The sequence below is a fragment of the Streptomyces sp. SID14515 genome, assembly GCF_010548505.1.
Taxonomy (GTDB): Bacteria; Actinomycetota; Actinomycetes; order Streptomycetales; family Streptomycetaceae; genus Streptomyces; species Streptomyces caviscabies.
Genome location: NZ_JAAGMH010000034.1, coordinates 1 through 54,486 on the forward strand (window position 1 = coordinate 1; position 54,486 = coordinate 54,486).

At 70.8% G+C, this 54,486-nt stretch carries 59 protein-coding genes and 4 pseudogenes (1 of these 63 only partly in view); 24 read left to right on the forward strand and 39 right to left on the reverse strand.

Annotation, left to right across the window (positions count from 1 at the left end; all coding sequences use genetic code 11):
* Window positions 1–77: 77 nt before the first annotated feature.
* A complete protein-coding gene (locus G3I54_RS06195; RefSeq protein WP_137233313.1) occupies window positions 78–1,256 on the reverse strand; it encodes an extracellular solute-binding protein in 1,179 nt (392 codons plus the stop codon).
* A 267-nt stretch (window positions 1,257–1,523) separates the two neighbouring features.
* On the opposite strand from G3I54_RS06195, the gene G3I54_RS06200 reads away from it, so the two are divergent.
* A complete protein-coding gene (locus G3I54_RS06200) occupies window positions 1,524–2,279 on the forward strand; it encodes a GntR family transcriptional regulator (protein ID WP_164611945.1) in 756 nt (251 codons plus the stop codon).
* Between the two features lie 31 nt (window positions 2,280–2,310).
* Here the strand turns inward: G3I54_RS06200 and dusB are convergent, their stop codons facing one another.
* Both dusB and G3I54_RS06210 read right to left on the reverse strand, forming a co-directional pair.
* Window positions 2,311–3,459, reverse strand: coding sequence for a tRNA dihydrouridine synthase DusB (dusB, locus tag G3I54_RS06205; RefSeq protein WP_164611947.1), 1,149 nt, complete (start codon window positions 3,457–3,459; stop codon window positions 2,311–2,313).
* Window positions 3,456–4,484, reverse strand: a complete 1,029-nt coding sequence (locus tag G3I54_RS06210; RefSeq protein WP_239144256.1) for a helix-turn-helix domain-containing protein — start codon at window positions 4,482–4,484, stop codon at window positions 3,456–3,458. Before G3I54_RS06210 ends, dusB begins: the two co-directional genes overlap by 4 nt.
* Window positions 4,485–4,684: 200 nt before the next feature.
* On the opposite strand from G3I54_RS06210, the gene G3I54_RS06215 reads away from it, so the two are divergent.
* The 3 genes from G3I54_RS06215 (at window position 4,685) to G3I54_RS06225 (ending at window position 7,458) form a co-directional block, all read left to right on the forward strand.
* Entirely contained in the window at window positions 4,685–6,079 is a 1,395-nt protein-coding gene (locus tag G3I54_RS06215; RefSeq protein WP_164612113.1) for an MFS transporter, read from the forward strand.
* 195 nt (window positions 6,080–6,274) lie between these two features.
* A complete protein-coding gene (locus G3I54_RS06220) occupies window positions 6,275–6,640 on the forward strand; it encodes a hypothetical protein (RefSeq protein WP_164611949.1) in 366 nt (121 codons plus the stop codon).
* A gap of 53 nt (window positions 6,641–6,693) precedes the next feature.
* Window positions 6,694–7,458: a class I SAM-dependent methyltransferase gene (locus G3I54_RS06225; RefSeq protein ID WP_164611952.1), complete on the forward strand. Its 765-nt coding sequence runs from the start codon at window positions 6,694–6,696 to the stop codon at window positions 7,456–7,458.
* On the opposite strand, the gene G3I54_RS06230 is transcribed toward G3I54_RS06225, so the two are convergent.
* From G3I54_RS06230 to G3I54_RS06240, 3 genes are all read right to left on the reverse strand, one after another.
* On the reverse strand, window positions 7,436–8,416 hold the full coding sequence (locus G3I54_RS06230; protein ID WP_164611954.1) for a glutaminase: 981 nt from the start codon (window positions 8,414–8,416) through the stop codon (window positions 7,436–7,438). The two genes, G3I54_RS06225 and G3I54_RS06230, sit on opposite strands and share 23 nt — an antisense overlap.
* A gap of 144 nt (window positions 8,417–8,560) precedes the next feature.
* Entirely contained in the window at window positions 8,561–9,601 is a 1,041-nt protein-coding gene (locus G3I54_RS06235) for a 3,4-dioxygenase subunit beta (protein WP_239144257.1), read from the reverse strand.
* Between the two features lie 186 nt (window positions 9,602–9,787).
* Entirely contained in the window at window positions 9,788–10,381 is a 594-nt protein-coding gene (locus G3I54_RS06240) for a TetR/AcrR family transcriptional regulator (RefSeq protein ID WP_164611956.1), read from the reverse strand.
* 70 nt (window positions 10,382–10,451) lie between these two features.
* On the opposite strand from G3I54_RS06240, the gene G3I54_RS06245 reads away from it, so the two are divergent.
* From G3I54_RS06245 to G3I54_RS06260, 4 genes are all read left to right on the forward strand, one after another.
* The gene (locus G3I54_RS06245; protein ID WP_164611958.1) at window positions 10,452–11,345 is read left to right on the forward strand and encodes an NADP-dependent oxidoreductase; all 894 of its coding nucleotides are present in this window, start codon (window positions 10,452–10,454) and stop codon (window positions 11,343–11,345) included.
* 15 nt (window positions 11,346–11,360) lie between these two features.
* A complete protein-coding gene (locus G3I54_RS06250) occupies window positions 11,361–11,909 on the forward strand; it encodes a GNAT family N-acetyltransferase (protein WP_164611960.1) in 549 nt (182 codons plus the stop codon).
* A 169-nt stretch (window positions 11,910–12,078) separates the two neighbouring features.
* A complete protein-coding gene (locus G3I54_RS06255) occupies window positions 12,079–12,843 on the forward strand; it encodes a hypothetical protein (protein WP_164611962.1) in 765 nt (254 codons plus the stop codon).
* A gap of 89 nt (window positions 12,844–12,932) precedes the next feature.
* Entirely contained in the window at window positions 12,933–13,340 is a 408-nt protein-coding gene (locus G3I54_RS06260) for a hypothetical protein (protein ID WP_164611965.1), read from the forward strand.
* Here G3I54_RS06260 and G3I54_RS06265 read toward each other — a convergent pair.
* From G3I54_RS06265 to G3I54_RS06275, 3 genes are all read right to left on the reverse strand, one after another.
* Window positions 13,325–14,008, reverse strand: a complete 684-nt coding sequence (locus G3I54_RS06265; protein WP_343240277.1) for an ATP-binding protein — start codon at window positions 14,006–14,008, stop codon at window positions 13,325–13,327. The two genes, G3I54_RS06260 and G3I54_RS06265, sit on opposite strands and share 16 nt — an antisense overlap.
* Window positions 14,009–15,079: 1,071 nt before the next feature.
* Window positions 15,080–15,316: a hypothetical protein gene (locus G3I54_RS06270; RefSeq protein WP_239144258.1), complete on the reverse strand. Its 237-nt coding sequence runs from the start codon at window positions 15,314–15,316 to the stop codon at window positions 15,080–15,082.
* 85 nt (window positions 15,317–15,401) lie between these two features.
* Window positions 15,402–16,202, reverse strand: coding sequence for a HEAT repeat domain-containing protein (locus G3I54_RS06275; RefSeq protein ID WP_203685584.1), 801 nt, complete (start codon window positions 16,200–16,202; stop codon window positions 15,402–15,404).
* 362 nt (window positions 16,203–16,564) lie between these two features.
* Between G3I54_RS06275 and G3I54_RS06280 the strand changes: the two genes are divergently transcribed.
* On the forward strand, window positions 16,565–17,170 hold the full coding sequence (locus G3I54_RS06280) for an SMI1/KNR4 family protein (RefSeq protein ID WP_164611967.1): 606 nt from the start codon (window positions 16,565–16,567) through the stop codon (window positions 17,168–17,170).
* Window positions 17,171–17,269: 99 nt separating this feature from the next.
* Here the strand turns inward: G3I54_RS06280 and G3I54_RS06285 are convergent, their stop codons facing one another.
* From G3I54_RS06285 to G3I54_RS06295, 3 genes and pseudogenes are all read right to left on the reverse strand, one after another.
* Window positions 17,270–17,836: a GNAT family N-acetyltransferase gene (locus G3I54_RS06285; RefSeq protein WP_164611968.1), complete on the reverse strand. Its 567-nt coding sequence runs from the start codon at window positions 17,834–17,836 to the stop codon at window positions 17,270–17,272.
* A gap of 74 nt (window positions 17,837–17,910) precedes the next feature.
* Entirely contained in the window at window positions 17,911–18,858 is a 948-nt protein-coding gene (locus tag G3I54_RS06290) for a MerR family transcriptional regulator (RefSeq protein ID WP_164611970.1), read from the reverse strand.
* A gap of 182 nt (window positions 18,859–19,040) precedes the next feature.
* Window positions 19,041–19,265 (reverse strand): annotated as a pseudogene (locus G3I54_RS06295) (GntR family transcriptional regulator); the annotation flags it as partial.
* Window positions 19,266–19,282: 17 nt separating this feature from the next.
* Here G3I54_RS06295 and G3I54_RS06300 point away from each other — a divergent pair.
* Window positions 19,283–19,801, forward strand: a pseudogene (locus G3I54_RS06300) (ATP-grasp ribosomal peptide maturase); the annotation flags it as partial.
* Window positions 19,798–20,966: pseudogene (gene tgmC / locus G3I54_RS06305) on the forward strand (ATP-grasp peptide maturase system methyltransferase). The pseudogenes G3I54_RS06300 and tgmC, both read left to right, overlap by 4 nt.
* A 54-nt stretch (window positions 20,967–21,020) precedes the next feature.
* Here tgmC and G3I54_RS06310 read toward each other — a convergent pair.
* The 4 genes and pseudogenes from G3I54_RS06310 to G3I54_RS06325 form a co-directional block, all read right to left on the reverse strand.
* Window positions 21,021–21,230, reverse strand: coding sequence for a DUF397 domain-containing protein (locus G3I54_RS06310; protein WP_164611972.1), 210 nt, complete (start codon window positions 21,228–21,230; stop codon window positions 21,021–21,023).
* A gap of 80 nt (window positions 21,231–21,310) precedes the next feature.
* Window positions 21,311–21,838 (reverse strand): annotated as a pseudogene (locus G3I54_RS06315) (UTRA domain-containing protein); the annotation flags it as partial.
* 117 nt (window positions 21,839–21,955) lie between these two features.
* On the reverse strand, window positions 21,956–22,165 hold the full coding sequence (locus G3I54_RS06320) for a DUF397 domain-containing protein (RefSeq protein WP_164611974.1): 210 nt from the start codon (window positions 22,163–22,165) through the stop codon (window positions 21,956–21,958).
* The gene (locus G3I54_RS06325; protein WP_164611976.1) at window positions 22,162–22,989 is read right to left on the reverse strand and encodes a helix-turn-helix transcriptional regulator; all 828 of its coding nucleotides are present in this window, start codon (window positions 22,987–22,989) and stop codon (window positions 22,162–22,164) included. Before G3I54_RS06325 ends, G3I54_RS06320 begins: the two co-directional genes overlap by 4 nt.
* 106 nt (window positions 22,990–23,095) lie before the next feature.
* Between G3I54_RS06325 and G3I54_RS06330 the strand changes: the two genes are divergently transcribed.
* The 4 genes from G3I54_RS06330 to G3I54_RS06345 are packed head-to-tail and all read left to right on the forward strand — an operon-like array spanning window position 23,096 to window position 24,618.
* Window positions 23,096–23,356: a hypothetical protein gene (locus G3I54_RS06330; RefSeq protein WP_164611978.1), complete on the forward strand. Its 261-nt coding sequence runs from the start codon at window positions 23,096–23,098 to the stop codon at window positions 23,354–23,356.
* 47 nt (window positions 23,357–23,403) lie between these two features.
* Complete coding sequence (locus G3I54_RS06335) at window positions 23,404–23,784, forward strand: hypothetical protein (protein ID WP_164611980.1); 381 nt, start codon at window positions 23,404–23,406, stop codon at window positions 23,782–23,784.
* A 29-nt stretch (window positions 23,785–23,813) separates the two neighbouring features.
* Window positions 23,814–24,215, forward strand: coding sequence for a hypothetical protein (locus G3I54_RS06340; protein ID WP_164612122.1), 402 nt, complete (start codon window positions 23,814–23,816; stop codon window positions 24,213–24,215).
* Window positions 24,216–24,225: 10 nt separating this feature from the next.
* Window positions 24,226–24,618, forward strand: coding sequence for a hypothetical protein (locus G3I54_RS06345; protein ID WP_164611982.1), 393 nt, complete (start codon window positions 24,226–24,228; stop codon window positions 24,616–24,618).
* 53 nt (window positions 24,619–24,671) lie between these two features.
* Here G3I54_RS06345 and G3I54_RS06350 read toward each other — a convergent pair whose 3' ends face one another.
* Window positions 24,672–24,965: a hypothetical protein gene (locus tag G3I54_RS06350; RefSeq protein WP_164611984.1), complete on the reverse strand. Its 294-nt coding sequence runs from the start codon at window positions 24,963–24,965 to the stop codon at window positions 24,672–24,674.
* A gap of 143 nt (window positions 24,966–25,108) precedes the next feature.
* Here G3I54_RS06350 and G3I54_RS06355 point away from each other — a divergent pair, with 143 nt between their 5' ends.
* The gene (locus G3I54_RS06355) at window positions 25,109–25,318 is read left to right on the forward strand and encodes a hypothetical protein (RefSeq protein ID WP_164611986.1); all 210 of its coding nucleotides are present in this window, start codon (window positions 25,109–25,111) and stop codon (window positions 25,316–25,318) included.
* A 109-nt stretch (window positions 25,319–25,427) separates the two neighbouring features.
* Here G3I54_RS06355 and G3I54_RS06360 read toward each other — a convergent pair whose 3' ends face one another.
* From G3I54_RS06360 to G3I54_RS06375, 4 genes are all read right to left on the reverse strand, one after another.
* Window positions 25,428–26,642, reverse strand: a complete 1,215-nt coding sequence (locus tag G3I54_RS06360; RefSeq protein WP_164611988.1) for a hypothetical protein — start codon at window positions 26,640–26,642, stop codon at window positions 25,428–25,430.
* 540 nt (window positions 26,643–27,182) lie between these two features.
* Window positions 27,183–27,419: a DUF6243 family protein gene (locus tag G3I54_RS06365; protein WP_164611990.1), complete on the reverse strand. Its 237-nt coding sequence runs from the start codon at window positions 27,417–27,419 to the stop codon at window positions 27,183–27,185.
* A 189-nt stretch (window positions 27,420–27,608) separates the two neighbouring features.
* Window positions 27,609–27,812 (reverse strand): hypothetical protein, encoded by a 204-nt coding sequence (locus G3I54_RS06370; RefSeq protein WP_164611992.1) that lies wholly within the window; start codon window positions 27,810–27,812, stop codon window positions 27,609–27,611.
* Between the two features lie 100 nt (window positions 27,813–27,912).
* On the reverse strand, window positions 27,913–29,295 hold the full coding sequence (locus tag G3I54_RS06375) for a glycine--tRNA ligase (RefSeq protein ID WP_103510124.1): 1,383 nt from the start codon (window positions 29,293–29,295) through the stop codon (window positions 27,913–27,915).
* Window positions 29,296–29,473: 178 nt separating this feature from the next.
* Here G3I54_RS06375 and G3I54_RS06380 point away from each other — a divergent pair, with 178 nt between their 5' ends.
* From G3I54_RS06380 to G3I54_RS06395, 4 genes are all read left to right on the forward strand, one after another.
* Window positions 29,474–30,505, forward strand: coding sequence for a metal ABC transporter substrate-binding protein (locus G3I54_RS06380; RefSeq protein ID WP_164611994.1), 1,032 nt, complete (start codon window positions 29,474–29,476; stop codon window positions 30,503–30,505).
* A gap of 54 nt (window positions 30,506–30,559) precedes the next feature.
* On the forward strand, window positions 30,560–31,366 hold the full coding sequence (locus tag G3I54_RS06385; protein WP_164611996.1) for a metal ABC transporter ATP-binding protein: 807 nt from the start codon (window positions 30,560–30,562) through the stop codon (window positions 31,364–31,366).
* Complete coding sequence (locus G3I54_RS06390) at window positions 31,366–32,265, forward strand: metal ABC transporter permease (protein ID WP_164611998.1); 900 nt, start codon at window positions 31,366–31,368, stop codon at window positions 32,263–32,265. Before G3I54_RS06385 ends, G3I54_RS06390 begins: the two co-directional genes overlap by 1 nt.
* Before the next feature lie 122 nt (window positions 32,266–32,387).
* Window positions 32,388–32,822 (forward strand): Fur family transcriptional regulator, encoded by a 435-nt coding sequence (locus tag G3I54_RS06395; RefSeq protein WP_164612000.1) that lies wholly within the window; start codon window positions 32,388–32,390, stop codon window positions 32,820–32,822.
* A gap of 62 nt (window positions 32,823–32,884) precedes the next feature.
* On the opposite strand, the gene G3I54_RS06400 is transcribed toward G3I54_RS06395, so the two are convergent.
* The 4 genes from G3I54_RS06400 to leuA form a co-directional block, all read right to left on the reverse strand.
* Window positions 32,885–33,700, reverse strand: a complete 816-nt coding sequence (locus tag G3I54_RS06400; RefSeq protein ID WP_164612002.1) for an isoprenyl transferase — start codon at window positions 33,698–33,700, stop codon at window positions 32,885–32,887.
* Between the two features lie 62 nt (window positions 33,701–33,762).
* Window positions 33,763–34,509, reverse strand: a complete 747-nt coding sequence (recO, locus tag G3I54_RS06405; protein ID WP_026237355.1) for a DNA repair protein RecO — start codon at window positions 34,507–34,509, stop codon at window positions 33,763–33,765.
* 54 nt (window positions 34,510–34,563) lie between these two features.
* Entirely contained in the window at window positions 34,564–35,268 is a 705-nt protein-coding gene (locus tag G3I54_RS06410) for a TerB family tellurite resistance protein (protein WP_164612004.1), read from the reverse strand.
* 224 nt (window positions 35,269–35,492) lie between these two features.
* A complete protein-coding gene (leuA, locus tag G3I54_RS06415; RefSeq protein ID WP_164612006.1) occupies window positions 35,493–37,289 on the reverse strand; it encodes a 2-isopropylmalate synthase in 1,797 nt (598 codons plus the stop codon).
* A gap of 289 nt (window positions 37,290–37,578) precedes the next feature.
* Between leuA and G3I54_RS06420 the strand changes: the two genes are divergently transcribed.
* Entirely contained in the window at window positions 37,579–38,655 is a 1,077-nt protein-coding gene (locus tag G3I54_RS06420) for a M4 family metallopeptidase (RefSeq protein WP_164612008.1), read from the forward strand.
* Window positions 38,656–38,728: 73 nt separating this feature from the next.
* A complete protein-coding gene (locus G3I54_RS06425) occupies window positions 38,729–38,995 on the forward strand; it encodes a protealysin inhibitor emfourin (RefSeq protein WP_164612010.1) in 267 nt (88 codons plus the stop codon).
* Window positions 38,996–39,019: 24 nt separating this feature from the next.
* On the opposite strand, the gene era is transcribed toward G3I54_RS06425, so the two are convergent.
* The 3 genes from era to G3I54_RS06440 form a co-directional block, all read right to left on the reverse strand.
* Window positions 39,020–39,985, reverse strand: coding sequence for a GTPase Era (gene era, locus G3I54_RS06430; protein ID WP_164612012.1), 966 nt, complete (start codon window positions 39,983–39,985; stop codon window positions 39,020–39,022).
* Window positions 39,986–40,079: 94 nt separating this feature from the next.
* Window positions 40,080–40,442 carry a cytidine deaminase gene (locus G3I54_RS06435; protein WP_137233383.1) on the reverse strand — a complete coding sequence of 121 codons (363 nt, stop codon included), beginning with the start codon at window positions 40,440–40,442 and terminating at the stop codon, window positions 40,080–40,082.
* Window positions 40,443–40,483: 41 nt separating this feature from the next.
* Complete coding sequence (locus G3I54_RS06440; RefSeq protein ID WP_164612014.1) at window positions 40,484–41,380, reverse strand: helix-turn-helix transcriptional regulator; 897 nt, start codon at window positions 41,378–41,380, stop codon at window positions 40,484–40,486.
* 100 nt (window positions 41,381–41,480) lie between these two features.
* On the opposite strand from G3I54_RS06440, the gene G3I54_RS06445 reads away from it, so the two are divergent.
* Complete coding sequence (locus G3I54_RS06445; RefSeq protein ID WP_203685590.1) at window positions 41,481–42,908, forward strand: MFS transporter; 1,428 nt, start codon at window positions 41,481–41,483, stop codon at window positions 42,906–42,908.
* A 68-nt stretch (window positions 42,909–42,976) separates the two neighbouring features.
* Here the strand turns inward: G3I54_RS06445 and G3I54_RS06450 are convergent, their stop codons facing one another.
* The 5 genes from G3I54_RS06450 to G3I54_RS06470 form a co-directional block, all read right to left on the reverse strand.
* A complete protein-coding gene (locus tag G3I54_RS06450; RefSeq protein WP_164612018.1) occupies window positions 42,977–43,330 on the reverse strand; it encodes an MmcQ/YjbR family DNA-binding protein in 354 nt (117 codons plus the stop codon).
* Window positions 43,327–44,625, reverse strand: coding sequence for a hemolysin family protein (locus G3I54_RS06455; RefSeq protein WP_164612020.1), 1,299 nt, complete (start codon window positions 44,623–44,625; stop codon window positions 43,327–43,329). The genes G3I54_RS06450 and G3I54_RS06455 overlap by 4 nt, the downstream gene beginning before the upstream one ends.
* Window positions 44,622–45,119: an rRNA maturation RNase YbeY gene (gene ybeY, locus G3I54_RS06460; RefSeq protein ID WP_003969265.1), complete on the reverse strand. Its 498-nt coding sequence runs from the start codon at window positions 45,117–45,119 to the stop codon at window positions 44,622–44,624. Before ybeY ends, G3I54_RS06455 begins: the two co-directional genes overlap by 4 nt.
* Window positions 45,120–45,131: 12 nt before the next feature.
* Entirely contained in the window at window positions 45,132–46,196 is a 1,065-nt protein-coding gene (locus tag G3I54_RS06465) for a PhoH family protein (RefSeq protein WP_164612022.1), read from the reverse strand.
* A gap of 163 nt (window positions 46,197–46,359) precedes the next feature.
* The gene (locus G3I54_RS06470; protein ID WP_164612024.1) at window positions 46,360–47,526 is read right to left on the reverse strand and encodes a PfkB family carbohydrate kinase; all 1,167 of its coding nucleotides are present in this window, start codon (window positions 47,524–47,526) and stop codon (window positions 46,360–46,362) included.
* Between the two features lie 427 nt (window positions 47,527–47,953).
* On the opposite strand from G3I54_RS06470, the gene G3I54_RS06475 reads away from it, so the two are divergent.
* Window positions 47,954–49,318, forward strand: a complete 1,365-nt coding sequence (locus G3I54_RS06475) for an MFS transporter (RefSeq protein ID WP_164612026.1) — start codon at window positions 47,954–47,956, stop codon at window positions 49,316–49,318.
* Here G3I54_RS06475 and G3I54_RS06480 read toward each other — a convergent pair.
* The 6 genes from G3I54_RS06480 to dnaJ all read right to left on the reverse strand — a co-directional run.
* The gene (locus G3I54_RS06480; RefSeq protein ID WP_164612028.1) at window positions 49,282–50,274 is read right to left on the reverse strand and encodes an adenosine deaminase; all 993 of its coding nucleotides are present in this window, start codon (window positions 50,272–50,274) and stop codon (window positions 49,282–49,284) included. The genes G3I54_RS06475 and G3I54_RS06480 overlap by 37 nt on opposite strands.
* A gap of 30 nt (window positions 50,275–50,304) precedes the next feature.
* Window positions 50,305–51,219: a ribonuclease Z gene (locus G3I54_RS06485; protein WP_164612030.1), complete on the reverse strand. Its 915-nt coding sequence runs from the start codon at window positions 51,217–51,219 to the stop codon at window positions 50,305–50,307.
* Between the two features lie 26 nt (window positions 51,220–51,245).
* A complete protein-coding gene (locus G3I54_RS06490) occupies window positions 51,246–51,605 on the reverse strand; it encodes a histidine triad nucleotide-binding protein (RefSeq protein WP_164612032.1) in 360 nt (119 codons plus the stop codon).
* A gap of 118 nt (window positions 51,606–51,723) precedes the next feature.
* Window positions 51,724–52,470, reverse strand: coding sequence for a 16S rRNA (uracil(1498)-N(3))-methyltransferase (locus G3I54_RS06495; RefSeq protein WP_164612035.1), 747 nt, complete (start codon window positions 52,468–52,470; stop codon window positions 51,724–51,726).
* Complete coding sequence (locus G3I54_RS06500) at window positions 52,467–53,540, reverse strand: nitronate monooxygenase (protein WP_164612037.1); 1,074 nt, start codon at window positions 53,538–53,540, stop codon at window positions 52,467–52,469. Before G3I54_RS06500 ends, G3I54_RS06495 begins: the two co-directional genes overlap by 4 nt.
* A 133-nt stretch (window positions 53,541–53,673) precedes the next feature.
* Window positions 53,674–54,486, reverse strand: partial view of a molecular chaperone DnaJ gene (gene dnaJ, locus G3I54_RS06505; protein WP_103510146.1) — the 3' portion only. It continues 330 nt past the right edge of the window; 813 of the gene's 1,143 nt are visible here — the last part of the coding sequence; its start codon lies off the right edge, out of view; its stop codon occupies window positions 53,674–53,676.

Here is a 54,486-nt window from a genome sequence, read left to right on the forward strand (position 1 = left end):
CCGGCGGCGGGCACGGCCGCCGCCCTGCGCGGTGGCCGCCCCGGGTCCCGGGGCGGCGGACGGGTGCGGGACGGTCATCAGGAGACGGCCTTGTCCCAGTTCTCGGCGAGGGTGGCGTTGGCCTTGTCGAGCTCGTCGGAGCTGGGGAAGGCCGGGGTGCCCTCGACCTCGGGCAGCTTGGCGACGAAGGTCTTGTCGGCGGTGCCGTCCTCGGTCATGGCGGGCAGCAGCACCGGGCGGGCGTAGCCCTTGAGCCAGAGGTTCTGGCCCTCGGCGCTGTAGAGGTACTCCATCCACAGGCGGGCGGCGGCCGGGTGCGGGGCCTCCTTGTTGATGGCCTGCGAGTAGAACTGGGCGTAGACGCCGTCGGCCGGTACGGAGACCTTCCAGTCGACGCCCTTGCCCTTGAACTGGTCGGCATACCCGGCGTTCAGGTAGTCCCAGTCGATGCTGATCGGCGTCTCGCCCTTCTCGACGGTCGCCGGGGTGGACTCGACGGGGATGAAGTTGCCGCTCTTCTTCAGCTTCCCGAAGAAGTCGATGCCGGGCTGGATGTCCCCGAACGACCCCTTGTTGGCGAGGGAGGCCGCGTACACGCCGCCGAACGCGGAGCCGGACTTGGTCGGGTTGCCGTTGAGGGCGACCTTGCCCTTGTATTCGGGCTTCAGCAGGTCCGCGAAGGTCTCGGGGCAGGTCTTGATGCGGGCGGCGTCGCAGCCGATGGAGACATAGCCGCCGTAGTCGTTGTACCAGCGGCCGTCCGCGTCCTTCTGGCTGTCGGGGATCTTGTCCCAGGCGGTGACCTTGTACGGGGCGAAGAGGTTCTCGGCGGCGCCGCTGCGGGCGAAGGCGATGCCGAGGTCGAGGACGTCGGGGGCGCGCTTCTGGCCCTTGCGGGACTTGACGGCGGCTATCTCGTCGGAGCTGGAGGCGTCCGGGGTCTCGCTCTTGATCTTGACCTTGTACTTCGCCTGGAAGGCCTTGATGACCTCGCCGTAGTTCGCCCAGTCCGGCGGCAGGGCGATCACGTTCAGCTCGCCCTCCTTCTCGGCGGCGGCGACCAGCTTCTCCAGCCCGCCGAAGTCGGCGACCGAGGTGGCCTCGGTGGACTTCACCCCGTTCACCCCGGTCGCGGCCTTCTCCTCGGGTGCGGCGCCGCAGGCGGTGAGCGCGGTGAGGGCGGCGGTGGAGAGGGCGAGCGCGGCAACGGCACGGCCGTTGGCGCGGATACGGGGGCGGGGTCGGGCTCTGCGCACGGTGTGTCTCCCGGGAGCGAAGTGAGTGCCACTTGTTCATACAAGCTGGCATCAGTTCGCCCGGCTCAGGTGTCCGGGGAGTTAACGTCCGATGTCCGGTGCGGCAAGAGACGAGGAAGAGGAAAGCCCGTCATATCGGGGTTGTGGTAGATACGGAACCGTGTGCGGCGACGGTTCGAGGGGGCGTTAGAGTGAGCTTCCGGACTGTGGCGCACCTACCTGCCTGTGCACAGCCCGGATCCGTATCAGCCGACCGACGGGGGGCGCGTGGGCCGTTCACGCTACGAGGAGATCGCCGAGTCGCTGCGGCAGGCGATCCGGAGCGGCGTCCACCCGCCGGGCTCCCGACTGCCGTCCGAGAGCGACCTCGCCGCCCGCTGGGAGGCCTCGCGCGGCACGGTCCGCCAGGCGGTGGCGCTGCTGGCCTCCGAGGGCCTGATCGGCTCCCGGCAGGGCGCCCGCCGGGTGGTCCTGCGCCAGGAGCGCCGGCAGAGTTTCGAGCAGCTCAACAGCTTCGCCCAGTGGGCGCGGGCGATGGGCTGCGAGGTCTCCAGCCGCATCCTGACCCGCACCACCCGCCCCGCGACCGACGAGGAGGCGGCCCGCCTGGACACCGCCCCGGGCAGCGAGGTGCTGTACGTCCTGCGCCTGCGGCACCTGGACGGCGAGCCGGTGATGGTCGAGCGGACGGCGTACGCGCCATGGGTGGCCCCGACGGTCCGCGCGCTGCCGGAGGACTGCGTCTCGATCATGGACAGCATCGCGGAGCGGGCGGACGTCGTGGCCCACCACGGCGAGCACCTGATCGACGCGGTCGCGGCGGGCAGCGAGGACGCCCGGCTGCTGCGGATCCGCCGGGCCAGCCCGCTGCTGCGGCAACGCCATCTGACGTACACGGCGGCGGGCCGGGCCATCGAGTGGACGGACGACCGCTACCGGGCGGGCAGCGTCGTCTTCAACGTGATGAACAGCGCGGCGGCGGCGCCGTTGGAGCGGCGGGCGGGGCCGAGCGTCGCAGGGTGAGAGCTCACCCCGGGCCCAGGGCAGGTACGGCCTAGCCGCCGGAGGTGTCCAGCTCCGCGTCGGCGCTGATGCCCGAGCAGTCGTAGGGGTCCTTCAGCCAGCCGTCCGGCAGGACGACCCGGTTGTTGCCCGAGGTGCGGCCGCGCGGCCCGTCGGCGCCGTCCGGCCAGGGCTGGTCGAGGTCCAGTTCGTGCAGCTGGCCGGCCAGCTCCTCCAGCGAGGAGGTGATCGCCAGCTTCTTGCGCATCTCGGAGCCGACCGCGAAGCCCTTGAGATACCAGGCCACGTGCTTGCGGAAGTCGATCACGCCGCGGGTCTCGTCGCCGATCCACTCCCCCAGCAGCGTCGCGTGGCGCACCATGACGTCCGCGACCTCGCGCAGGGTGGGCGCGTGGCGTTCCGTACGGCCCTCCATGGCGCTCACCAGGTCGGCGAAGAGCCAGGGCCGCCCGAGGCACCCGCGTCCGACCACCACCCCGTCGCAGCCGGTCTCCCGCATCATCCGCAGGGCGTCGTCTGCGCACCAGATGTCGCCGTTGCCGAGCACGGGGATTTCCGGGACGTGCTCCTTGAGCCGGGCGATGGCGTCCCAGTCGGCGGTGCCGCCGTAGTGCTGGGCGGCGGTGCGGCCGTGCAGGGCGACGGCGGTGACGCCCTCCTCGACGGCGATGCGGCCCGCGTCGAGGAAGGTGATGTGGTCGTCGTCGATGCCCTTGCGCATCTTGATGGTGACGGGGAGGTCACCGGCGTTGGAGACGGCCTGGTGGAGGATGGCGCGCAGCAAGGGCCGCTTGTACGGGAGTGCGGAGCCGCCGCCCTTGCGGGTGACCTTGGGGACCGGGCAGCCGAAGTTCAGGTCGATGTGGTCGGCCAGGCCCTCGTCGACGATCATCCGGACCGCCTTGCCGACGGTGACCGGGTCCACTCCGTACAGCTGGATCGAGCGCGGGGTCTCGGCCGCGTCGAAGTGGATGAGCTGCATGGTCTTCTCGTTGCGCTCGACCAGCGCCCGCGTGGTGATCATCTCGCTGACGAACAGCCCTTTGCCCCCGGAGAACTCCCGGCACAGCGTCCGGAACGGGGCGTTGGTGATGCCGGCCATCGGGGCCAGCACGACCGGCGGCTGCACGGTGTGCGGGCCGATGCGGAGCTGCGGGAGGGCGGGGGCGAGCGTGGTCATTGCTCCATTGTCGCGTACGCCGGACGGGTGGCGGTCCCGGCTGCCCCGGCCGCCCCTGGTTCGGCTTCGAGGGCGATCCGGTGCAGCCGCTCCAGCCGGGTCCGGGTCTCGGCGTCCACCGGCGGGTAGCTGACCATGCGCGGGCCGCTGAGAGGGCCGAGCCAGAGGTTGGTGTGCTCGACGTACAGCAGCCCCACGTGGGCGTTGCGGATGTACTTGGTGCGGCCCTGCTGCTCGATCACCTCATGGCGCTCCCACACCTCGCGGAACTCCGGCGACCTGGTCTCCAGCCGCCGCACCAGCGCCTTCCAGGCGGGCTCGGCCAGATGTCCGGCCATCGCGGCGCGGAACTTGGCGGCCATCGTCCGGGTGACCTCGGGCAGATCGACCACCGAGGCCCGCCAGTCGTCGTGGGTGAAGGCCAGCAGCAGGCAGTTGCGGTCCTCGGGCGGCACCGCGTCCAGGTCGCAGAGGAGCCGGGCGTAGGTGCGGTTGTACGCGAGGACGTCGTACCGGCTGTTCTGGATACAGGCCGGAATCGGGTCCAGCTGCTCCAGCATGGTCCGCAGCGCCGGGGTGACGGTGGGGCACTGGGTGCCGGGGGCCGGGTCGACGGCCTCGGCGAGCGCGAAGAGGTGGCTGCGCTCGCTCGGGTCGAGCAGCAGGGCGCGGGCGAGGGCGTCCAGCACCTGGGCGGAGACCTGGATGTCCCGGGCCTGTTCGAGCCAGGTGTACCAGGTGACCCCGACCGCCGAGAGCTGGGCGACCTCCTCGCGGCGCAGCCCGGGGGTGCGGCGGCGACGGCCCCGGACCAGGCCGACCTGTTCGGGGGTGATGCGCTCGCGGCGGCTGCGCAGGAAGGCGGCGAGCTCGTGCCGCCGGGCGTCGGACGCGGACTCCTCGCGCTCCTGTAGCTCCTGTCGCGGCTCGCGTAGCTCCTGTCGCGGCTCGCGCTCCTGTCGCTCCTCGCGGGGTGCGCGGGGTGCGCCGGTCGCGGGCGGGCGGGCAGCTGCCATGGACGTCATGCCTCCAGCGTGCCGGGCGTCCCGGCCTGTTGCCAGGTACTGCTTGTACCAGGATAAAGACACTCTGGTACCACGTTGGGATCGGCGGCACAGTCGACGGCGTGAGTGAATCATCCGTACACACATCCCTCGCGCCGGAACGGGCCACCCCCGCCACCGGCGAACCCACCGGCCCTGTCCGCCATGACCACCCCACGCCCGTGCTGGGCGCGCTCGGCCTGTTCACCGTGCTGCTGGGCGCGGCACTCCCGCTCATCGACTTCTTCATCGTGAACGTCGCGCTGCCCACGATCGACCGCGATCTGGACGCGGGCCCGGCCATGCTCGAACTGGTCGTCGCCGGCTACGGCCTCGCGTACGCCGTGCTGCTGGTCCTCGGCGGGCGGCTCGGCGACATGGTGGGCCGCAGGCGGCTGTTCCTGATCGGCATGGCGGCCTTCGGGATCACCTCGCTGGCCTGCGGGCTCGCCCCGGACGCCTGGACGCTGGTCGGCGCCCGGGTGGCGCAGGGGGCGGCCGCCGCGCTGATGCTGCCGCAGGTGCTGGCCACGATCCAGGCCGCGACGCGGGGCCCGCGCCGGGCCCGGGCGATGAGCCTGTACGGGGCGACGGCCGGGCTGTCGATGGTCGCGGGCCAGATCCTGGGCGGGGTGCTGGTCGCCGCCGCCCCGATGTCCTCGGTGTTCGGCGAGAGCGCGGGCTGGCGGTCGGTGTTCCTGGTGAACGTGCCGGTGGCGGTGGTGGGCCTGATCCTGGCCGCCCGCGCGGTCCCGGAGACCCGCTCGGACCGCCCGGCCCCCGTGGACGTACCGGGAACCCTGCTGCTCGCCCTCTCCCTGGTCACCCTGCTGGCCCCGCTGACGGAGGGCCGGGCCGCCGGGTGGCCGCTGTGGACCTGGGTCTCGCTGGCCCTGTTCCCCTTCTCCGCGTACGCCTTCTACCGGGTGGAGCGGCGGGCCGACCGGCTGGGCCGGGTGCCGCTGGTCCCGCCGAGCCTGCTGCGGCTGGACTCGCTGCGGCGAGGCCTGGCGCTGGTGGTGCCGTTCTCGATCGGCTTCGGCGGCTTCATGTTCGTGATCGCGGTGGCGCTCCAGCAGGGCCTGCGCCTCGGCCCGGCGGCGGCCGGCCTCTCGCTCGCCCCGATGGCGCTGGCCTTCTTCGGCGCCTCGCTGGCGGGCCCCCGCCTGGTACGCCGGTACGGCACCCGGGTCGTCACGGCGGGTGGGCTGATCCAGGCGGTGGGCATCGTCGTGCTGGCACTGACCGCGCACTTCGCCTGGCAGGGCCTGGGGCTGTGGGGCCTGCTGCCGGGGGTGGCGATCGCGGGCCTCGGCCAGGGCCTCCAGCTTCCCGTGCTGTTCCGGATCGTGCTCTCCGACGTACCGCCGGAGAAGGCCGGGGTGGGCGGCGGCGTGATGACGACGACGCAGCAGGCGGCGCTGGCCCTCGGGGTGGCGACGCTGGGCACCCTGTTCCTGGCGCTGGTGCCGGGCCTGGGCATGCGGGACGCGCTGGTCGTGACACTGCTGGTGCAGTTGGCGGCGGTGGCGCTGACGGTCGGGCTGAGCCTGCGGCTGCCGCGCACGGTGGCGTGAGCGGCGGGGCCGCGCACACGGCCCGTCGATCGCACGCCTACGCTGCCTGGGAGGGGCGAGCAGGTCCCCCTCTCGGACCGGAACCGGGTGACGGTTACGCGGTGGACGCCCCGTCAGCACCGTCCGGCCGGGGAAGGCGAGGAGCCGGAGCCCATCCGCTAAGGTCCCCGGGACGACGAGCCCGCGAGGTGCCGCATGGCCCATCTGTTCATCTTCGGCTGCTTCCTGCTGCTGGGTGCCGCCAGTTCGCTGGCGGCCCGCATCGGATATCGGGGCACGGTCTGCGACAGGTCCGTCGGCTACGAGGTCCCGGCAGAGGTGACGTCGGACCCGGAGCTACGGAGTCGGGCGAACAGCCTGGTGGCGTTCTGGTGCACGGGGGCCGCGATCCTCAGCCTCGCCCCGTTGGTGGTCATCGGCAGTGCCGCCCTGAGGGACGGCGGTACGTCGGTCCCCACCTGGGGGCTGGTGGCGTTCGCCGTCCACGGCCTGGTCGTGGTGACGGTGGTGGCGTACCCCTTCGAGAAGATCAAGCAGCTCGGCGCCCCCGCCGAACGCTGAGCCACGAGCCACGAGCCACGCGAGAGGCCGGGGCGCCGGGACAGGACGGACACATGCTCGATTACGACGACGAGGCCCGGCACTACGACGCGACCCGAGGCGGCGAACCGAGGGCCCGGGCCGCGGCGGACGGGGTGGAACGGCTCCTGCCGCAAGGGGCGTGCACGATCCTGGACATCGCGTGCGGCACGGGCATCGTGACCGAACGGCTGCGGCGTCCGGAGCGGACGGTGGTGGGCGTCGACCGTTCGCCGGGCATGCTGGGCCTCGCCGCACGCCGGTTGCCGGGAGGCGTCGTACGCGGCGACGCCACAGCACTGCCTTTCGCGTCGAGGACGGTGGACGCCGTCGTGATCGTCTGGCTGCTGCATCTGCTCCCGGACCCGACACCCGTACTGGTCGAGGCGGCCAGGGTGCTGCGGCCCGGCGGGGTGCTGATCACCACGGTCGACAAGAACGACGCGTACTTCACCGGGGACAGCGACATCGCCGAGGCCACGGCGGACCTGCGACGCGCGTACGCGCCCCGGGTGCCCGACCGGTCCACATGGGTGCTCGACCGGGCGGCGGAACTGGGGTTGAGCATGGCCGGCCGGACGGTGTTCCCCGGCACGGGGCAGGGCCGCAGCCCTCGCGGGTGGCGCGAGGCGATCGAGGCGGGCGACATCTTCTGGTGCACCCACGCACCCCGGGACCGGGTGGCCTACGTGTGCCGCCGACTCGCCGCACTCCCGGACCAGGACACGCCCCGCCCGGACCCGATGTACCGCCTGATCGCCAGTCAGAAGACAGAAGTCAGAAGACGGACAGCCCGGTGAGCGTGGTGAAGCGGTCGAGGGCCGACACACCCGCCACCGAGTTGCCGCGCCGGTCGAGGCCCGGGCTCCACACGCACAGGGTGCACACACCGGGCACGATGGCGATGATCCCGCCGCCGACACCGCTCTTGCCGGGCAGCCCCACCCGATAGGCGAACTCTCCGGCCGCGTCGTACGTCCCACAGGTGAGCATCACCGCGTTGACCTGCTTCGCCTGGCTGCGGGTCAGCAGCGCCGTGCCGTCGGCCCGGACGCCGTGCCGGGCCAGGAACCCGGCGGAGAGGGCCAGGTCGGCGCAGGACGCCTCGATCGAGCACTGCCGGAAGTAGGCGGAGAGCAGTTCGGGGACCGGGAGCGTGATGTTGCCGTAGGAGGCCATGAAGTGGGCCAGCGCGGCGTTGCGGTCACCGAAGGCCGCTTCGGAGGCGGCGACCTCCGGCATGAAGTCGATGGCCGCGTTCCCGCTCTCCGATCGCAGCAGCTCCCGCACCTGGCCGGCCGCGTCCCCGGTGAGCGCCTGCAGCCGGTCGGTCACCACCAGGGCCCCGGCGTTGATGAACGGGTTCCGGGGGATCCCGTTCTCGTACTCCAGCTGCACCAGGGAGTTGAAGGGGTTGCCCGAGGGCTCGCGGCCCACGCCCCGCCAGAGCTGTTCGCCGTCCAGGGAGAGCGCCAGGGCCAGGGCGAACACCTTGGTGATGGACTGCGTGGAGAACGGCTGCTGCCAGTCGCCGACCCCGTAGACGGTCCCGTCCGGCTCCGCGACGGCCATGCCGAACCGCCGGGGGTCGGCTCCGGCGAGCATCGGTATGTAGTCGGCGGGGCTGCCGTGGTCGTCGAGTGCAGCCATCTCCTCGGCTATGCGGCTGATGACGGCGCCGAAGCGGTGCGAGCCGGCGCTCGGGGCGGCGCTCGGGGCTGCGCTGCCCGCCCGAGGGGCGGCGGAGGCGTGGGACACGGCGTTTTCCTGACGGGGAGGCGGAGCGGGGAGCCCTGCGGGCGGGAGACCGTCCACAGTCTGACCCGCCCACCGGAAGCAGCCAAAAACACCTCCGTCACCACGCTCCACACGCCGCGCGCCACGCACCGTACGGGTTCGGGCTCAGCCCGCCGACGGCGGTGCGCCGGTCGGGGCTCCGCTGGGCGGCTGCCCACCCCCGCCCGGGCCCCCGCCGCTGCCGCCATCCGGCCCTCCGCCCGATCCTCCTTCCGGCCCTCCTCCCGGGGCGTTGCCTCCGGTGGGTTCGGTGCTGGTGTCGATGGGCACGGTCAGGGTCGCCGTGTAGCCGGCTTTCGGGGATCCGGTGGTGGCGGCGAGCTGGTGGACCCCGCCGTCGTCCCCGAAGACGTTGTCGGTCTTGAGGGTGAGCTGGGCGAGGTTCTCGACGGAGGACTCGTATCCGGCCGTGGCGAAGGCGCTGTCGCAGGCCTTCTTGGGGAGCGCCAGCTGTGAGGTCGACAGGCGCTTGTCGTAGTCGGTGACGGAGTCGAGGTCGGGGTAGATCTCGAAGTGCACATGCGGCCAGCGTCCCGGGTAGCAGGCGGGGAAGACGCTGACGAACTTCACCCGGCCCTGGTTGTCCGCCACCTGTACGCCGCGGAGGTAGTTCTCGTTCTCGACCCCTTCGGAGTACAGCGAGTACTTGCCGTCCCGGTCGCACTGCCAGGCGTAGACGGCCGCGCCGGCCATCGGCTCGCCGCCTTCGACGATGTCCAGCACGGTGAGTTCGAAGGTGAAGGGGATTCCCTCGGCCGTCGCGCTGGAGTCTCCGAAGCTCGACCGGATGTCCTGGCGGACGATGCCGTCCTTGTCCAGGACATTGACTCCGTTCGTTCCGTCGGCTGGGTACGGACCGTTCGTCTCATCGGGGATCTCGGTCAGCGAGGAGGCCGAGGAGGCCGCCGGGGCTGAGGAGGAGGCCGATGCGGAGGCGCGGTTCGCGGACGTGGAGCCCGAGCCGCACGCCGCCAGAGCGGCCATACCGCCGACCCCGCCGAGGAGGCCCAGGACCCTTCTGCGCGAGTGCAGGGTGCCGAGGTCGAACCGCAGGCCCTGATCGACGACCTCTTCCCCCGGATGTGGCAGCAGACGCCCTTCGTAGGCGGGGCCTCCGGGCGTCATGCCGGGTTTCGGCTTCCTCATCGCGTGCCTTCCGTCAGCGGTGCCGGGACGACGGGTACGTCGGCCCGCTGCCCACCCTCGCCGCTGAACCCATGACGGGCCTCGGCACCGCCTGTGCGCACCCTGAGAACGGCCGCCGCCGGGGCAGTTGTTCCTGTGGTTCGCCCGGTCCAGCCGTTCAGGGTGAACGGAGCACCGCCCGTCAGGTCACGCGGTGCTGGGCCGGTCGAGGCGGGCCACCCCCCAGGCCGCCTCGATCATTCGGAAGACCTCGTCCACCGCCGCCTCCGGATCGGCCGCCTCGCGGGCCAGCGCGTACGCGTCGATCACGAAGCGGGCGATGGTACGGCAGGCGATCAACGTCTCCGGCACGCCGAGGTCGGCGGCGAGGGCCGCGGCCAGCGAATCCGCGTGGCGCAGCCGCATCGACTCCTCGTACTCCCGCAGCGCCGGGGACGACTGGATCATGTTCCAGACCGGGGCGGCCCCGGGCGCCGTGCAGTGGCGCACCAGGGCGTGGACCTCGCGACGGAGCGAGGGGATCAGCGGCTCGTCCGGCGCACGGTCGGCCACCGCTCTCAGGAGACCCTGCTCGAAGCCCGGGTCCTGCTCGAAGACCAGCGCTTCCTTCGAGGCGAAGTGGGAGAAGAGCGTGGTGACCGCCACGTCGGCCTCGGCGGCCACGTCACGGATGCCCACGGCCTCGTAACCGCGTTCCAGGAAGAGGCGCAGAGCGGTGTCGGCGATCTTCTGGCGGGTCGCGGCCTTCTTGCGTTCGCGGCGGCCGGTCTGCTCGGTCATGACGTGACGCTACCAAATCCGCATACGTAACCGATCCAAAAAGCTAACCGTTAGTGTTACGGTCGGCCGCATGAAGAAAGTGAGCTTCGCCGCGTTCGGCGGCCCCGATGTCCTCCGCCTCGTCGATGCCGAGGAGCCCCACGCGGGCCCCGGCCGCATACGCGTCTCCGTGCGCGCGGCGGGGGTGAACCCCGTCGACTGGCGGCTGCGCGAGGGGCAGGTCCTGGGCGCGCACCCGATCTCGCTGCCGTCAGGGGTGGGGATCGATGCCGCCGGGGTGGTGGACGAGGTCGGCGAGGGCGTCGAGGGGGTGGAGATCGGCGACCACGTCTTCGGCGAAGGGGCCGACACCTACGCCGAGTTCACCGTGCTGTCGGCCTGGGCCCGGATGCCCGAGGGCCTGACGTTCGAGGAGGCGGCCGGCTACCCGTCCGTGGTGGAGACCGCGCTGCGCGTCCTCCGCGAGGTCGGCGTACGGCCCGGAGAGACGTTGCTGGTCAGTGGCGCGTCCGGCGGAGTCGGTTCGGCGGTGCTGCAGATCGCCCGCGACCGCGGCATCCCGGTGATCGGCACGGCGGGGGCCGCCAACCAGGACTACCTGCGCGACCTGGGCGCGCTCGCCACGACGTACGGCGAAGGCTGGGTCGAGCGGGTGCGGCGGCTCGGCCCGGTCGACGCGGCCCTCGACCTGGCGGGCTCGGGCGTGATTCCCGAACTGGTCGAGCTGACCGGTGATCCGGCGAAGGTCGTCTCCATCGCCGACCTGGAAGCGCCGCGGTTCGGCGTACGGTTCTCCGGTGTGGCGGGCAGCGTGCCGGACGCGCTGGCCGAGGCCGCCGCGCTGATCGCGCGCGGCAGGCTGCACATCCCGGTCGAGAAGTCCTACGCGCTCGGCGATGCGGCGGCCGCGCACGCCGACAGCCGGACGGGGCACGCCCGGGGCCGCCGCGTCATGGTCATCTGACACGGAGATCGGCACATGCCCGAAGGAACCACGACGACCACGCTCGACGGAGCACTGACCCGCCTCGTCCCGACCACGGAGGACGATCTCGACCTGCTGGCCGGGTGGTTCGCCTCACCGGACTTCGTCGCGTACTGGGGCGGCGTACCGCTGTCGCGCGCCGAGGTGGCCGAGAAGTACGTCGGCCGGCGTCGGCCGCGGGTGCAGTCCTATCTCGTGCTGGCCGAGGGCACCCCGGTGGGCTACGCCCAGTTCTGGCACGCCGACGCAGCTGAGGACGGCACTGAGAACGGCACCGAGGACCGCACCGAAGGCGGCATGGAGGGCGGCATCGACCTGGTGCTTCAACCGGCTTCGCAGGGACGGGGGTTGGGCCCGGACGCCACACGGGTGCTCCTGGCGCACTTGGGCGGGGAGCTCGGCTGGCGGCGCGTGACCGTCGATCCCGTACGCGAGAACGTACGGGCTGTACGTGCCTGGGAGAAGGCGGGATTCCGGCAGGTGCCGAGCGAAACCGGGGAACTGCTCCTGGAGTTCCGCTTCCCCGAAGGCCGTCGGCGCTGACCACGCCCTCTGTCCACGACCTCTGTCCACGACCGCTGACCACGACACCACCACCGCCGATGCCCCATCGTGATGCGCGGCTGTACAACCCCGCATGGACACCGGCTGTCTGTAAAGCGTCCGGAGGGTTGAGCCTCCGGCGTCTTTCCGTACGGAGATCGGGGATCAGGTGGGGAAGCAGGTCTGGAGAGCCGTCGTAGCCGGTGGGGCGGCGGCGGTGTTCACGGCCGTGGCGGCGGTGCCGGCCGGGGCGGCCGAGGGCGGGGTCGCGTTCAGCCGGGTCCAGGTGAACGGCGGCAAGCCGATCGTCATCGGGACGACGAAGGAGGTCGCGGTGCCCGCGTCCTTCCGGATGGCGACCACCCACAAGTGGAAGTTCCCGGCGGTGTTCCTGTACCGCAGCGGCGGCGATGACCGACTGTGGCACGCCATCGAGACGAGCGACTGCATCAAGGTGAGCGCGGGCGTCTGCGACTTCAACGAGAGGATGTACTTCGACCCGAGCGTGTGGGACATGCGCAACAGCGAGGCCGGGGCCTGGAAGGTCGGGGCCGAGGTGTCCTTCAAGGGGGGCGGCGGTGACGTCGACGCCAAGGGACTGACCATCCACGTCAAGCGCAACTCCCGCCTGACCGTCAACGCCTCGCCCGAACCGGTGGCCAAGGGCAAGACGATCACCGTGACCGGAAAGGTCACCCGGGCGAACTGGGAGACCAGAAAATACGCGGCGTACGAAGGCCGGCATGTGAGCCTGCAGTTCAAGCCTTCCAGCTCCTCCTCGTACACCACGGTGAAGAAGGTCTACGCGAACGGCTCGGGCAACCTCAAGACGACCGTGAAGGCCTCCAAGACAGGCACCTGGCGCTGGTCGTACGGCGGCAACACCACCACCGGGCCGTCGAAGTCGTCCGGTGACAACGTCGTGGTGAAGTGACACCCGTCCGTACCCGGCGGGCCGGCGGGAGCCTGCCCGCCGGGTACGGGTACGGGTACGGGTACGGACACGGCCTAGGGTGGCCCCTCATGGACCACCACCCCACCGATACCCTGCTGCCGTTGCTGGAGTTGCGGTGCTCCGCCGACGAGATACGGCTCCCCGGCGAACTCACGTCGTCAAGCCCTCACGAGAACGCTCCCGGCGCGGTCGTGAACACCTATGCGGTCGACGGCGGCCGTCTGCTTCTCACTCTCTGGCGCGGCCGGCTGCACGAGGTGACCTACCAGACCCCGGCGGAGTCCGGAGAGGACGCGGCGCGGCGCAACGACCGGCTGTTCGCGCACTACGGACAGGGCGAGGGCTGGAACGAGATCCTCGACAACGGTTTCGGCAAGACCTATCGGGGCGCCGGTCAGCGGCGGTACGCGCTGTGGAGCTACGTCATGGACTTCATGACCTTCGGCACGATGGAATTCCATCAGGTCAAGTGGTAGCCGGGCAGCACCCGGCCGAAGACGAAACGTGCGGCGGCCTCGGCGGGCGTGACCGACTGGCGGCGTCCCGGCACATCGTGGACGGCGGCCGCCCCCTCGGACCGGAGCCGGTCGGCACCGGCGTCACGGCTCATCACGGTCGCGTAGGCGCGGACGTCCGCAGTGGTGAGGTCCGTGCGGCCCCGCTCGGCGTACTGCTGGAGGAGGTCGGCGACGTCCGGAGCGAAGCGCAGGGCGGTCACCGGGGCGCCGAAGCGCCGTGCGATGGCGATGAGCCGTTCCCGTGCCCGGGGCGTGACGTTCGTCGACTCGGCGATCACGCTGCGCCCGGCGGCGAGCCGGGCGACGATCCGGCGGTCGCGCTCCTCGAAGATCCGCGCGTCTGCCGCATCCGTCGCGCCCGCCCCATCCGCCCCATCCGCCGCGCCGGGATCCGTCGGCTCCGGCCCCCGTCCCGCATCACCGAACAGCTCCGCGCGGATCTCGTCGCTGGACACCACGGCCTCCGCCTCGATCTGCCCCCGCTCGACCAGCGCCCGGACGAAGCTCGTCTTGCCGGAGGCGGGCGGGCCGACGAGGACGACGAGTCCGGCCGGAATCGGGATCGCGGACGGGCGGCCATCGGGGCGGAGGACGCCGCCTGCGCGGTCCGGTGAGTTCTTCGGCACGAGCCCCATCCTGCCGGGTACGGCGGCGGATCGGCCATGTCCGGTGGAGAGGACCGCGCCGAACCCCGCCTGGCAGGATGACGCCGCGCGGGTCCACGGCCGCGGCTTCGACGAGAACCTGACCGACGCCAGGAGCGCCTCAACGCCTACATCGCGCACGGCGCTCTCCTGATTCAGCCGCAAGGAGTCCGGGACGAAAGGACGCTGACGAGCACCGAGTTGGCGTCCTGGCTGGTGATCGTGTCGGGCGTGCACACAGCACTGCTCACGGCGTCCGCCGTGTCGCGTCGCACTCCCAGCCGCCGGTGGTCGGCGCCCTCGCCTGCCTCTCTCGTCGCAGCTTGGCTCGCCTGCGGTACATCGGATGCGCGTACCCACTGACACCGGTGCCGAATTGCCGAAGGCGGCACCGCTGGAAGGGCACCCCCTTAGACTCACTGGGCGACGGCGAGGAGACGGGGCACATGCTCGGCAACGGTCAGCAAAGAGATGGCAAAGCAGCCGAGTAAAGGCAGGTCACGAAGGGTTTTCTCCGCGCGAGCGGAGGTGTGCCGTGCCGACCGAGGTCATCTGAGCGTCTGCTGTAGTTTTCTCCGCGCGAGCGGAGGTGTGCCGCCCACGGACTGGGCGCGAGGGGCTGATTCTGGGTCTTCTCCGCGCGAGCGGAGGTGTGCCGGATGGCACTGCGATGACGAATTCGCTGGCGCCGTTTTCTCCGCGCGAGCGGAGGTGTGCCGCCCTGCTCGCGCACTTTCAGGGCAACGCTAGAGTTTTCTCCGCGCGAGCGGAGGTGTGCCGCAGATCGTTCCCGGACTGGTGCTCGACGAGACGTTTTCTCCGCGCGAGCGGAGGTGTGCCGCTCCCGGGTCAGGACGGGGCCGCCGGACTGGAGTTTTCTCCGCGCGAGCGGAGGTGTGCCGTCCTCCCCCGGACCCGGCACATCCCGGTCCCGGTTCTCTCCGCGCGAGCGGAGGTGTGCCGGTGACGGAGTCCTCGCCGCCGATGCTGATCTCGTTCTCTCCGCGCGAGCGGAGTTGTGCCCCGGTTCCTCTCCACGCGTCGCCCGACTCGTCACGACCGCCTGCCCACCGTGGCCCCTGCCCTTCGTCGGCCGGGCCACATGTCGTCGTACGCGGCGTCCATGAACTCCTTCTGCGGCTCACGCAGCGCGGAAGCGTCGCTCACCTCGCCCCGGGCAGCCTCGGCAAGACGGAACGCATAGCGATAGGTGGCGCCCCGCAGCCCCTCGCTCCTGGCGGCCAGGTCGATCTCCGCCTGTGCGAGCCAGAGTTCGTCGACGAGCAGCACCAACTCATCACCGACCGGCCTGCCGCCTCGTGGGCCCCGGGGCCGTTGGGGCCGTCGGTACACCCACGGAGACACGTGCCCTCGGTCATCCCGGATCGCGGACCGCTTCCACCGCCTCCCGGACATCCGGGTGCGGGTCGTCGGCCAGGCCGTCCAGCAGTTCGGCGACACCGGGAGTGGTCCAACGGGCGACCGCCCACACCAACTCCTCCCGCACCCCGGGGTCGGGGTGGGCGGCGAGGCCCCTCAACCGGTCGACCGGGCCGCGCCGACGCATGCCGAACCAGTGCAGGGCCTCCCGCAGCGCGGCCGGGTCGCCGGAGTCACCGGCCTCGACCCGGGCGAGCAGCACCTTGACGGGCGGCGGCGGACCGTCCAACGGATGCGGCAGCCGCTCGCGCAGGCGCCGCGCACCGTACCCGCCACGCACGCGGCACCCGAAACAGGTGCAGGGGCGCACACCGTGTGCGTCCGGCATATACCGCCAGCCAGCGACCTGCGGTGCGGTGCGGATCCGGTGCACTTCGCGCGGCCGGATCGCCCGGGGCACGAAGACCTCCCATCCGCGCGGGTCCTCCAGCGCCGCGATCCGCCGTACCGACTCCGCAGCGGAAACGGTGACCTGGGCATCGCGCGCCCGGTCGGTATAGCGCCCGACCAGCACGTCCTCGGCGTCGTCGAGTCGCACATGGACGGCCACCAGCCCACCCCGACTGCCGAACCGGGCGAGCTCGCGCAGCCATTGGTGGGTGAGGGTGTACGACGGCAGCACCGGAAAGCAGTAGACGCCCCGCGCGCCACCCTGCCCATGGCCGGCAGCCCGGATCCCGGACCGCCGGATGCGCGGTGCGTTCGCCGCTGAGGTCAGGTGCACGAACATCGCCATGGCACGAGATGCTAGTCACCGGCCCGAATCGTCGGACGGCTCCGACGGGTCGGCGATGCGACGAGGCCCGTCAGGGTCGATCCGACTCATGGTGTCAGCCCTTGTTCGTTGCGATCTGCCACCGACCGTCTATGCACTCATGGGTCGCCTTGCTGTTCTGATAAAAATGGCGAATTTCTGCCCTACAATGTAAACAGCTTCGACAATCGATGGGCACCTGAAGGGGGCACTGTTCCGGGACGCGAGCATCTATAAGCCTCGATTCGTCTCGTTCAGGCTGATTCCCTCGTCAAGTGCCTCGCGTATGAGCAAGCAGTTCGTGCTCGAGCAGGTCAGTCATATCTCGTGTCGGTGGAGGCAAAGTGACCCAGGAGCACGTCAGCCAGACATGGCAACGTATCGAATCTTGGCTTCGCGAATGCGCGCCCGCCACGTATGGCGCCCTTCCTCCACCCGCTACGCGGGAGGAGATAGCAGCGGCGGAAAACGATCTGGGGCTGACACTTCCAACAGAGTTGGCCGACTCACTGCTCTGCCACAATGGAAGCGACCCCATGCGCCTCCCTCCTGTCTATGTACTTCTCGGGACTCGTTCGATTGTCGACCATCAACAGCTGCAGGTCGAAATCGAGAACGAGACACGACAGGAATACCTAGCGCAGGATATCCCCTTGGAAATAGATGGAATTCACGCGCGCTGGCACCCCGAGTGGATCGCGTTCGCTTCTGATGACGGAGGGGGGTATCTGGCCATCGACGATCGCCCCGGCATGCGGCGTGGGCGAATAGGTTCCCGCGACGAGATCGGTGAAATTTCTTTTCCTCCAGATCATGCGTGGGGAAGCCTCTCCAGCTTCCTGCAGGCAGCAGCAGATGCGCTGGAAACGGGCGATCCTTTCAGTGGCTTCAGGCGCACCGTCGATGACAGTGGAAGATTGGGCTGGGACCGCGTTGCCGACCGAGGTTGAAGGCGCGGCGTCGTAGAGGCAGGCGGCTCCCCGGCCCGGACGCCCGAAGACGCCGGTGGTGTGAGCAGCCGCAGCCGGTCCACAGGAACCGGGAGGGGCTCAGGCACTCAAGCGCCGTATGTGCAGGTGGCCATCGAGGGGGAAGGAAGGCGGCGTCGCGGGCAGGACGCTGTCGAAGTCGTATCGGCTCTTCTGCGCAACCCGGCACGACGCCAAGTTGTCCACCTGGTGCAGGAGTTCAAGACGCTCCAGCCCGTCGGCTCCGAAGGCGTCGAAGGCCCAGCTGGTGAGTGCCTCCAGAGCGCGGGGGGCCACTCCCAGCCCGCGAGCGTGCGCCGCGGTCCAGTAGCCCACCTCGGCCGCCGGTTTGCCGTGGGCGACATCCTTGAGGACCACATTGCCCACCAACTGTTCGCGCCCTGCAGCGGGTTGTGCCTCAAGGACGGCGAAGCCGAACCTGTCCCCCACTGCCCAGCCCCGCTGCTGGGCCTGCGCCCACCGTGCCCCGTCAGCATCGTCGTCCACGGCAGAGGCCGCCCACTGGCGCAACGCGGGATCCTGGCTCACCTCGACCAGTGCGGCAACGTCCGCCATGCGCCAGGGGCGAAGAACGAGAGCGGGAGAGGCCGACGTCGCGGCCACCTGAAGTACGACGGGGGCATTCATGAACTCATCATGTGCGGCAGTGCTTTCAGCCGACACCGACCACGTCCGGCCCTTGTCGCCTTGCGACCGCACTGTCATCGCGGTGTCCGGACGCGCAGAGCCTGGACGGACCAGTCGAGCACGGGAGCCAGACTCTCCGGGGCCGGCCAGCCGTTGACCACCGCGAGCAGCCGGAGGTACCGCTCCCTGCGGGGGTCGTTCACGCTCTCCAGCCGAGTCGCCAGCAGGCGGCGAAGCTCGACGTCGTCGGGGCGGCCGAGGAGGCGCGCGTAGTGCGCCGTGAACGCCGCGACGATCGGATCGGCCTGGGGCGAGGCCGGGTCAATGCCGGTGGTCAAGGCCGGGCCGGCCTCGTCGCGGACGGCGGCGGCGATGTCGCGGCGTGGGACCGTCGTGTCGCTTCGGGCCTGCTCGACTGCCGTGTCCTCGACCATCCGCCGCACCATGGCGCGGAAATCCGGGTCCATCGCCAGTTCAGCCAACTCCACCCACGCCTGGACCTGTTCCGCGTCCGGGTTGTCGGGCAGCTCGGGGGTCATCGAGCGCATGGCAGCCGCGAATGCGGGGGCGGCGGGGGTGGCGTCAAGACCGCCGAAGACGGCGTCGAGGAAATCGCCGATCAGACGTCGGCGTTCGTCCTGGGAAAGCTGGGCCAGCCGGTGCATCAGTTCCGTCTCCTCCGGTGTGGACCCGCGCTCGGCCACCGCCGTCAGCACCGCGCGCCGCATGCGCAGGACCCGGATCTGCACCGCCAGTGCTTCGGCGTGCGCCGCGGCGACCTCGGGAAGCGAGAGCTCGCGGTCCACGACCTTGCGGATCGTGGGAAGGTCCAGTCCCAGCTCGCGCAGGGTCCGTACGAGGTCCAGGCGTGCGGCAGCATCGATGTTGTAGAGGCGGTAGCCGGCCGGGCTGCGGTCCGTCGGCGCCACGATTCCGCGATCGGAGTAGAACCGAATGGTCTTGACCGTGAGCCCCGTCCGCCGGGCCAGCTCGCCGATCGAGTAGAGCGTGTCGCCGTTCATGCCCCCACCTTTGCGTCTCCCCCTACTGGAGACTCAAGCCCCTCCGCCTGCCGGCAGCCAACCACTCCTCGTCCACGAGCCCTGACCATTCGGACCCGAGCGACCGGTCCCTCGAACAGCAGGATGCCCCACCATGCACGACACGGCCGAGCGGGCACCAGAGGGCCTCTCCCTGGGCGGCGTTACGCGTCGAAGTCGTACTCCAGAACGCACGCGGCGGCATCGAGCACCATCTCGTTGACCTCCACGACACGCCCCTCCTCCGCGAAGGCCGTCCGGCAGATGAGCATGACGGGCGTCCCGGCCGGAAGCCTGAGCTACGACGTCGGCAGGAGGACCGGCTTGCCGTCCAGCACGAACCGGCGGCTCCTGATCCGGACACGCTCACCTTCTTCGAGAGCGAGCACGCGCAGCGTTCTCCGAGCTGGTCACGAACGACCCGGACGAGGCGCGGTCCTTCGTCGGCGACCACGAACAGGTGATCTTCAAGACGCTCCGGTGGACGCCTTACCAGCGAGGTGGTGTTCCTGTCACCGGGTGGGCCGACCTGGTCACGGCGACAGAGATCGACGAGCGCGTGGCTGTGGTGCCGCATCTCTTCCAGGCCGTGGTGAACAAGGTGGCCGACCTTCGCGTGCTGGTGGTCGGCCACGAGGTGTTCGCCGTACGGATCGCGTCCGGGATGCTGGACTGGCGTAAGGATTACTCAGCCCTGTCCTACCGCGTGGTGGACCTGCCCGACCACGTGGAGGAGGCGCTCCTGGCGTACCTGGCCCACTTCGGTCTGGCCTCGGGAAGCTTCGACTTCGCCGTCGACGAGGCCGATGGCCTCTGGTGGCTGGAGCTGAACCCGAACGGGCAGTGGGGATGGCTGGAGGAGTCCACCGGCCTCGCGATGTCCGCCGCATTCGCTGAACTGCTGACGCAAGGAGTTGCCCCATGACCGACACCGCTCAGGAGCGGCGTGCACTCGCCGGACGCCTGGAGCAGGCGGGCGTTCTCATCAGCTCCCCTTGGCGGGCCGCGGTGGAGGCTGTTCCCCGCGAGCTGTTCCTGAACCCTGGCGTGTTCCTGCCCGCGGAAGACGGCCGGTGGCAGCCGGTCACCGCTGCCGGGAGCGACCCGGCCGAGTGGGTACGGATTGCCTACCGCGACGAGTCCCTGACCACCCAGCTCGACGGACACCTCACCGCCGACCAGGTCAGCGGCCCCGTGACCGGCTCCCCGACCTCCTCGTCCACCACCCCGGTCACCGTCGTGGACATGCTGGAGAAACTGGAGGTGGAGAACGGCCAGCAGGTCCTGGAGATCGGCACAGGAACCGGCTATTCCTCAGCCCTCATGTGCTTCCGCCTCGGGGAGGACGCCGTCACCACGGTCGAAGTGGACCCCGCCGTCTCGGCCCGGGCGGACGACGCCCTGGAAACCGCCGGCTACTCGACCTGGACCGTCACAGGCGACGGACTCCTCGGCCATCCCCGCCGGGCCCGTACGACCGCACCATCGCCACCTGCGCGGTGCGCCGCATCCCCTACGCCTGGATCAGGCAGACCAAGCCGGGCGGCATCGTCCTCACCACGGTCGGCGGCTCCTGGCACTACGGCACCGGCCTGGCGAAGGTCACCGTGGCAGAGGACGGTAGCGCCGAGGGCGCGATCATCGGCCGTAGCTCGTTCATGCAAGCCCGGTCCCAGGCGGAAGCGCCCATCGGCGGTGACCTGTCGGCCCGCACGGCCTACGCCGACAGTGAGCGCGAGACCGAGGTGTCCCCGCTCCTGCTGGCAGAGTGGATGCCCGCGTTCCTCGCCCAGCTCGCGGCTCCTGGGGCGCGCTTCACCCGCGCCACCTCGCCGGAGGGCGACCGGCTGCTGCACCTCTTCGACTTGGAGCGCGAGTCCTTCGCCTCGTTCACGGTGAACGACGGCACCTGGACAGTCCGCCAGGGCGGCCCCGTGGCCCTGTGGGACGCGATCGAGCGGGCTCTCATCGCCTGGCAGGACGCGGACCGCCCCGACATCACCGAGGTACGGCTCCGGGTCACGAAGGAGGCCCACACCTACTGGATCGACGGCCACACCGCGCTCCGCTGGCGGCACGACCTTGTCTGATCAGCGGGATGCCCCACCATGCGCGCACGGCGGGGCATCCTGCTGCTCGGTTCCTCAGACGATGTCGAACGTCCCGCCCTGAACGCCCGCGACAAACGCGGAGAAGGCGGTGGCGGGGACCTCGATCACGGGCCCGCCCACGACCTTGGAGTCACGGACCGGGACGACGCCACGCGACGCGGCGAGGTTGGCGGCGACCTCGATGCATGCACCGCCGTTGTTGCTGTACGAGGACGTGAACCAGCACGGGGATTCGGGCATCACAGGTGTCCCTTCGCCGTTAGGAAGCCCCACCATGCACGACACGACCGAGCGGGCACCAGAGGGCCTCTCCCCGGACGGCGTTACGCGTCGAAGTCGTACTCCAGGACGTACGCGGCGGCGTCGAGCACCATCTCGTTGACCTCCACGACACGCCCCTCCTCAGCGAAGGCCGTCCGGCAGATGAGCATGACGGGCGTCCCGGCCGGAAGGCTGAGCCTCGCCGCTTCTTCGGGCAACGGCATGCGCGAGCGGATCTCTTCCCGGAAGTGGACCGGGCCATGGCCCAGTTCGGCGAGCCGGGCGTAGATCCCGCCGGGCCCTGTGTCCGGCTGGGTGATCGCTGGTCCCTCGACCAGAGATGCCGGGAGGTACGAGGTCGACAGGAGGACCGGCTCACCGTCCAGCACGAACCGGCGGCTCCTGATCCAGACACGCTCGCCCGCTTCCAGGCCGAGCACGCGCGCCGCGTTCTCCGAGGCAGCCCCCTCACGCACCTCTACGTCGTCCACCACCAGGTCCCGGCCTGCGAGGTCCGCCTCCCAGACGGAGCGCCCAGTTCCCCACTGTTCGTGCGCCAACCGCTGAATACCCCGACGCCTGAGCGGCCGAGGTTCGGGCTCGCGCCCGCTGGTGTCGGTGGTGGTCATCAAAGAGTGCCCCTTCTCTCCGGACAGCAGAATGCCCCACCATGCGCGGCACGGCGGGGCATCCTGCTGCTCTGTCCGTCAGACGGTGTCGAACGTCCCACCCTGAACGCCCGCGACGAACGCCGCGAACGCGGTGACGGGGACGGCGACCACGGGACCGTTCCCGACCTTGGAGTCACGGACCGGGACGATGCCACGCGACGCGGCGAGGTTGGCGGCGACCTCGACGCACTGGCCGCCGTTGCTGCTGTACGAGGACTTGAACCAACGGGGGGATTCGGTCGTCACAAGGCACCCTTTCGTAACTTGCTGATCTTGGCCACGGACTCAGCCTGCGAGGCGGCTTCGGCCTGCATCTGATGGTAGGCCGTCAGGAAGGGTTGAACGAAGTGCATATCGCGCTCCAGCCTGCCCTGCTGTGCGGACTCGGAGTAGGCCAACTGTGTCCGGTCAGGGAGGGTCAACAGGGTCACCGGCTGGTCGAACGTGCGCCGTTCTCCGAGGTCGAACGGTGCGATCTGCAGAACCGTGGAGGGTGATTCAGCGAAGGCGATGAGCCTGTCCAGCTGCGCCTTCATGACAGTGGCCCCGCCGACTGACTGATGGATGCAGCTCTCATCCAGCACCGCGTAGATCATCGGTGGCGGCGTCCTGGAAAGGGATGCCTGCCTCTCAGCAAGCAGCGCGAGCCGTTCCTCAGCCTGCTGCTCCGTGATTGCTCCCCGTCGCACCGCACCGTTACAGATGGCTTCAGCGTACTCGGCAGTCTGAAGCAGCCCCGGGATGATCCCAAGCTCGAAAAGCCTGATCTCCGCAGCCCGGATCTCCTGCCGCACGAACTCAGGAAAGCCCTCCAGCAGCGCCGTTTCCTTCATCGCCTGAACCATGCGGCTGAACTTGTCACCGGTCCCCAGCGCCCGGTCAACACTCCGCGCGAAACGAGGAGTTGGAGGGCGGCGACCAGTTTCCACGGCCGAAATGTGCGTCCCCGAGCACCCCATGCGGCTGGCTAACTCGTCCTGTGTCCAGCCACGCGCGTCTCTGGCCTGCCTCAACTGCAAGCCGAAGGAAGTGTCCGGATCGTCGGGGTCGAGTTGCTTGCGATTCACCATGTTGAAGCCCTAACTATCCGAACGGAGCTCGCAGGTTGAAGACAGTTCGACCCTAGGTCAGTCTGAATCGCCCCGGTAGCCAAACGGCTACGGAGAGGAGCGATCGATGTACGGCGAGAACTTACGCCCGAATATCCAGGAGCCCCCTGACCTCCCCGCCCCCGGAACCCTCATGGTCGACACCAGCCGCGCCGACCGCGTGGGCGAATTCCGAGGCGTCGCCGGCCCCTACTGGTCGCTCCGGCCCGTCGGGGGCGGCGCGGAGTGGGAGGCCGAGCCCCGCCACGTACGCCCGGCACTCCTGATAGAGCAGCTTCGCGCCCGTACCGCGCGGCTCAACGCCCGTAGCCGGGGCGAGGTCCTGTGAATACGTACCCGCATCCGTACCCGCATCCCCTCGCCGAACTCGTCCGCATGCGACGCGCAACGGGGTACGCCGCCGAGGTCACCGTCTCCGACGGGCAGCGGTTCGCCACCCTCGGCGGGGTCGCCGTACGGAACCGGCGGCTCGTCCTCCTCTGGCTCCGGCGGCAGGCCCTCCGTCTGGCCAACGGTCACGGGCTTCCCCTCGCGCCCGAGCCCGTACGGCTGCCGACCGGCGACGTACGACCGGTCCGCTTCCACGGATCGCACGCCCCGCGGGAGTTGCGCCGCTGGGCCACCCACGGACCGTGCCAGGACCACGCGATACGGGACCTGGAGGCCGGGTTCCCCGCGCTGTTCACCGTTCTCGATCCCGCCGTCGGGCTGAGCCTGACGCTCGCCGGGTGGCGCGGCCGCCCCGCTGACCAGTAGTCCCCTGCCACGAACCGGAGTTGAACGTCGTGCTCCAGTGCACCGCCGTCACGTTGCTTCCGCCCGATGCCGTGTCGCGGCTCAGCGCCCCCGAGACCGACGGCCCCGAGGATCCCGAACCGTACGTCCTGTGCGAACTCGGCACGCACGACGACGGCCCGCACACCGAACACGCCGCCTACCTCCGGCCGGGCCGAACGCCCGACTCCCCCGCCCTGTGGTTCTTCTGGACCGGCAGCGGGCCCGAACGCACCCACCGGGCCGAGTCCACCCCCTGGTGCCCCGCCGTCCTCCGCCGGCTCGACTCCGGCCTCGTACGGCGGTGCGCGCTCTTCGACCACCACACCGCGCCCCACTCCTGGGACGTGACCGACCCGCTCGGCGACCTGATCGCGGAGCGGCTCGTCTCAGGCGACTCCCCCGAAGGGTGACCCCGTGCCCATGAACCAGTGCACCGCCGTCGCGTTACTGCCGCCCCCGGACCACATACTCGCCCTGTCTGTCCCCGGCCACCGCCCGGAAGTCGGACACGTCCTCTGTGAACTCGGCGAGGACCACGGCGCCGAGCACGCGGCGATGCTCTGGGACGAGGGCGGGCGGCCCGGACGCGCCATCTGGGCCCGGTGGAACGCGGAGCGTGCCCGGCTGACCCCGCTCCCCTGGTGTGCCGCGCTCGACACCCGTAACGAGGACGACGCGTGCGGGCTGTTCGGCGGGCACCCGGCCGGACACAGCTGGGAGGTCATCGACCCCACCGACGAAGCGATCACGCGAATCCTCGCGGAGCGGCACCCGCACCTGTTCCCCGAGCACGGGGAAGGCGGCGGGAGCTGACTCCAGGGCCCAGGAGTCAGGGCTCAGGGCTCAGGCTGCATGTCCGCGCCGGATCACCCCGGGCCGTCCGCCCATACCGCGATCTCCGCGGCTCCACGGCGGACAGCCTCTTCCGGGTCCCGGGCGAGCTGCGCGCAGGCCGCCGCGATGTCCGGCACACCGCCCGGTCCCCCGAGCGCGTCGCACACCCCGGTCTCCAGCCAGTCGGCCCGGTCGGCCCGGTCGTCGTCAGCCTCGGCGACCGCGAGAGCGACGAGTCTCACGGCGGCCACCGTCCCCACCCGAGCCAGGGCCGCCGCCGTCTGCCGGGTCACCGCTGTGTCCTCGGCGTCCAGCAGCAGTCTCATCAGACCTTCCGCAGCCTCAGGCACATCGGCGAAGCCAGCAAGGTGACGCCCGGCACGAGCACGTCGCGTCCACAAGGAGGACGACGCCTCGGCCAAGGCCGCTTCCCACTCACTCGTCATCTCTGCCACGACCAGACGGTCTCATGCCCCACGGGGAAGAAGGCCGACGCCTCACCACCGCAGTGGCCTGCGCCGTCATGCTCATCGGCTCCGCGGCCGGGGCCACGGGTGCGGTCGCGGCAGCGCCGGCCCAACCCTCCGTCGTGGACCTGGGCGCGGTCGACCACGAAGGATCGCGGCATCCGGGGTCGAACGTGCGCGGCACGGCGGAAGTGCTGCACTGGTTCCGGTAGTTGGCGTGACGTATCGCGAGGCCGCCGTCCTCGTAACGGCGTTCGGCGAATGGTGGCGAGCGGGGGTGGTGGTGAGCGGCAAGCAGGACGTGCGCGGGCCCGTGGGTTCCTAGGGGGTGTCGGGAGTCAACAGCCGCGCCCGGGCCGCAGCTCGTACCTCGGACGTCTCCATCGGATCATCGCGCAGCACGGCGATCCGCCCCAGGGCTTCCGGGCTCGCGGGTGCCGAGGCGATGCCCAGCAGTCGCGTGTTCTCCTCGCAGTCCCACAGGGATTCGGTGAAGAGAACCTCCAGTCCGTCTCGGTCGATGGCGGCCAACGCCTCCAGGTACGCGGCCCGTTCGTACGAGTGCGGGGTACACAGCCAGAAGCGGCGCAGGTGGGGCACGGCATCGACGGCCACGGGCCCAAGACCGGCCAGGCGCCGGGCCGTTCGGTCGGGGCCGCACCAGGCCCCGGCCGTCCACTGTGCGGCGAGTTCTTCCACCAGTCCCGGCAGCGCCTCCAGGTCAGGATGATCGGCCAGGACGTCCACTCCCAGCCGAGCCAGCCAGGGACGGCCGTCCCGTGCCCAGTCGCGCGCCGCCGGTACGGCGAGCGGGCCCAACCGCCTTACGGCCCGCGTGAGAAGGGGCAGGGGGCGGCGTTGGTTCGGCGCGCCCAGCAGGGGGACCAGCGGGATCAGCCCGTCGGTGGGCTCTCTGCCGTTCAGGGCGCGCAGCGCGTCGATCTTCGTGGCACGTTGCGTATCGGCGTCGGCGAGCAGGGCAAGGAGCTCCGCCGTGCCGAGCCGGGCCAGTGAAGGTCGCGGAACGGAGGGAGAGCCCTGCGTCTCGATCCCGAACCGCGTCCACGGCTCGGAGTGGTACGGAAGCTCCGTCTCCGCACCGATCCGGGCATGTGCGACGTCACGGAGGTCTTCCCACCACCCGGGCGGCCAGGCGGACGATACCGACTCCATGACGAGGACCCAGTGCTCGCCGGTCCGCACGTACTCCCGAAGTGCTTCCCTGGCCTCGTCCGAACGGGCGAGAGCCAGCAGCTCCAGCACCTCACAGGCCCGCAAGCAGGCCTCCTCGTCCCCCAGCAGCATGTCCACGACCGGCGTGAGGGAAAGCTCCAAGTCCTGTACCAGCCGCGCCAGATACAGAGACCGGTCGTCGGTTCCGTCCCAACGCCAGTCGCGGCGGATCCCGTCGTACACGAGCGCCGCAGATCCCCGCGGGTCCTGGAGCGCTCGCACCGCGCCCTGGCCGCGTCCGCGTTGCAGCAAGCCCTCGGTGGAGTCGGGGTGGGCGTATGACATCTCGTTCTTGTCGCTCATCACCCGGCACCCTGCCCGACCCGGGTGTCGGCCCGCCAGGCGATTTCGGCCTCACAGGGATCGGACCGGGCGATCCTGGCGGGCCCCACACGGCCCGCACGACCTCAGTCGTGCAGACCCCATGACTTGAGGTGCTCAAGGCGAGCACGCACATCGTCGGCCGTCTCGGACCTGCTGAGCTCCTCCGCCGACTTCGGGGGAGATTCCTCGGGCATCCCATCACGGTCCGAGTGCAGCTCGAACGTGCTGACTTCTTCCGGCACTCGTGGTTCCCGCCCAGGCAGGCTCACGGCCGTCAAGAAGGCGACCGCAGGGGTCAGCAGTGCGGCGACGATCACAACCTTGCGACGCAACGTCTCCCCCTATGGGTGTGAGCCCGCGCAGCCTTGACGTCGCAGAGTATCGGGCTTGCCTGAATCCTGTCTCGCAACCAACCGGCCAGGGAACGGAGTTCAAGGAACACGGCTGTGGGCCCGGATCACGGATGATCCGGGCCCACACCGTCGTACGGGTACTGCTCAGGTATCAGTTCAGCTCAGCTCAGCCCTGCGCGGGCGACGCGCCGCCCTGCTCGCCGTTCTGCTCGGCAGTCGGCTCGCCGGTCGCGGCCGCCTGGGCCTCGGCGCGCTCGCGCATCTTGCGCACCAGCTCCTGCTTCTTGTCCTCGGCGGCCTTGCGGTCGGCGCCTCGCGCGGAACCCGCGCCCTGCTGTTCGGCGCGGGACAGCTTCTTGCGCTGTCCGCCGACGCCGAGGAGGTTGTTACGGCTCTTGGCCATGGCGTTCTCCCATGTGGAGTGTGAAGTGAGTCAGGTGAAGGTGATCGGGTCCGGTCGCGCCGGTCCCGGGCCGCGGCGGGGTGTTCGCACCCGCCGCGCTCTCACTCGTAGATCTGGAAGAACGAAGACATACGGGAAAGGTACCGCGCTCCCCGCGAGCACCGCACCAGGTTTTCGGGCCGTCGGGTCTCAGGCCGTCGGGTCGACCGTCGCCTGATGGGCCTCGGCCAGATGCTCCTCGGCCTTCAGCCAGGGCAGGAACTGCGCCGAGCGGCGCCACGCGCAGGTGGAGCAGGTCAGCTGGCGCGTCATGCCCGACTTCCTTACCTGCACGACGTGTTCACGGCCGTGCTGGTCCCATCTGGTGACCTTGCTGGTGGTGATCGACGGCATCGTGTACCTCCCGGAACGGCGGCGGGGGCTCCGGTGGACTGTACGACGAAGCCCCCGGTCCCGTACCCGGAACCGGGGGCCTCACGCACGTACGCGGGTGTCAGCAGCCGAGCAGACGGGCGCCGAGGTACGCCTGGATCTGGTCCAGGGAGACGCGCTCCTGCTTCATGGTGTCGCGCTCGCGCACGGTCACCGCGTTGTCGTCGAGGGTGTCGAAGTCGACGGTGACGCAGAACGGGGTGCCGATCTCGTCCTGACGGCGGTAGCGGCGGCCGATGGCGCCGGCGTCGTCGAACTCGATGTTCCAGTTCTTGCGCAGGTCGGTCGCCAGGCCCTTGGCCTTCGGCGAGAGCTGCGGGTTGCGCGAGAGCGGCAGCACCGCGACCTTGACCGGCGCCAGGCGCGGGTCGAGGCGCATCACGGTGCGCTTCTCCATGACGCCCTTGGCGTTGGGCGCCTCGTCCTCGACGTAGGCGTCCAGGAGGAACGCCAGCATCGCGCGGCCGACACCGGCCGCGGGCTCGATGACGTACGGCGTCCAGCGCTCGTTGGCCTCCTGGTCGTAGTACTGGAGGTCGGTGCCCGAGGCCTCGGAGTGCGCCTTGAGGTCGTAGTCGGTGCGGTTGGCCACACCCTCCAGCTCGCCCCACTCGCTGCCGCCGAAGCGGAAGCGGTACTCGATGTCGGCGGTGCGCTTGGAGTAGTGGGAGAGCTTCTCCTTCGGGTGCTCGAACCAGCGCATGTTCTCCTCGCGCATGCCGAGGTCCGTGTACCAGTTCCAGCGCTGGTCCATCCAGTACTGCTGCCACTCCTCGTCCTCGCCCGGCTTGACGAAGAACTCCATCTCCATCTGCTCGAACTCACGGGTCCGGAAGATGAAGTTGCCCGGAGTGATCTCGTTCCGGAAGGACTTGCCCATCTGCGCGATGCCGAACGGCGGCTTCTTGCGCGAGGTCTGCAGCACCTGGCCGAAGTTGGTGAAGATGCCCTGGGCGGTCTCGGGGCGCAGGTAGGCGACCGAGCCGGAGTCCTGGGTCGGGCCGAGGTGGGTGGAGAGCAGACCCGAGAACTGCTTGGGCTCGGTGAAGGTGCCCTTGTTGCCGCAGTTGGGGCAGTTGAGGTCGGCGAGGCCGTTGACCGGCGGCTTGCCGTGCTTCTCCTCGTACGCCTCCTCCAGGTGGTCGGCGCGGTAGCGCTTGTGACAGGAGGTGCACTCGGTCAGCGGGTCCGAGAAGGTGGCGACGTGGCCGGAGGCGACCCAGACGTCGGGCGCCAGGATGACCGACGAGTCGAGACCGACCACGTCCTCGCGCGCGGTGACCATGTAGCGCCACCACTGACGCTTCAGGTTCTCCTTCATCTCGACGCCCAGCGGCCCGTAGTCCCAGGCGGCCTTCTGACCACCGTAGATCTCACTGCAGGGGTAGACGAAGCCACGGCGCTTGCTCAGGCTGACGATGGTGTCGATCTTGTCGGCGGCCACGGTGCTCTCTTCATTACGACGGCGACGAACGGCGAATAACTCAGGTTACCGGCGCGTGCACCCCCTGGATCAAATCGGTAGGGGCCCGGAGAAGGCCGTGCGCCGCCACCTCGTGATCTTCCGGGCATCTCATCCGCCTTGTTGACAATCGTTTCCACTTTTGTTGAAAATGACTGTCATGAACGTACGCCGCCTGATACCCACCACCGCCGTCGCCGGAGCAGTCGCCCTCGGCCTGACCGCTCTCTCCGCCTGCTCCACCTCCGACGCGGCGGACGGGGGCAACGGCGACAAGCTGAAGGTGACGGCGTCGTTCTACCCGATGCAGTTCCTGGCCGAGAAGATCGGCGGCGAGCACGTCGCCGTCACCAGCCTCACCAAGCCGGGCGTCGAGCCGCACGACCTGGAGCTCACCCCCCGCCAGATCGGCTCCATCAGCGAGTCCGACTACGTGCTGTACCTCAAGGGCATCCAGCCCGCCGTGGACGACGCGATTCTGCAGTCCGGTGTGAAGAACACCGTCGACGCCGCGACCCTCACCACGCTGGAGAACCACGGCTCCGAGGTCAGCGGCCACGACCACGGTCACGAGGGCGAGGGCGAGGGCGAGGAAGAGCACGCGGACGAGCACGCCCACGAGGAAGAAGCCCACGAAGAGGGCGACGGCCACAACCACGGCGAGGAGGGCGGCGCCGACCCGCACATCTGGCTGGACCCGGTGAAGTACGCCGAGGTCGCCAAGGGCGTCGGCAAGTCGCTGGAGAAGGCCGACCCCGACCACGCCGCCGACTACAAGAAGAACACCGAAGCGCTGGTCGGCGAGCTGGGCGAGCTGAACACGGCGTACGAGACCGGGCTGAAGAACACCGCCACCAAGACCTTCATCACCACCCACTCCGCCTTCGGCTACCTCGCCGAGCGCTACGGGCTCACCCAGCAGGGCATCGCGGGCATCGACCCCGAGGCCGAGCCGAGCCCCGCCCGGATCCAGGAGATCCACACCATCGCGGAGAAGGAGAAAGCCACCACCGTCTTCTTCGAGACGCTCGCGAGTGACAAGACCGCGAAGACCCTCGCGAAGGACACCGGACTGAAGACCGGCGTTCTGGACCCGCTGGAGGGAATCACGGAGAAGTCCCAGGGCGCTGACTACATCGAGGTCATGAAGTCCAACCTCGCCGCACTGCAGAAGGCGCTCGGCGCGAAGTGACCCGCACCGCCCGCACCACCCGCACCACTTGTGACGTTCGGATCGGAGGCGCTCGTGCCGGAGCGTGAGAGCACCCCCCGCGAGGCCGCCCGCCGGCCCGACCAGGAGGCCGTCATAGCCCTGCGCGGCGCCACGGCCACCCTCGGCGCGCGCCCCGTGCTGCGCGGCGTGGACCTGACCGTGCACCGCGGCGAGGTCGTCGCGCTGCTCGGCGCCAACGGTTCCGGCAAGTCCACCGCCGTACGGTCGGTCATCGGGCAGGTCCCGCTGACCGGCGGCAGCGTCGAGCTGTTCGGCACCGAGCTGCGCCGCTTCCGCCGCTGGGGCCGGATCGGCTACGTCCCGCAGCGCACCACGGCCGCGGGCGGCGTGCCCGCCACGATCCGCGAGGTCGTCGCCTCCGGCCGGCTGTCCCGTACGGGGCTGCGATGGCCCGGGAAGGCGGACCGGGCCGCCGTGGACCGGGCCATCGCGCTGGTGGGCCTGGCCGACCGTGCCAAGGACTCCGTGAGCGCGCTGTCGGGCGGCCAGCACCAGCGGGTCCTGATCGCCCGCGCCCTGGCCGCCGAGCCGGAGCTGCTGATCATGGACGAGCCGATGGCCGGGGTGGACCTGGCCAGCCAGGAGATCCTCGCCTCGACCCTGCGCGAGCAGGTGGCGCTGGGCACCTCCGTGCTGCTGGTGCTGCACGAGCTGGGCCCGCTGGAGCCGCTGATCGACCGGGCCGTCGTCCTGCGCGACGGCTGTGTGACGCACGACGGGCCGCCGCCCGAGGCGCTCGGCCAGCACGCCCTGCCCGGCCACGACCACGTACACCCCCACGCGGCCGCCGAGCCCGTCCGGACGGGACTGCTGACCTGATGCTGTTCGAATTCCTGAACCCTCCCTTCATGCAGCGGGCGCTCATCGCGGCCGTGCTGGTCGGCATCACCGCGCCCGCCATCGGCATCTACCTGGTGCAGCGCCGACAGGCCCTGATGGGCGACGGCATCGGGCACATCGCGATGACCGGCGTCGGCCTGGGCTTCCTGCTCTCCACCAGCCCCGTGTGGATGGCGACCGCCGTCGCGGTGGCCGGCGCGGTCGTGATGGAGCTGATCCGCTGGTACGGACACACCCGCGGCGACCTCGCCCTGGCGATGCTGTTCTACGGCGGCATGGCGGGCGGCGTCATGCTGATCAACCTGTCCGACACCGGCTCCAACGCCAATCTGACCTCGTACCTCTTCGGCTCGCTCGCCACCGTCTCCGAGTCGGACGTCGTCGCGATCTGCGTCCTGGCGGCCTTCGTGGTGCTGGTCACGGTGGGGCTGCGGCGGCAGCTGTTCGCGGTCAGCCAGGACGAGGAATTCGCCCGGGTGTCCGGTCTTCCGGTGCGGGTGCTGAACCTGCTGATCGCGGTGACCGCCGCCGTGACCGTGACCGTCGCGATGCGGGTCGTCGGCCTGCTGCTGGTCAGCGCGCTGATGGTGGTGCCGGTGGCGGCCGCCCAGCAGATCACCAAGTCCTTCAAGGTCACCTTCGTGCTGGCCGTGGTGATCGGCACGGCCGTGACCCTCACCGGCACCGTGACCTCGTACTACCAGGACGTTCCGCCCGGCGCGACGATCGTGCTGCTGGCCATCGCGGTGTTCGTCGCGCTGACCGCGCTCGCCGCTCCGCTCGCACGACGGCGGGCGCGGGCGAGCGAGACGAAGGGTGCCGAGTGCACCCTGGAAGTACCGGCAGCCCGCCGGGACCGGGACGACGTATGGGTGTGACGGCCACAACAGCCGTGACAGCGGTACGTGTGACGGAGTCGCACCGTACGTGTTCGCCGGGGGCGCCCTGCCGGGCTGGCACAATGGCCCGACACATGTACGGGCGACACGAGGAGGCACCTGTGGCCACGGCGCCGATCAGTGGCACGAACGCAGCGCCGGTACGCGGCCGGTCCACCCGGCAGCGGGCGGCGGTGGCGGCGGCGCTCGACGAGGTCGACGAGTTCCGCAGCGCCCAGGAACTGCACGACGTCCTCAAACACCGCGGCGACTCCGTGGGCCTCACGACGGTCTACCGGACCCTGCAGTCCCTCGCCGACGCGGGCGAGGTCGACGTTCTGCGCACCACCGAGGGCGAGGCCGTCTACCGGCGGTGCTCGACCGGTGATCATCACCACCACCTGGTCTGCCGGCTCTGCGGCGCGGCGGTGGAGGTCGAGGGGCCGGCCGTCGAGCAGTGGGCCGAGACGATCGCCGCCCAGCACGGCTATGTGAACGTCGCGCACACCGTCGAGATCTTCGGCACCTGCGCGGAGTGCGCCGCGAAGAAGGCGTAACGGACATACGGAGAAGGGGCGGGCCCGGTGCGTGACGCACCGGGCCCGCCCCTTCTCCGTACTCACTTGGCGGCTTCCGCCTCCTGCGCCCCGCCGAAGCGGCGGTCGCGCTGGGCGTACTCCAGGCAGGCCCGCCACAGGTCACGACGGTCGAAATCCGGCCAGAGAACGTCCTGGAAGACCATCTCGGCGTACGCGCTCTGCCAGATCAGGTAGTTCGAGGTGCGCTGCTCGCCGCTGGGGCGCACGAAGAGGTCCACGTCCGGCATGTCCGGGTAGTAGGTGTACTTCGCGAAGGTCTTCTCGTTCACCTTGGACGGGTCCAGTTTCCCGGCGGCCACGTCCTGGGCGATGCGCTGCGCGGCGTCGGCGATCTCGGCGCGGCCGCCGTAGTTGACGCAGAAATACAGCGTCATCTTGTCGTTGTCCTTCGTCTGCTCCTGGGCGACCTGGAGCTCCTGGACGACGGACTTCCACAGCTTGGGCATGCGGCCCACCCAGCGGATACGGATGCCGAGCTCGTCCATCTCGTCACGGCGGCGGCGGATCACGTCGCGGTTGAAGTTCATCAGGAACTTCACCTCGTCCGGCGAGCGCTTCCAGTTCTCCGTGGAGAAGGCGTACAGCGAGAGGTTCTTCACGCCCATCTCGATACAGCCCTTGAGAACGTCCATGACGACGCCCTCACCGACCTTGTGGCCCTCGGTGCGGGGCAGACCCCGCTCCTTGGCCCAGCGGCCGTTGCCGTCCATCACGACGGCGACGTGCTGGGGCACCAGCTCGCCGGGGATCTTCGGAGGCGTCGCGCCCGAGGGGTGCGGCTCGGGGGTCTTGTACGTGCGCCGGTTACGGCCGCCGAGGATCCCGCGTACTGCCATGAGCTTCTCAGTCTCCCTGTGTCACTTCTCCACGCACCGCGCCGTCCGTCCGGCGCACCGCGTCACTTCTCCACGTACCGCAGCGAGCGCAGGCCGCGCTCCAGATGCCAGTGCAGATAGGCGGACACCAGCCCGCTCCCCTCCCTGACATGGCGCGCCTCGCACGCGTCCGCCGTCGCCCAGTCGCCGCTGAGCAGCGCGCTCAGCAGGGCCAGGGCCTGTGCCGAGGGTACGACGCTGCCCGGGACCCGGCAGTCACCGCATATGACGCCCCCCGCCGCGACGGAGAAGAACCGGTTCGGACCGGGCATTCCGCACTTGGCGCAGTCCTCGAAGCTGGGCGCGTACCCGTTGACCGCGAGCGAGCGCAGCAGGAACGCGTCCAGGATCAGATGGGGGGCGTGCTCGCCCCGGGCGAGGGTGCGCAGGCCGCCGACGAGCAGCAGATACTGCTGGACGGCCGGTTCGCCCTCGTGGTCGGTGAACCGCTCGGCGGTCTCCAGCATCGCGGTGCCCGCGGTGTAGCGGGCGTAGTCGGCGACGATGCCACCGCCGTACGGGGCGATCGTCTCGCTCTGGGTGCAGAGCGGCAGCCCGCGGCCGACCAGCTCGCTGCCGCGCGCGAAGAACTGCACGTCGACGTGGGAGAAGGGCTCCAGGCGGGCGCCGAACTTGGACTTGGTGCGGCGCACCCCGCGGGCGACGGCGCGCACCCGGCCGTGGCCGCGGGTCAGGATCGTGATGATCCGGTCGGCCTCGCCCAGTTTCTGCGTACGCAGCACGATGCCGTCGTCCCGGAACAAGCTCATGGGCCCATTGTCGCCCACCGGGGCGCCCGCACGGGGGCGGCTGCGGAGAAGGCGCTACGAGGGTGTGCGGGCGGCCGCCGCCAGCAGGCGGGCGGTGTCGTCGGCGGGCAGCTGGAGGGCGCTGCCGACGGTGGTCAGCACCTGGCGCTCGGCGGCGCAGTAGGGGCCGTCCGCGAGGGCGATGCGGGCGCCCTGGAGAAGGACGGATTCGCGGCCGGCGGTGGCCAGGTGCGGGGCGAGCGGGGCCAGCACCTCGTGCAGCTCGATGGCGAGGGTCGGACCGCAGGCCTCGGCGGCCGGGTCGGTGCCGGAGCCGCGTCCGGTGTCGGCGGCCAGCACCTCGACGACGGTGAACAGCTGCTCCTGGGTGCAGTCGTCGAGCCCGGCGTCGCGGACGGTGGCGACGGCGGCCTCCAGGACCGTGCGGGAGGTGGTGCCCCCGGCGGCGAGAACGGCCAGCGTGACGGTGTGGACGGCCTCGCGGAGCATCGCGGAGAACCGGGTGGTGGTGGGATGGTCCAGGGCCTCAGGGGCGTAGTGGGCGAGGCAGGCGGCGCACTCGACGACGGGCTCGGCCTCGCCCCGGCGGACCAGTGGGACGCCGAGGACGGTGAGGCGGCGGCGGCCGGTGAGCCGGCGGTAGTTGCGGTCGCCCCCGCAGCCGGGGCAGAAGAAGGAGCCGTCGCCGACGGCGTTCCAGACGGTGCGTACGCCGCAGAGGACCGGCCTCAGAGCGCGTTGTCCTTTGGCTGACCGCACGTCGCACACCTCCGTAACGCTCCGGCAACATTGCCGTGTGTTGGACGTGATGTTAGCCACATGCGTGATGTGACGTCAGCCTCTGGGACGTCACAACCCTCGGATATGGCCGAACCCCGACCACCCGGAGCGGGTGGTCGGGGTCCGTCAATGCGGTGGTACGGGGGCGAACCGGACATCCGTACGAAGAGGCGGACGTGTGGGCCCCGGAGGCCCCGGACGGGTCAGCGGGCCGCGCGGTTGACCGCGGAGACGACCGCCTTGAGCGAGGCGCGGGTGGTGTTGGCGTCGATGCCGATGCCCCACAGGACCTTGCCGTCGATCGCGCACTCGATGTACGAGGCGGCCTGGGCGGAGGCGCCCTCGCTCATCGTGTGCTCGGTGTAGTCCAGCAGCCGGGCGTCGATGCCGATGGCCTGCAGCGCCTCGAAGAACGCGGAGATCGGGCCGTTGCCGGAGCCCGTCAGGACGGTGTCGACGCCGTCCACGACCGCCTCGACGGTCAGGGTGTCGGTGCCGTCGGTGTCGGAGGTGGTCTGGCCGGAGCGCAGCTGTACGCGTCCCCAGGCGTTGTCCGGGTTCGGCAGGTACTCGTCCTGGAAGGTGGTCCAGATCTGCGTCGGGGTGACCTCGCCGCCCTCGGCGTCGGTCTTGGCCTGAATGATCCGGGAGAACTCGATCTGCATCCGGCGCGGCAGGTCCAGCTTGTGGTCGTTCTTCAGGACGTACGCGATACCGCCCTTGCCGGACTGCGAGTTGACGCGGATGACGGCCTCGTAGGAGCGGCCGACGTCCTTCGGGTCGATCGGCAGGTACGGCACGGCCCACTCGATGTCGTCGACGGTCTTGCCCTGGGCCGCCGCGTCCTTCTCCATCGCGTCGAAGCCCTTCTTGATGGCGTCCTGGTGGGAGCCGGAGAAGGCGGTGTAGACCAGATCGCCCGCGTAGGGGTGGCGCGGGTGGATCTCCATCTGGTTGCAGTACTCGCTGGTGCGGCGGATCTCGTCGATCTGCGAGAAGTCGATCTGCGGGTCGACGCCCTGGGAGAACAGGTTCATGCCCAGGGTGACCAGGTCGACGTTGCCGGTGCGCTCGCCCTGGCCGAACAGGCAGCCCTCGATACGGTCGGCGCCGGCCATGATGGCCAGCTCGGCGGCGGCGACGGCGGTGCCCCGGTCGTTGTGCGGGTGGACCGACAGGCAGACGTGCTCGCGGCGGGTCAGATGGCGGGACATCCACTCGAAGCGGTCCGCGTGGGTGGAGGGCGTGGAACGCTCCACGGTGGCGGGCAGGTTGAGGATGATCTCGCGGCCCTCCTCCGGCTGCCACACGTCGCAGACGGCCTCGCAGACCTCCAGGGCGAAGTCCAGCTCGGTGTCGGTGAAGATCTCCGGGCTGTACTGGTAGCCGAAGACCGTCTCCGGGCCCAGGATCTTCTCGGCGTACTCCATGACCAGCCGGGTGCCGTCCACCGCGATCTGCTTGACCTCCTCGCGCGAGCCGCGGAAGACGACGCGGCGGAAGGTGGGGGCGGTGGCGTTGTACAGGTGGACGGTGGCCCGGCGCGCGCCGACCAGCGACTCCACGGTGCGCTCGATCAGCTCCTCGCGGGCCTGCGTCAGGACGGAGATCGTCACGTCCTCGGGGATCGCGCCCTCTTCGATGATGGAGCGGACGAAGTTGAAGTCGGTCTCGCCGGAGGACGGGAAGCCGACCTCGATCTCCTTGTAGCCCATCGTGACCAGCAGATCGAACATCTCGCGCTTGCGGGCCGGGGACATCGGGTCGATCAGGGCCTGGTTGCCGTCGCGCAGATCGGTGGACAGCCAGCGGGGCGCCACGGTGATCCGGTTGTCGGGCCAGGTGCGGTCGGCGATGTCGACGGCCTCGTAGCCGCGGTACTTGTGGACCGGCATCCCGGACGGCTTCTGCAGCTGCGTCGCGTTGGTGATCGGAGTGGGGCGGCCGACAGAATCACCGGCAGGGTTCACGGTGTTACCGGCGGGATTCACGGTGGTCATGGCGTAGGGCTCCTCGGTCCAGCGGGTGTCGGCCGACTGTGTCGCTGCAGCACCAGACTCCGCGGGGAGGGGGTCGGCCTACGACTACAGGCCCTCGCCGCGGCAGCTAAGGAGAAGCAGCCCGAAACGCATGATGCGACGAGCGTAACCGAGTGTGGCCCGTGGTGTCGGTCCGTATCAGTATGCGGGACCGGGCATCGATGACGGGTAAACAGTGACTCATCACTCCATTTCGTCAATCATCGTCGCAACCAGTGACAGAACGGTGACGGAGTGCCACAGTCGGTGTATGCACCTTCGAACCGACGGCGAGCTCCACCCCGTCTTCTGCACCATCGTTCCGCCCCACGTCCTCGATCACCTGTCCCGGTCCGCCGACGCCCGGCTCGCGGATCCGGCCCGCCGCACCCTGGAGGCCGACGGCCTGCGCCGCAACCGCCGCCGGATGACGGCGCTCGCCGCCGCCCCGGCCACCCCGGGCGCGGGCGCGGTCCCCACCAAGCCCCACCGCACCCTGTACGACTGCGAGAACGGCACCACCCTGCCCGGCCGCCAGGTCCGCGACGAGGGCGACAAGCCCACGTCCGACGCCAGCGTCAACCGCGCGTACGCCTGCCTCGGCGCCACCTTCGAGCTGCTGCTCTCGGCGTACGGGCGCAGCTCGATCGACGGCAAGGGCCTGCCGCTGATCGGCTCCGTGCACTACGGCGAGGAGTACAACAACGCGTTCTTCGACGGCGAGCAGATGGTCTTCGGGGACGGCGACGGCGAGATCTTCCTCGACTTCACCGTCGCGGTCGACGTGATCGCCCACGAGCTGGCCCATGGCCTGACGCAGTACACCGCCAACCTGCGCTACGAGGGCCAGTCCGGCGCGCTCAACGAGTCCGTGTCCGACGTCATCGGCTCGCTGGTCAAGCAGTACTCGCTGGGCCAGAGCGCGGAGCAGGCCGACTGGCTGATCGGGGCCGGGCTGCTGGCGCCCCGGGTCAGCGGGGACGCGCTGCGCTCGATGAAGGCCCCGGGCACGGCGTACGACGACGACGTCCTCGGCAAGGACCCGCAGCCGGGCTCCATGGACGACTACATCGAGACGGAGGAGGACAACGGCGGGGTCCACCTCAACTCCGGCATCCCCAACCGCGCGTTCTACCTCCTGGCCACCGCCCTGGGCGGCAATTCCTGGGAGCGCGCCGGACAGATCTGGTTCGACGTGCTGACCGGCGGCGAGCTGACGGCGAACGCGGACTTCGCGGAGTTCGCCCGGCTGACGGTCACGGCGGCGGGCGACCGCTTCGGCGAGGGCGACGAGCGGGAGGCGGTCCTCAAGGCCTGGTCGGAGGTGGGCGTTCCGACGCGCGCGTGAACCGGCCCGCCGAGGAGGCCGGTTCGGGCAGGCGGGGTTGAGTGCGGTCACGGCCCCCGATAGACAGGACCCCATGCGTATTCAGGTCAGCCGGACCGGCGGCTTCGCCGGCATCTCCCGCCGCCATGAGGTCGACACCGAGGGCCGGGCGGACGCCGCCGAGTGGCAGGCGCTCGCCGAGGAGGCGCTCGGCGCGGCGCGGGACACCTCGGCGCCCGGGGTGCCGGACGGCTTCCGGTACACGATCACGGTCGACGGCCGCACCGTGTACTGCGCTGACCCCGATCTGACCGGGGCGCAGCGCACGCTGATCTCACGCGTCCTCAAGGAGGGCGCGTGAGATCGGCCCCCGGTCCGTGAAGGGCTAGAACCCGAGCTTGCGCAGCTGCTTGGGATCGCGCTGCCAGTCCTTGGCGACCTTCACATGCAGGTCCAGGAAGACCGGCGTGCCGAGCAGCGCCTCGATGTGCTTGCGGGACTTCGTGCCGACGTCCTTCAGCCGCTGGCCCTTCGGGCCGATGATGATGCCCTTCTGGCTGGGGCGCTCGATGTAGACGTTGGCGTGGATGTCCAGCAGCGGCTTGCCCGCCGGGCGGTTCTCGCGGGGCAGCATCTCCTCGACGACGACCGCGATGGAGTGCGGCAGCTCGTCGCGTACGCCTTCCAGCGCGGCCTCGCGGATCAGCTCCGCGACCATGACCATCTCCGGCTCGTCGGTGAGGTCGCCCTCCGGGTAGAGCGGCGGGCTCTCCGGGAGGAGCGGGGCGATGAGGTCGGCCAGCAGGCCCACCTGCTGGTCCTTGACCGCCGAGACCGGAATGATCTCGGCCCACTCGAAGCCCAGCTCGTCGGCGAGCGCGGAGACGGCGAGGAGCTGTTCGGCCAGCGCCTTGGACTCGACCAGGTCGGTCTTGGTGATGATGGCGATCTTGGGGGTCTTCTTGATCCCCGCGAGCTCCTTGACGATGTACTTGTCGCCGGGGCCGAGCTTCTGGTCGGCGGGCAGGCAGAAGCCGATGACGTCGACCTCGGCCCAGGTCGTCCGCACGACGTCGTTGAGCCGCTCGCCCAGCAGCGTGCGCGGCTTGTGGAGGCCGGGGGTGTCGACCAGGATCAGCTGCGCGTCGTCACGGTGCACGATGCCGCGCACCGTGTGCCGGGTGGTCTGGGGGCGGTTGGAGGTGATCGCCACCTTCTGACCGACGAGAGCGTTCGTGAGAGTGGACTTGCCGGCGTTGGGGCGGCCCACGAAGCAGGCGAAGCCTGCCCGGTGGGGGGAGGTGGTCTCCGCTTGCGGGGCAGCGGATTCTTGGTTCGGTCGAGCGCTCATGGCGACCATTCTCCCCGATCCCGGCGGCGCTCTCGTACAGCGGTACGCCGGGACGCGCCGGAGGGCCGGGCGGAACGGCCGCCGGAGCGGTCGTTCAGCCGGCCGTGACGCGTACGCGCAGCGTGCCGTCCGGGGCCGCGAGCAGCACCGGGGTGTCCGGTCCGCCGAGGTCCCGCACCGCGGCCCGGTCGTCGTCGGAGGGTGTCTCGGCGGCGGAGACGACCGCTGCCGCCTCCAGCGAGGTGGCGCCGCTGGCCACCGCCATGGCGACGGCGGTCTGCAACGCGCTGAGCTTCAGCGACTCCAGCGCCACCGTGCCCGCGACATACGTACGTCCGGTCTCGTCGCGTACGGCCGCGCCCTCGGGCACACCGTTGCGGGCGCGGGCGCTGCGCGCCAGAGTGACGATCTTGCGGTCCTCGGCGTCGAGGCCGGTGGTGTCGGTGGTGTCGGTCATGGCACGAGCATACGAAGCGGGCGGCGGGCCGGCCGAGCGGGTCACCCCGGCACCGGATACATCGAGCCGCGTCGGCCCTCGGGCGAGGCGAGCCACTGGAGCCTGGCCTCGCAGCCGGTGTCGGGCAGCGGAGTGTGCAGCACGATCGCCAGGTCCGGCCGGGCCGGCACCCGCAGCTGGGTGGCCTCCAGGACCAGACGGCCGACGAGCGGGTGCTCGACCTCCTTGCGGTTCTGCCCGGCGGGGGCGATGTCGCGCCGCTCCCACAGTTCTGCGAAGAGCGGGCTGACCGCCCTGGCCTCCTCGACGACCGCCCGGAACCCGTCGTCCTCCGGACACTCCGAGCAGGCCGCCCGGAACTGGGCCACCACCTGCGGGGCGAGCGCGTCCCAACTCGCCCCGGTGCGGGAGCGGTAGACGGGGTCGGTGAAGAAGGCGATCAGACAGTTCTGCCGGATGTCCGGGCGCATGCCGAGGACCGCGCCGGCCGCGTCGTTGTACAGGACGGTGTTCCAGTACCGGTCCATGATGTGGGCCGGGTACGGCATCCAGGCGTCGATGAGCCGGGTCAGCCCCTCGCACATGTCGGCGTCGGCCGGATCGACCTCGGCCGGCGGCGGGTTCAGCCCGGCCAGTACGTACAGATGGCGGCGCTCGGCGCTCCTGAGCCGCAGCACGCGGGCGACGGAGTCCAGCACCTGCGGGGAGACGGTGATGTCGCGGCCCTGCTCCAGCCACTGGTACCAGGAGACGCCGACTCCGGCGAGGACCGCGACCTCCTCGCGGCGCAGGCCCGGGGTGCGGCGACGGGCGCCGCCGTCCGGCAGGCCCGCTTCGGCCGGGGTGACGCGGGCCCGGCGGCTCATCAGGAACTCGCGCAGTTCGGCGAGGCGGTGCGCCTTCGTGTCGTCCGTCGCCTGCCGGGCCGGTGTGGCCACGTACTCCCCCTGTGTCCGTGCGTGCGCCTGCCTGGTGGTGCGGGCAACAGGATAAGTTCCCGCTCCCCACGGTTATTCCGGCCGCCGCAGGGTGGACCGCATGGCGATCGAATCCCCTTCCACCACTGCTTCTCCCGCTGCTTCTTCCTCTGTGGCTTCCGCTTCGGCTTCCGTGCCGCCCCGGCTCTCCGGCCGGGCCCGGCTGGTCCTCTTCGTGCTGTGCGCCGCCCAGTTCATGGTGGCCCTCGACTTCTCCGTGCTGAACGTGGCGCTGCCCGTGCTCGGCAAGGACCTGGGGCTGAGCACCACGGGCCTCCAATGGGCCATCACCGCGTTCGCGCTGCCGTCGGGGGGCTTCCTGCTGCTGTTCGGGAGGATCGCCGATCTGTACGGGCGGCGCCGGCTGTTCCTCACCGGGCTCACCGTCTTCGGCGCCTCGTCCCTGCTGGCGACGCTGGCCTGGGACCCGGCCTCCTTCCTCGCCGGGCGGGCGCTCCAGGGGCTGGGGGCGGCGGTCATCGTGCCGACCGGGATGTCCCTGCTCACCACCACGTTCCCGGAGGGGCCACTGCGTGACCGGGCGCTCGGGATCAGCGGGACGCTGCTGTCGCTCGGCTTCACGGTGGGCATGGTCGCGGGCGGCGTCCTGACGGACACGCTGGGCTGGCGCTCCACGATGGGCCTGCTGGCGCTGGCCTCGCTCGTGGTGCTGGCGGTGGCCCCGAAGGTGCTGGAGGAGTCGCGTACGGCGGACCGGCCCCGGCTGGACGTGCCGGGCGCGGTGAGCGTCACCGGCGGTCTGCTGGCGCTGATCTACGCCCTGACCACGGCGGCGGAGCGCGGCTTCGGCGGCGCGGACGTGCTGGTCACGCTGGTCCTCGGGGTCGCTCTGCTCGCCGCGTTCGTCCTGGTGGAGTCCCGCTCGGCGGCCCCGCTGGTGTCGCTGCCGATGCTGCGGCGGCGGACGGTGGCGTTCGGCAACCTCGGCGGTCTGATGACCTTCTCGATGATGAGCACGGTCGTCTTCGTGCTGACCCTGTACCTCCAGGAGGTCCTGGACCTCTCGCCGTTCGCCACCGGGCTGGTCTTCGGTGCGCAGGGCGCGCTGTCGGTGGTGGCCGGGATGTACGCGCCGAAGGTGATCGGCCGGATCGGCGCACGCCGGACCCTGGCGCTGTCGCTGCTCGGCCAGGGCCTGTTCATCGGCGCGCTGCTGGGCCTGGGCACGGAGTCGGGCGTGTGGCTGGCCACGGCGGCGGTGTCGTTGGCGAGCATGTGCCACCTGGGCGCGATCATCGCGTACGGACTGACCGTGACCTCCGGCATCCCGAACGAGCAGCAGGGCCTGGCCACGGGTCTGGTCACCACGACCCAGCAGGTGGGCCTGACGGTCGGCATCCCGCTGCTGGGGGTGCTGGCCACGACGCAGGACACGCTGTTCGACGGCGTACGGACGGTGGTGGCGGTCACCGCGGCGATCCTGCTGGCGGCGGGCGCGGCGGTGGCGACGGGGCTGCGCCGCGGCTGACCTTCCTGCCGGTACGAGGACGGGCCCGCTCCCCACGGAGGAGGAGCGGGCCCGTTCGCGTACGCGTCCTACGGCCGGTCCAGGCGCAGCCGCTCCGCCTTCGGGAGTCCGGCGACCACCAGGTCGTAGGAGTCCTCGATCATTTCGCGCAGCAGCCGGTCCGGGACGCCGGAGACGGTGACCGTGTTCCAGTGGCGCTTGTTCATGTGCCAGCCGGGCACGATCGCGGGGTGCGTCTCGCGCAGCCGGATCGCCTCGTCGGGATCGCACTTGAGGTTGACCGTGAGCGGCCGCCCGTCCAGCGCGGTGAGGGCGAACAGCTTGCCGAGCACCTTGAACACGGAGGTCTCCGGGCCGAACGGGAACTCCTCCACGCTCGCGTTGAACTCCAGGCAGAAGGCCCGCAGCCGCTCCGGCGTCATTCCGCTTCCTTCTCCTCGGTCTCTTTGTGCTCCGGCTCCACGAGCACCGTGACGATCTTGTTCCGGCGGCCGGCCGGGGACTCGGCGGTGAGGCGGAGCCTGCGGCCGTCGGGCAGCTCGACCGTGGCCGAGGCGCCGGCGATCGGGACCCGGCCGAGCGCCTTGGCGAGCAGACCGCCGACGGTCTCCACGTCCTCGTCGTCGTACTCGTCGAGGTCGAAGAGGTCGCCGAGGTCCCCGATGTCGAGCCGGGCGGTGACCCGGTAGCAGCCGTTCTCCAGCTCCTGGACGGGCGGCAGCTCCCGGTCGTACTCGTCGGTGATCTCGCCGACGATCTCCTCCAGGATGTCCTCGATGGTGACGATGCCCGCGGTGCCGCCGTACTCGTCGATGACGACCGCGACGTGGCTGCGGTCCTGCTGCATCTCGCGCAGCAGGTCACCGGCGTTCTTGGTGTCGGGGACGAAGGCGGCGGGGCGCATCGCGGTGGAGACCGGGTCGGCCTCGGACTCGCGGTTGATGTGCGTCTTGCGGACCAGGTCCTTGAGATAGACGATCCCGACGACGTCGTCCTCGTTCTCGCCGGTGACCGGGATCCGGGAGAAGCCGGAGCGCAGCGCGAGGGTGAGGGCCTGGCGGATCGTCTTGTAGCGCTCGATGGAGACGAGGTCGGTGCGCGGCACCATGACCTCGCGGACCAGGGTGTCGCCCAGCTCGAAGACGGAGTGCACCATGCGGCGCTCGTCGTCCTCGATGAGCGACTCCGCCTCGGCGAGGTCGACCATGGCGCGCAGCTCGGCCTCGCTGGCGAACGGGCCCTTGCGGAACCCCTTGCCCGGGGTCAGCGCGTTGCCGACGAGGATCAGCAGCTGCGGGATCGGGCCCATGATCCTGGCCAGCGGCAGCAGCACGTACGCCGATGCCGTGGCCGTGTTCAGCGGGTGCTGGCGGCCGATGGTGCGCGGCGAGACGCCGATGGCGACGTAGGAGACGAGGACCATCACGCCCATCGCGACGGCCAGCGCCTCCCAGGTCTCGGGAAACTCCTGGAGACAGGCGTATGTGACGAGGACTCCGGCCGACATCTCGCAGGCGACCCGCACCAGCAGGGCGACGTTGAGATAGCGGGTCGGGTCGGCGGCGATCTGCGCGAGCTTCGCGCTGCCGCGCCGCCCGGACCGGACCGCCTCGTCCGCCCGGAAGCTGGAGGTGCGGGCGATGCCGGCCTCCGCGCAGGCGGCCAGCCAGCCGACCATGACCAGCAGAACCGCGCCGACGATCAGCGGCGCGCTCACGAGACGGTGGGGGCCGGGGACGCGCCGGTGAGCCCGTGCTCCCCGCGCCAGCCGTCCACGATGGCGGCCTGGAGACCGAACATCTCGGCCTTCTCGTCCGGCTCCTCGTGGTCGTACCCCAGCAGGTGCAGCACTCCGTGGACGGTCAGGAGCTGGAGCTCCTCGTCCATGGAGTGCTGCGTCGGGGCCTCTTCGCCCTGCTTCTTCGCGACCTCCGGGCAGAGCACGATGTCACCGAGGAGCCCCTGCGGGGGCTCCTCGTCGTCCTTGGCCGGCGGACGCAGCTCGTCCATCGGGAAGGACATGACATCGGTCGGACCGGGAAGGTCCATCCACTGGATGTGCAGCTGCTCCATGGCGTCGGTGTCCACCACGATCACCGAGAGCTCGGACAGCGGGTGGATCCGCATCCGGGCCAGTGCGTAGCGGGCGATGTCGAGGATCGCCTGCTCGTCGACCTCGGTTCCGGACTCGTTGTTGACGTCGATCGACATGGTGCGCTGCGACTACTTCCCTTTACGGCGGTCGCGTCGGCCGTCTTCGCGGCCTTCCGCCTGACCGTCTCGCTGACCGTTTCGGCTGTCGTACTTCTCGTACGCGTCGACGATACGGCCGACGAGCTTGTGCCGGACGACATCCTGGGAGGTGAGGCGCGAGAAGTGCACGTCGTCCAGGCCCTCCAGGATGTCCTGGACCTGCCGCAGCCCGCTCTTCGTACCGCTCGGCAGGTCGACCTGGGTGATGTCACCGGTGATGACGATCTTCGAGTCGAAGCCGAGGCGGGTGAGGAACATCTTCATCTGCTCGGCGCTGGTGTTCTGCGCCTCGTCGAGGATGATGAACGCGTCGTTGAGCGTACGGCCGCGCATGTACGCCAGTGGCGCGACCTCGATCGTGCCCGCCGCCATCAGCCGCGGGATCGAGTCGGGGTCGAGCATGTCGTGCAGGGCGTCGTAGAGCGGACGCAGATACGGGTCGATCTTGTCGAACAGGGTGCCCGGCAGGAAGCCGAGCCGCTCCCCCGCCTCGACCGCGGGCCGGGTCAGGATGATCCGGCTGACCTGCTTGGACTGGAGCGCCTGGACCGCCTTGGCCATGGCGAGATAGGTCTTGCCCGTACCGGCGGGACCGATGCCGAACACGATCGTGTGCTCGTCGATCGCGTCCACGTACCGCTTCTGATTGAGCGTCTTGGGGCGGATGGTGCGGCCGCGGTTGGAGAGGATGTTCTGCGTGAGCACCTCGGCGGGCGTCTCGCCCTGCGGCTCTCCCTGTCCGTTGCCGGCCGCCCTGAGCATGGCGATCGACCGTTCCACTGCGTCCTCCGTCATCGGCGCTCCGGTGCGGAGCACGAGCATCATCTCGTCGAACAGGCGTTGGATGAGAGCGACGTCGGCGGCCTCGCCCGTGGCACTGATCTCGTTGCCCCGGACATGGATGTCGGCCGCCGGGAAAGCCTCTTCGATCACGCGCAACAGCGAGTCACCCGATCCCAGGAGCATCACCATGGGGTGTGCGGCCGGAATCCTGATCTGGGCACGCGCCTGCGGCTGTGTGGGTGTCTGAGTCATGGGCCGGCCCTCGGGCCTGCGCATACCTCCCGTTGCAGGGTTCTCGCTGCTCGACAACCTCTGGATTACCAAGCCTACGACCTGGCGCTGACAACGCAGAGTGCTTTTACCGCCCGTGTGTGCGACCCGGGCCGCCACGGTGTACGGCTCGGCCGGCGCCCGCTCACTGGCGGAAGCCGATCGTAGGCACCGCGCGCCGCAGCGGCCAGGCGCGGGCCGTGGTGGGCAGGAGGTCGTCCAGGAAGGCGTAGCGCTCCAGGGCGGCGGGGTCCTGGCCCTCGCAGGTGCGGATCCGCTGCCACCAGGCGGCCACCTCGGCCCAGCCGGGGGCGGAGAGCGAGCCGCCGAACTCCTGGACCGAGAGGGCTGCGGTGAGCCCGGCGAAGGCGAGCCGGTCGGCGAGCGGCCAGTCGGCGAGGGTGCCGGTCACGAAGCCGGCGACGAACACGTCCCCGGCGCCGGTCGGGTCGAGGGCCTCCACCTCGATGGCGGGCACCGCCGCGGCGGCGCCGGTGCGCCCGTCGACGGCGTACGCGCCCTCGGCGCCCAGGGTGACCACGGCGAGCGGGACGCGTTCGGCGAGCGCGTGGGCGGCGGCGCGCGGGCAGTCGGTACGGGTGTAGCGCATCGCCTCCTCCGCGTTGGGCAGGAACGCCTCGCAGTGCGCCAGGTCGGGCAGGGCGTCCAGGTCCCAGCGGCCGGTCTCGTCCCAGCCGACGTCGGCGAAGATCAGCGCGCCGTCCCGGGCGGCGGTGGCCACCCAGGGCTCGGCCCGGCCCGGGGCGAGCGAGGCGATCGCGGCACGGGCACGCGGCGGGCAGTGCGGGAAGGCCGGGGCGGGCGCGGGGCGTTCGGCGGGTTCGGTGGGGGCTGGGCCTTTCGCAGGCCCAGCGGCCCCGTTAGCGGCAGGAACCCCGCTGGGCGCCGGGGCCTCGTGGCCGTGGGAGACCATCGTGCGCTCGCCCTCGTACGCCATCGAGACGGTGACCGGCGAGTGCCAGCCGGGGACGGTGTGCGACATCGACAGGTCGATGCCCTCACCCTGTTCGAGGGCGTCCCAGCAGTACTCCCCGTAGTGGTCGTCGCCGAACGCGGCGGCGAGCGAGGTGCGCAGGCCCAGGCGGGCGAGGGCGGTGGCCATGTTGGCGACGCCGCCCGGGCTGGATCCCATCCCCCGGGCCCAGGACTCGGTACCGCGCACGGGCGCGCTGTCCAGGCCGGTGAAGATGATGTCGAGGAAGACCGTGCCCGTCAGGAAGACGTCGCAGGCGGGGTCGCGAGGGGCGCGCAGCGCCAGCAGCGGGTCGATGCCCGGAGTCTCTGTGCTCACCGTGCGCTCCCGGGGTCGTGCGGCGGATCTCGGCCGGATCCGGACCGTGTGAGATGCGGCCAGTCTGCCCGATCGGCACAGGGGAACGCAGTGTCCGCGCCCAAGTGTTCGCAGCACGCCTGACCTGCATAAACATGCGCTAATACCCGGACCTCACCTGCATAAACGCATAAGTGACCCAGATCACATCGGGGCGGCTTTCGAGGAGCCGGGAGCGCTTGATACAAATTGCCCCGCGAGCACCTTCGGGCACGTTGTCCGACGAGAGCCGCAATCTCCTGGCATATCGCCTTACCTCCGCAGTACCCGCATGTCCTCCCGCAGCACCCCCATGCCTTCCCGCAGTACCCCTCCCCGCTCTTCTCTCCTCCCCGCGTCTTCTCTCCCCCTCCCCCCTGCCTGCTCAGGCATGTCTTCAGGAACGCCCATGTCCTCGCGCCCCGGTGCCGCGTGGCCCCTGGTTGCCGTCTTCACCGCCGGCTACCTCGCCTCCTACCTCCTCCCCACCGTCGTCGGCCGGCTCAGCGCCCATCTCGGGCTGAGTCCCGCCCAGGCGGGCCTGGTCGGCAGTGCTCTGCTCCTCAGTTCGGCCGGTGCCGGCTTCACCCTGGCGGGCCGGGTCGAGCGGTACGGGGCGCGCACCCCCGCCCGCGCCGGGCTGCTGCTGGCCGCCGTCGGTTACGGCTGCGCCGCGCTCGCCGGGTCCGTACCCCTGGTGGTGCTCGGCGTGGTGGTCGGCGGCTTCGGCTCGGGCACCGCGACGGCGGTCGCCGCGGCCGGGATCGCCGCCCGGCGCGACCCGCACCGGACGTCCTCGCTCGGGCTGCTCACCGTGTCCGCCACGGCGGGCGTCCTCTATCTGACGATCCCCCACCTCGGCGGCGGACACCGGCTTCCGTTCGCCGCGATCGCCCTGGTCGCCCTGCTCGTCTGGCCCGCGACCGCCCGGCTCGGCGGCGCGACGGCGGCGGAGGAGACCGCATCGCCGATCACCGGGCGGCTCCCGCACCGCCGTTCCGGGCTCGTCCTGGCGGGCGGCATGCTCGTCTGGTCCATGGCGCAGAACGCGCTGTGGGGCGTGAGCAGCCGCATCGGCATCACGCAGGCGGGACTGACCGAGGTCACCGTCGGCGCCGTCTTCGCCGCCGCCCTCGGCGCGGGTCTGCTGGGTGTCATGGGGGCCGGTCTGCTCGGCGCCCGGCTCGGCCGGGCGGTGCCGATCGGGCTGGGGACCGTGGTCATCGCGGCGAGCATCGTGCTCAGCTCCTCGGCCCGGGACCTCGGCTCGTTCGCGACCGGCGAGGTGCTGTGGAACACCGTCTACCCGGTGGTCCTCTCCTACCTCATCGGTCTGGCCGCCTCCCTGGACGTACGCGGCCGTTGGGCGGTGCTGGCGGGCTCCGCCTCCTCCGTGGGGGTAGCCTGCGGTCCGCTGCTGGGCAGCGTGCTCTCCGAGGAGGCCGGCTATCCGGTGATGGGGCTGATCCTGGGGGCGGCCACCCTGCTGGTCGCCGCGCCGGTGACCGCCGTGGCACTGCACACCGGCGGCCGTCCGCTGGTGCCCGGTTCGGTGCGCCGCCGCGGTGGCGCCCCGGCCGCCCTGCTCGCCGCCACCACCACCGGCAGCCTGTCCGGCGCGGTGCCGAAGCTCGGTTCCCCGGAGCAGGCCGTCACGGAGCTGCGCGTACCGGCCCTGCGGCGCAGGCGGCTGGTGCGCAGCGCGATCCGGACGGCCGGTCCGGACGGCGGTTCCGGTCAGTCGAACGCGTACGCCTCGACCTCGGACAGGTAGCGCGCCCTGCGCTCCTCGTCGTGGTCGAGGAAGGCCGCCTCGAAGGAGTTGCGGGCCAGGGTGCGCAGCTGCTCCGGTTCCAGGGCGAGCGCGTCCCGTACGGCGTCGAAGTTGTCGCCCGCGTACCCGCCGAAGTAGGCGGGGTCGTCGGAGTTGACCGTGCAGAGCAGGCCCGCCGCCATCATCCGCGGCAGCGGATGATCCTTCAGCGTGTCGACCGTGCGCAGCCGTACGTTGGAGAGCGGGCAGAGCGTGAGCGGCACCCGGTCGGCGACCAGCCGTGCCACCAGCTCCGGGTCCTCCAGGCAGCGCAGCCCGTGGTCGACGCGCTCGACGCCGAGGATGTCCAGAGCCTCCCGGATGTACTCCGGCGGGCCCTCCTCCCCCGCGTGGGCCACCTTGCGCAGGCCGAGGGCGGTGGCCTCCTCGTACACCGCGCGGAACTTGGCGGGCGGGTGGCCGACCTCGGCGGAGTCCAGGCCGATCGCGCTGATCCGGTGCAGATAGGGCTTGGCCGCGTCCAGGGTGCCGAGGGCCGATTCGGCGGACAGGTCGCGCAGGAAGCACATGATCAGCTGGGTGGAGACGCCGTGGGTCTCCTCACTGCGCTCCAGCGCCCGCCCGATCCCTTCGATGACCGTGCCGATCGGGACGCCCCGGGCGGTGTGGGCCTGCGGGTCGAAGAAGACCTCGGCGTGCCGCACGCCCTGGGCGGCGGCACGGGCGAGATAGGCGTCGACGAGTTCGGCGAAGTCCTCCTCGGTGCGCAGCACGGCCATCAGCGCGTAGTAGAGGTCCAGGAAGGACTGGAGGTCCTCGAACTCATAGGCGGCGCGCAGCTCGTCGGTGGTGGCGTACGGCAGGGTCACCCCGTTGCGCTCCGCGAGGGCGAAGGCCAGTTCGGGTTCGAGGGTGCCTTCGATGTGGAGGTGGAGTTCTGCCTTGGGGAGGTGCACGGTGTCTCGCAAACGGTGGTGCTGGTGGGTTCAGTGGTGGTGCCGGGTGGGGACCGGTACCCGGATCAGGTCCTGGGCGACGGTGAGTTCGCCGTCGAACCCGGCGGCGCGGGCCTGGGTCTCGAAGAGCTCCGGGTCGCTGTAGCGCTGGGAGAAGTGGGTCAGCACGAGGTGGCGCACGCCCGACTCCTGCGCCACCCGGGCGGCCTGGCCGGCGGTCAGGTGCCCGTGGTCGACGGCCAGCTTCTCGTCCCCGTCGAGGAAGGTCGACTCGATGACGAGCATGTCGCAGCCCTCGGCGAGCGCGTACACCCCGTCGCAGAGCCGGGTGTCCATGACGAACGCGAACCGCTGTCCGCGCCGGTGTTCGGAGACCTGGTCCAGGGTGACGCCGTCGAGGGCGCCTTCGCGCTGGAGGCGGCCGACGTCCGGTCCGGTGATGCCGTGCTCCTTGAGCAGGGCGGGCAGCATGCGCCGGGTGTCGGGCTCGGTGAGGCGGTAGCCGTACGACTCGACGGGGTGCGAGAGCTTGTGGCTGTCCAGGGTGTACGAGGCCGTGGTGGCGAGGACCGCGCCGGCTCCGGAGACCGGGACCTGGGTCAGCTCTACGGTCTCGCGGTAGGCGGTGGCGTACCGCAGCCGGTCGAAGAAGTGCTGCCCGCTCGCCGGGTAGTGCGCGGTCACCGGGTGCGGCACCTGGTCGAGGTTGATCCGCTGGATCACCCCGGCGAGCCCGAGGGAGTGGTCGCCGTGGAAGTGGGTGACGCAGATCCGGTCGATGTCGTGCGCGGCGACCCCGGCCCGCAGCATCTGGCGCTGGGTGCCCTCGCCGGGGTCGAAGAGAATGCCCTCGCCGTCCCAGCGCAGCAGATAGCCGTTGTGGTTGCGGTGCCGGGTGGGGACCTGGCTGGCGGTGCCGAGCACCACCAACTCGCGTACGGACATGGGGAGAGGCTCCTGACGGGCGGGCGCTATCCGGGCGGCCACTGGAGGCCGCGGCCTCCCAGGACGTGGGCGTGCGCGTGGAAGACCGTCTGGCCGGCGCCGGAGCCCGTGTTGAGGATGATCCGGTAGCCGGTGGAGTCGATCTTTTCGTCGGCGGCGACCGCTCCGGCCTCGGTCAGCACGTCCGCGGCGATCCGCGGTTCGGCGGCGGCGAGGGAGGCCGCGTCCGGGTAGTGGACCTTGGGGATGACCAGGACGTGGGTCGGGGCCTGCGGATTGATGTCGCGGAAGGCGACGGTGGTCTCGCTCTCGCGGACGATGGTCGCCGGGATGTCTCCCGAAACGATCTTGCAGAACAGGCAGTCGGTCTGCGGCTCTCCCGCCATGGCCGGGCCTCCTCGTCGCTGGTGGTCGGTTCGCCTCTCCGAAGAGAAGTACTCCGAAGATCAGTACACGGGCATGCTATCGCCGGGCCGCCGCCCGGCACGGGGTGCCGCCCGCGTTTCAGCCCCAGCGCCCCGTGCGTCCCAGCAGCAGCGCGGTCGCGGCGGTCCCGGCGGTGGAGGTGCGCAGCACGCTGCGGCCCAGGCGGTACGGGCGGGCGCCCGCCTCGGCGAAGGCGGCCAGCTCCTGCGGCGATACGCCGCCCTCGGGGCCGACGACGAGCATGATCGTGCCGGTGGCGGGGAGTTCGGCGGTGGCCAGAGGGGTGCTGTCGTGGTCGCGGTCCTCGTGGAGGACCCCGGCGAAATCGGCGGCGGCGAGCAGGGCGGCGACCTGCTTGGTCGTCATGGCGTCGGCCACCTCCGGGAAGCGCACCCGGCGGGACTGCTTGCCCGCCTCGCGCGCCGTGCTGCGCCACTTCGTCAGCGCCTTGGCGCCCCGGTCGCCCTTCCACTGGGTGATGCAGCGGGCCGCCTGCCAGGGCACGATCGCGTCGACGCCGGTCTCGGTCATCGTCTCGACGGCCAGCTCGCCCCGGTCGCCCTTGGGGAGGGCCTGGACGACGGTGATCCGGGGTTCGGGCTCCGGCTCCTCCTGGACGGCCGCGCGGAGGGTGACCGTGAGCCGGTCCTTGCCCTCGGCGGCGTGGACGACGCCCTCCGCCCACTGGCCGAGGCCGTCGGTGAGGACGACGTCCTCGCCGGGCTGGAGCCGCTTGACGGAGACGGCGTGCCGTCCTTCGGGCCCGTCCAGGACGAACTCCGGCCCGGTGGGCATCCGTTCGACGACGAAGACCGGTGCGGTCACCGGGGGCTCCTCATGCTCAGGGCCGACCGGGCGGCCTCCAGTTCGGCGGCGAGCAGCTCGATCAGCTCGCCGGCGGGCAGTTCGCGGGCCATCCGGTGGCCCTGCCCGGCCCACAGGGCCATGCCCTGGGCGTCCCCGGCCTTGGCGGCGGCCTGGCGCAGCCCGCTGGTGACGTAGTGGACCTGGGGGTAGGCGGCGGGGGCGTACGGGCCGTGTTCGCGGACGAAGCGGTTGACCAGGCCGCGGGCGGGCCGCCCGGAGAAGGCGCGGGTCAGCTCGGTGCGGACGAACAGCGGATTGGTCAGGGCCTGCTTGTGCAGCAGGTGCGCGCCGGACTCGGGGCAGATCAGGAAGGCGGTGCCGAGCTGGGCGGCGTCCGCGCCCGCCGCGAGGACGGCGGCGATCTGGGCGCCGCGCATCAGGCCGCCGGTGGCGACGATCGGGATCTGCACGGTCTCGCGGACCTGGGTGATGAGGGAGAGCAGTCCGATGCCGGTCTGGTCGGCCTGCGGGTCGTCGCGGTGGGTGGACTGGTGGCCGCCCGCCTCGACGCCCTGGACGCAGACGGTGTCGGCGCCGGCCCACTGGGCGCTCTGGGCCTCCTCGGCCGAGGTGACCGTGACGATGGTGTGCGTCCCGGCCCTGGCGAAGGCGTCGAGGGTGTCGCGGGTGGGGCAGCCGAAGGTGAAGGAGACCGCCGGGACCGGGTCCTCGAGCAGGATCGCGACCTTCGCCTCGTAGCCGTCGTCGCCGCTGCTGTCCGGGTCGCCGAGCGGGGTCTCGTACCAGGCGGCCTCGCCGGCGAGCTGGTGGCGGTAGACCTCGACGGCGCTGGGGTCGGCGAGCGCGGGCTGCGGCATGAAGAGGTTGACGCCGAACGGCCCGCCGGTGAGCCGACGCAGCTGTTTGATCTCGTTGTACATGCCGTCCGCCGTTTTGTACCCGGCGGCCAGGAATCCGAGCCCGCCGGCTTCCGCGACGGCGGCGGCGAGCTGGGGTCCGGACGCGCCGCCCGCCATGGGGGCCTGCACGATCGGATACCGGCAGAGATCGGTCAACTCGGAGGACATGACCGCATCGTGCCACGTGCCCGTGCACGGGGCCGAATCAGCCAGCCGACGGCCTGACCGGTTCTCCCGCCATACGCCGCACCGCCCGCCGGTACGGAACCGGCGGGCGGTGCGGTGAAAGGCCGAAAGGGGTTCAGCGGCCGTTGAACGCGTCCTTCAGACGGGAGAAGAGGCCCTGCTGACCTGGCTGGAATTGACCCAAGGGCCGTTCCTCGCCGCGGAGCTTGGACAGCTCCCGCAGCAGCCGCTCCTGCTCGGGGTCGAGCTTGGAGGGGGTCATCACCTCGACGTGCACGATCAGGTCGCCCCGGCCGCCGCCGCGCAGATGCGTGATCCCGCGCCCGTGCAGGGGCACGGACTGGCCGGACTGGGTGCCGGGCCGGATGTCGATCTCCTCCAGGCCGTCCAGCGTCTCCAGCGGGCACTTGGTGCCCAGGGCCGCGGCCGTCATGGGGATGGTGACCGTGCAGTGCAGGTCGTCGCCGCGCCGCTGGAAGACGGCGTGCGGCAGCTCGTGGATCTCCACGTACAGGTCGCCGGGCGGGCCGCCACCGGGGCCGACCTCGCCCTCTCCGGCGAGCTGGATACGGGTGCCGTTGTCGACGCCCGCCGGGATCTTGACCGTGAGCGTGCGCCGCGAGCGGATGCGGCCGTCGCCGGCGCACTCCGGGCAGGGGGTGGGCACGACCGTGCCGAAGCCCTGGCACTGCGGGCAGGGCCGCGAGGTCATGACCTGGCCCAGGAAGGACCGGGTGACCTGCGAGACCTCGCCGCGGCCGCGGCACATGTCACAGGTCTGGGCGGAGGTGCCGGGGGCCGCGCCCTCGCCGCTGCAGGTGTTGCAGACGACGGCCGTGTCGACCTGGATGTCCTTGGTGGTGCCGAAGGCCGCCTCGTTGAGGTCGATCTCCAGCCGGATCATGGCGTCCTGGCCGCGCCGGGTCCG

Excerpts from the sequence above, each read along its gene's own strand:
- G3I54_RS06370 (WP_164611992.1), bottom strand. The coding sequence starts at position 27,812 with ATGCCGTCGATCACCACCAGCAAGGTCACCAGATGGGACCAGCACGGC.
- G3I54_RS06500 (WP_164612037.1), bottom strand. The coding sequence starts at position 53,540 with ATGTCCTCCGAGTTGACCGATCTCTGCCGGTATCCGATCGTGCAGGCC.
- G3I54_RS06260 (WP_164611965.1), top strand. The coding sequence starts at position 12,933 with ATGGACCACCACCCCACCGATACCCTGCTGCCGTTGCTGGAGTTGCGG.
- G3I54_RS06225 (WP_164611952.1), top strand. The coding sequence starts at position 6,694 with ATGCTCGATTACGACGACGAGGCCCGGCACTACGACGCGACCCGAGGC.
- G3I54_RS06490 (WP_164612032.1), bottom strand. The coding sequence starts at position 51,605 with ATGGCGGGAGAGCCGCAGACCGACTGCCTGTTCTGCAAGATCGTTTCG.
- G3I54_RS06245 (WP_164611958.1), top strand. The coding sequence starts at position 10,452 with ATGAAGAAAGTGAGCTTCGCCGCGTTCGGCGGCCCCGATGTCCTCCGC.
- G3I54_RS06365 (WP_164611990.1), bottom strand. The coding sequence starts at position 27,419 with ATGGCCAAGAGCCGTAACAACCTCCTCGGCGTCGGCGGACAGCGCAAG.
- G3I54_RS06235 (WP_239144257.1), bottom strand. The coding sequence starts at position 9,601 with ATGAGGAAGCCGAAACCCGGCATGACGCCCGGAGGCCCCGCCTACGAA.
- G3I54_RS06275 (WP_203685584.1), bottom strand. The coding sequence starts at position 16,202 with ATGGCGATGTTCGTGCACCTGACCTCAGCGGCGAACGCACCGCGCATC.
- era (WP_164612012.1), bottom strand. The coding sequence starts at position 39,985 with ATGAGCGCTCGACCGAACCAAGAATCCGCTGCCCCGCAAGCGGAGACC.
- G3I54_RS06240 (WP_164611956.1), bottom strand. The coding sequence starts at position 10,381 with ATGACCGAGCAGACCGGCCGCCGCGAACGCAAGAAGGCCGCGACCCGC.
- recO (WP_026237355.1), bottom strand. The coding sequence starts at position 34,509 with ATGAGCTTGTTCCGGGACGACGGCATCGTGCTGCGTACGCAGAAACTG.
- G3I54_RS06475 (WP_164612026.1), top strand. The coding sequence starts at position 47,954 with ATGTCCTCGCGCCCCGGTGCCGCGTGGCCCCTGGTTGCCGTCTTCACC.
- G3I54_RS06390 (WP_164611998.1), top strand. The coding sequence starts at position 31,366 with ATGCTGTTCGAATTCCTGAACCCTCCCTTCATGCAGCGGGCGCTCATC.
- G3I54_RS06420 (WP_164612008.1), top strand. The coding sequence starts at position 37,579 with ATGCACCTTCGAACCGACGGCGAGCTCCACCCCGTCTTCTGCACCATC.
- ybeY (WP_003969265.1), bottom strand. The coding sequence starts at position 45,119 with ATGTCGATCGACGTCAACAACGAGTCCGGAACCGAGGTCGACGAGCAG.
- G3I54_RS06445 (WP_203685590.1), top strand. The coding sequence starts at position 41,481 with ATGGCGATCGAATCCCCTTCCACCACTGCTTCTCCCGCTGCTTCTTCC.
- G3I54_RS06435 (WP_137233383.1), bottom strand. The coding sequence starts at position 40,442 with ATGACCGACACCACCGACACCACCGGCCTCGACGCCGAGGACCGCAAG.
- G3I54_RS06285 (WP_164611968.1), bottom strand. The coding sequence starts at position 17,836 with ATGAATGCCCCCGTCGTACTTCAGGTGGCCGCGACGTCGGCCTCTCCC.
- G3I54_RS06345 (WP_164611982.1), top strand. The coding sequence starts at position 24,226 with ATGAACCAGTGCACCGCCGTCGCGTTACTGCCGCCCCCGGACCACATA.
- G3I54_RS06425 (WP_164612010.1), top strand. The coding sequence starts at position 38,729 with ATGCGTATTCAGGTCAGCCGGACCGGCGGCTTCGCCGGCATCTCCCGC.
- G3I54_RS06450 (WP_164612018.1), bottom strand. The coding sequence starts at position 43,330 with ATGACGCCGGAGCGGCTGCGGGCCTTCTGCCTGGAGTTCAACGCGAGC.
- G3I54_RS06380 (WP_164611994.1), top strand. The coding sequence starts at position 29,474 with ATGAACGTACGCCGCCTGATACCCACCACCGCCGTCGCCGGAGCAGTC.
- G3I54_RS06465 (WP_164612022.1), bottom strand. The coding sequence starts at position 46,196 with ATGACTCAGACACCCACACAGCCGCAGGCGCGTGCCCAGATCAGGATT.
- G3I54_RS06290 (WP_164611970.1), bottom strand. The coding sequence starts at position 18,858 with ATGAACGGCGACACGCTCTACTCGATCGGCGAGCTGGCCCGGCGGACG.
- G3I54_RS06330 (WP_164611978.1), top strand. The coding sequence starts at position 23,096 with ATGTACGGCGAGAACTTACGCCCGAATATCCAGGAGCCCCCTGACCTC.
- G3I54_RS06355 (WP_164611986.1), top strand. The coding sequence starts at position 25,109 with ATGCCCCACGGGGAAGAAGGCCGACGCCTCACCACCGCAGTGGCCTGC.
- G3I54_RS06350 (WP_164611984.1), bottom strand. The coding sequence starts at position 24,965 with ATGAGACTGCTGCTGGACGCCGAGGACACAGCGGTGACCCGGCAGACG.
- G3I54_RS06485 (WP_164612030.1), bottom strand. The coding sequence starts at position 51,219 with ATGTCCGTACGCGAGTTGGTGGTGCTCGGCACCGCCAGCCAGGTCCCC.
- G3I54_RS06325 (WP_164611976.1), bottom strand. The coding sequence starts at position 22,989 with ATGGTGAATCGCAAGCAACTCGACCCCGACGATCCGGACACTTCCTTC.
- G3I54_RS06360 (WP_164611988.1), bottom strand. The coding sequence starts at position 26,642 with ATGAGCGACAAGAACGAGATGTCATACGCCCACCCCGACTCCACCGAG.
- G3I54_RS06210 (WP_239144256.1), bottom strand. The coding sequence starts at position 4,484 with ATGACGTCCATGGCAGCTGCCCGCCCGCCCGCGACCGGCGCACCCCGC.
- G3I54_RS06220 (WP_164611949.1), top strand. The coding sequence starts at position 6,275 with ATGGCCCATCTGTTCATCTTCGGCTGCTTCCTGCTGCTGGGTGCCGCC.
- dusB (WP_164611947.1), bottom strand. The coding sequence starts at position 3,459 with ATGACCACGCTCGCCCCCGCCCTCCCGCAGCTCCGCATCGGCCCGCAC.
- G3I54_RS06335 (WP_164611980.1), top strand. The coding sequence starts at position 23,404 with ATGCGACGCGCAACGGGGTACGCCGCCGAGGTCACCGTCTCCGACGGG.
- G3I54_RS06250 (WP_164611960.1), top strand. The coding sequence starts at position 11,361 with ATGCCCGAAGGAACCACGACGACCACGCTCGACGGAGCACTGACCCGC.
- leuA (WP_164612006.1), bottom strand. The coding sequence starts at position 37,289 with ATGACCACCGTGAATCCCGCCGGTAACACCGTGAACCCTGCCGGTGAT.
- G3I54_RS06400 (WP_164612002.1), bottom strand. The coding sequence starts at position 33,700 with ATGGCAGTACGCGGGATCCTCGGCGGCCGTAACCGGCGCACGTACAAG.